Annotated in this window: 53 protein-coding genes (2 of these 53 running past the window's edge); 21 read left to right on the top strand and 32 right to left on the bottom strand. The window is 63.6% G+C overall.

The features are described 5' to 3' along the window. On the bottom strand, positions 1–546 hold the beginning of the coding sequence (locus BLQ01_RS13705; protein ID WP_091552315.1) for an aldehyde dehydrogenase family protein. It extends 867 nt beyond the left edge of the window; 546 of the gene's 1,413 nt are visible here — the first part of the coding sequence; its start codon is at positions 544–546; the stop codon falls past the left edge of the window. 161 nt (positions 547–707) lie between these two features. Here BLQ01_RS13705 and BLQ01_RS13700 point away from each other — a divergent pair, with 161 nt between their 5' ends. Beyond that, the gene (locus BLQ01_RS13700; RefSeq protein WP_026547873.1) at positions 708–1,361 is read left to right on the top strand and encodes a LysE family translocator; all 654 of its coding nucleotides are present in this window, start codon (positions 708–710) and stop codon (positions 1,359–1,361) included. On the opposite strand, the gene BLQ01_RS13695 is transcribed toward BLQ01_RS13700, so the two are convergent. Beyond that, on the bottom strand, positions 1,358–1,948 hold the full coding sequence (locus BLQ01_RS13695; protein WP_026543388.1) for a TetR/AcrR family transcriptional regulator: 591 nt from the start codon (positions 1,946–1,948) through the stop codon (positions 1,358–1,360). The two genes, BLQ01_RS13700 and BLQ01_RS13695, sit on opposite strands and share 4 nt — an antisense overlap. Positions 1,949–2,071: 123 nt before the next feature. Here BLQ01_RS13695 and BLQ01_RS13690 point away from each other — a divergent pair, with 123 nt between their 5' ends. Both BLQ01_RS13690 and BLQ01_RS13685 read left to right on the top strand, forming a co-directional pair. Further along, a complete protein-coding gene (locus tag BLQ01_RS13690) occupies positions 2,072–4,075 on the top strand; it encodes a primary-amine oxidase (protein ID WP_091552313.1) in 2,004 nt (667 codons plus the stop codon). A gap of 22 nt (positions 4,076–4,097) precedes the next feature. Beyond that, positions 4,098–4,595: a hypothetical protein gene (locus tag BLQ01_RS13685; protein WP_091552311.1), complete on the top strand. Its 498-nt coding sequence runs from the start codon at positions 4,098–4,100 to the stop codon at positions 4,593–4,595. Positions 4,596–4,688: 93 nt separating this feature from the next. Here BLQ01_RS13685 and BLQ01_RS13680 read toward each other — a convergent pair whose 3' ends face one another. Both BLQ01_RS13680 and BLQ01_RS13675 read right to left on the bottom strand, forming a co-directional pair. Then, positions 4,689–5,588, bottom strand: coding sequence for a sigma-70 family RNA polymerase sigma factor (locus BLQ01_RS13680; RefSeq protein ID WP_091552310.1), 900 nt, complete (start codon positions 5,586–5,588; stop codon positions 4,689–4,691). Positions 5,589–5,605: 17 nt separating this feature from the next. Next, positions 5,606–6,064: a carboxymuconolactone decarboxylase family protein gene (locus BLQ01_RS13675; RefSeq protein ID WP_026543393.1), complete on the bottom strand. Its 459-nt coding sequence runs from the start codon at positions 6,062–6,064 to the stop codon at positions 5,606–5,608. 95 nt (positions 6,065–6,159) lie between these two features. Here BLQ01_RS13675 and BLQ01_RS13670 point away from each other — a divergent pair, with 95 nt between their 5' ends. Further along, a complete protein-coding gene (locus tag BLQ01_RS13670; RefSeq protein ID WP_091552308.1) occupies positions 6,160–7,197 on the top strand; it encodes a zinc-dependent alcohol dehydrogenase family protein in 1,038 nt (345 codons plus the stop codon). A 70-nt stretch (positions 7,198–7,267) separates the two neighbouring features. On the opposite strand, the gene BLQ01_RS13665 is transcribed toward BLQ01_RS13670, so the two are convergent. The 3 genes from BLQ01_RS13665 to BLQ01_RS13655 form a co-directional block, all read right to left on the bottom strand. Continuing rightward, entirely contained in the window at positions 7,268–8,503 is a 1,236-nt protein-coding gene (locus BLQ01_RS13665; RefSeq protein ID WP_091552307.1) for a pyridoxal phosphate-dependent aminotransferase, read from the bottom strand. Between the two features lie 69 nt (positions 8,504–8,572). Further along, positions 8,573–9,262, bottom strand: a complete 690-nt coding sequence (locus BLQ01_RS13660; protein WP_254779442.1) for a hypothetical protein — start codon at positions 9,260–9,262, stop codon at positions 8,573–8,575. Between the two features lie 93 nt (positions 9,263–9,355). Beyond that, entirely contained in the window at positions 9,356–10,951 is a 1,596-nt protein-coding gene (locus BLQ01_RS13655; protein WP_091552305.1) for an alkaline phosphatase D family protein, read from the bottom strand. Positions 10,952–11,084: 133 nt separating this feature from the next. On the opposite strand from BLQ01_RS13655, the gene BLQ01_RS13650 reads away from it, so the two are divergent. Then, a complete protein-coding gene (locus BLQ01_RS13650; RefSeq protein WP_223943833.1) occupies positions 11,085–11,495 on the top strand; it encodes a hypothetical protein in 411 nt (136 codons plus the stop codon). Here the strand turns inward: BLQ01_RS13650 and BLQ01_RS13645 are convergent. From BLQ01_RS13645 to BLQ01_RS13620, 5 genes are all read right to left on the bottom strand, one after another. After that, on the bottom strand, positions 11,477–13,921 hold the full coding sequence (locus BLQ01_RS13645) for an HAD-IC family P-type ATPase (protein WP_091552304.1): 2,445 nt from the start codon (positions 13,919–13,921) through the stop codon (positions 11,477–11,479). The genes BLQ01_RS13650 and BLQ01_RS13645 overlap by 19 nt on opposite strands. A 356-nt stretch (positions 13,922–14,277) precedes the next feature. Beyond that, entirely contained in the window at positions 14,278–15,291 is a 1,014-nt protein-coding gene (locus tag BLQ01_RS13635) for a hydroxyacid dehydrogenase (protein ID WP_026543400.1), read from the bottom strand. Then, positions 15,288–16,232 (bottom strand): carbohydrate ABC transporter permease, encoded by a 945-nt coding sequence (locus BLQ01_RS13630; RefSeq protein WP_091552302.1) that lies wholly within the window; start codon positions 16,230–16,232, stop codon positions 15,288–15,290. Before BLQ01_RS13630 ends, BLQ01_RS13635 begins: the two co-directional genes overlap by 4 nt. Then, positions 16,229–17,161, bottom strand: coding sequence for a carbohydrate ABC transporter permease (locus tag BLQ01_RS13625; RefSeq protein ID WP_026543402.1), 933 nt, complete (start codon positions 17,159–17,161; stop codon positions 16,229–16,231). The genes BLQ01_RS13630 and BLQ01_RS13625 overlap by 4 nt, the downstream gene beginning before the upstream one ends. Positions 17,162–17,262: 101 nt before the next feature. Next, on the bottom strand, positions 17,263–18,576 hold the full coding sequence (locus tag BLQ01_RS13620; protein WP_091552301.1) for an ABC transporter substrate-binding protein: 1,314 nt from the start codon (positions 18,574–18,576) through the stop codon (positions 17,263–17,265). Between the two features lie 290 nt (positions 18,577–18,866). Here BLQ01_RS13620 and BLQ01_RS13615 point away from each other — a divergent pair, with 290 nt between their 5' ends. From BLQ01_RS13615 to BLQ01_RS13600, 4 genes are all read left to right on the top strand, one after another. Beyond that, positions 18,867–20,888 carry an NHL repeat-containing protein gene (locus BLQ01_RS13615; protein WP_091552299.1) on the top strand — a complete coding sequence of 674 codons (2,022 nt, stop codon included), beginning with the start codon at positions 18,867–18,869 and terminating at the stop codon, positions 20,886–20,888. Between the two features lie 116 nt (positions 20,889–21,004). Next, complete coding sequence (locus BLQ01_RS13610; protein ID WP_254779440.1) at positions 21,005–22,084, top strand: substrate-binding domain-containing protein; 1,080 nt, start codon at positions 21,005–21,007, stop codon at positions 22,082–22,084. Positions 22,085–22,129: 45 nt separating this feature from the next. Further along, positions 22,130–22,624 carry a DUF1016 N-terminal domain-containing protein gene (locus BLQ01_RS13605; protein ID WP_091552295.1) on the top strand — a complete coding sequence of 165 codons (495 nt, stop codon included), beginning with the start codon at positions 22,130–22,132 and terminating at the stop codon, positions 22,622–22,624. Positions 22,625–22,740: 116 nt separating this feature from the next. Further along, the gene (locus tag BLQ01_RS13600; RefSeq protein ID WP_091552294.1) at positions 22,741–23,349 is read left to right on the top strand and encodes a dihydrofolate reductase family protein; all 609 of its coding nucleotides are present in this window, start codon (positions 22,741–22,743) and stop codon (positions 23,347–23,349) included. A gap of 95 nt (positions 23,350–23,444) precedes the next feature. On the opposite strand, the gene BLQ01_RS13595 is transcribed toward BLQ01_RS13600, so the two are convergent. Genes BLQ01_RS13595 through BLQ01_RS13560 form a run of 8 tightly spaced genes read right to left on the bottom strand, consistent with a single transcriptional unit; the run spans position 23,445 to position 31,636 of the window. Then, positions 23,445–24,293 carry a CPBP family intramembrane glutamic endopeptidase gene (locus tag BLQ01_RS13595; RefSeq protein ID WP_254779438.1) on the bottom strand — a complete coding sequence of 283 codons (849 nt, stop codon included), beginning with the start codon at positions 24,291–24,293 and terminating at the stop codon, positions 23,445–23,447. Between the two features lie 42 nt (positions 24,294–24,335). Then, the gene (locus tag BLQ01_RS13590; protein WP_091552292.1) at positions 24,336–25,127 is read right to left on the bottom strand and encodes a glucosamine-6-phosphate deaminase; all 792 of its coding nucleotides are present in this window, start codon (positions 25,125–25,127) and stop codon (positions 24,336–24,338) included. 34 nt (positions 25,128–25,161) lie between these two features. Beyond that, positions 25,162–26,082 (bottom strand): Gfo/Idh/MocA family protein, encoded by a 921-nt coding sequence (locus tag BLQ01_RS13585; RefSeq protein WP_091552290.1) that lies wholly within the window; start codon positions 26,080–26,082, stop codon positions 25,162–25,164. Then, a complete protein-coding gene (locus BLQ01_RS13580) occupies positions 26,079–26,966 on the bottom strand; it encodes a carbohydrate ABC transporter permease (protein ID WP_238325013.1) in 888 nt (295 codons plus the stop codon). Before BLQ01_RS13580 ends, BLQ01_RS13585 begins: the two co-directional genes overlap by 4 nt. After that, complete coding sequence (locus BLQ01_RS13575; RefSeq protein ID WP_026543413.1) at positions 26,963–27,919, bottom strand: carbohydrate ABC transporter permease; 957 nt, start codon at positions 27,917–27,919, stop codon at positions 26,963–26,965. The genes BLQ01_RS13580 and BLQ01_RS13575 overlap by 4 nt, the downstream gene beginning before the upstream one ends. 29 nt (positions 27,920–27,948) lie before the next feature. After that, on the bottom strand, positions 27,949–29,235 hold the full coding sequence (locus BLQ01_RS13570; RefSeq protein WP_091552288.1) for an extracellular solute-binding protein: 1,287 nt from the start codon (positions 29,233–29,235) through the stop codon (positions 27,949–27,951). A 5-nt stretch (positions 29,236–29,240) separates the two neighbouring features. After that, positions 29,241–30,587, bottom strand: a complete 1,347-nt coding sequence (locus BLQ01_RS13565) for a sulfatase family protein (RefSeq protein ID WP_091552287.1) — start codon at positions 30,585–30,587, stop codon at positions 29,241–29,243. Positions 30,588–30,589: 2 nt separating this feature from the next. Next, a complete protein-coding gene (locus BLQ01_RS13560) occupies positions 30,590–31,636 on the bottom strand; it encodes a hydroxyacid dehydrogenase (protein WP_091552285.1) in 1,047 nt (348 codons plus the stop codon). A gap of 133 nt (positions 31,637–31,769) precedes the next feature. Between BLQ01_RS13560 and BLQ01_RS13555 the strand changes: the two genes are divergently transcribed. Beyond that, on the top strand, positions 31,770–32,906 hold the full coding sequence (locus BLQ01_RS13555) for an ROK family protein (protein ID WP_091552283.1): 1,137 nt from the start codon (positions 31,770–31,772) through the stop codon (positions 32,904–32,906). 63 nt (positions 32,907–32,969) lie between these two features. Here the strand turns inward: BLQ01_RS13555 and BLQ01_RS13550 are convergent, their stop codons facing one another. Together BLQ01_RS13550 and BLQ01_RS13545 are read right to left on the bottom strand one after the other, a co-directional pair. Continuing rightward, complete coding sequence (locus tag BLQ01_RS13550) at positions 32,970–34,985, bottom strand: esterase-like activity of phytase family protein (protein ID WP_091552282.1); 2,016 nt, start codon at positions 34,983–34,985, stop codon at positions 32,970–32,972. A gap of 169 nt (positions 34,986–35,154) precedes the next feature. Then, complete coding sequence (locus BLQ01_RS13545) at positions 35,155–36,087, bottom strand: NAD-dependent epimerase/dehydratase family protein (protein WP_091552280.1); 933 nt, start codon at positions 36,085–36,087, stop codon at positions 35,155–35,157. A 139-nt stretch (positions 36,088–36,226) separates the two neighbouring features. On the opposite strand from BLQ01_RS13545, the gene BLQ01_RS13540 reads away from it, so the two are divergent. From BLQ01_RS13540 to BLQ01_RS13530, 3 genes are read left to right on the top strand one after another with little or no spacing between them, the layout of a single operon-like run. After that, the gene (locus tag BLQ01_RS13540) at positions 36,227–36,970 is read left to right on the top strand and encodes a TetR/AcrR family transcriptional regulator (protein ID WP_091552279.1); all 744 of its coding nucleotides are present in this window, start codon (positions 36,227–36,229) and stop codon (positions 36,968–36,970) included. A 17-nt stretch (positions 36,971–36,987) separates the two neighbouring features. Continuing rightward, positions 36,988–37,779 carry an oxygenase MpaB family protein gene (locus tag BLQ01_RS13535; protein ID WP_091552277.1) on the top strand — a complete coding sequence of 264 codons (792 nt, stop codon included), beginning with the start codon at positions 36,988–36,990 and terminating at the stop codon, positions 37,777–37,779. After that, complete coding sequence (locus BLQ01_RS13530) at positions 37,772–38,665, top strand: DUF817 domain-containing protein (protein WP_091552276.1); 894 nt, start codon at positions 37,772–37,774, stop codon at positions 38,663–38,665. Before BLQ01_RS13535 ends, BLQ01_RS13530 begins: the two co-directional genes overlap by 8 nt. Here BLQ01_RS13530 and BLQ01_RS13525 read toward each other — a convergent pair. Continuing rightward, positions 38,640–39,197 (bottom strand): hypothetical protein, encoded by a 558-nt coding sequence (locus BLQ01_RS13525; RefSeq protein WP_091552475.1) that lies wholly within the window; start codon positions 39,195–39,197, stop codon positions 38,640–38,642. The two genes, BLQ01_RS13530 and BLQ01_RS13525, sit on opposite strands and share 26 nt — an antisense overlap. Positions 39,198–39,450: 253 nt before the next feature. On the opposite strand from BLQ01_RS13525, the gene dnaK reads away from it, so the two are divergent. From dnaK to BLQ01_RS13505, 4 genes are all read left to right on the top strand, one after another. Next, positions 39,451–41,322 carry a molecular chaperone DnaK gene (gene dnaK, locus BLQ01_RS13520; protein ID WP_026543424.1) on the top strand — a complete coding sequence of 624 codons (1,872 nt, stop codon included), beginning with the start codon at positions 39,451–39,453 and terminating at the stop codon, positions 41,320–41,322. A gap of 2 nt (positions 41,323–41,324) precedes the next feature. Beyond that, positions 41,325–41,984, top strand: coding sequence for a nucleotide exchange factor GrpE (locus tag BLQ01_RS13515; RefSeq protein ID WP_026547921.1), 660 nt, complete (start codon positions 41,325–41,327; stop codon positions 41,982–41,984). A gap of 212 nt (positions 41,985–42,196) precedes the next feature. Next, positions 42,197–43,177, top strand: coding sequence for a DnaJ C-terminal domain-containing protein (locus BLQ01_RS13510; protein ID WP_091552274.1), 981 nt, complete (start codon positions 42,197–42,199; stop codon positions 43,175–43,177). A gap of 10 nt (positions 43,178–43,187) precedes the next feature. Beyond that, positions 43,188–43,616 (top strand): heat shock protein transcriptional repressor HspR, encoded by a 429-nt coding sequence (locus BLQ01_RS13505; protein WP_026543427.1) that lies wholly within the window; start codon positions 43,188–43,190, stop codon positions 43,614–43,616. Between the two features lie 8 nt (positions 43,617–43,624). Here BLQ01_RS13505 and BLQ01_RS22655 read toward each other — a convergent pair whose 3' ends face one another. Continuing rightward, positions 43,625–44,086 (bottom strand): hypothetical protein, encoded by a 462-nt coding sequence (locus BLQ01_RS22655; RefSeq protein ID WP_254779437.1) that lies wholly within the window; start codon positions 44,084–44,086, stop codon positions 43,625–43,627. A 297-nt stretch (positions 44,087–44,383) separates the two neighbouring features. On the opposite strand from BLQ01_RS22655, the gene BLQ01_RS13495 reads away from it, so the two are divergent. Then, positions 44,384–44,650 (top strand): DUF3040 domain-containing protein, encoded by a 267-nt coding sequence (locus tag BLQ01_RS13495; protein WP_091552272.1) that lies wholly within the window; start codon positions 44,384–44,386, stop codon positions 44,648–44,650. 82 nt (positions 44,651–44,732) lie between these two features. Here BLQ01_RS13495 and BLQ01_RS13490 read toward each other — a convergent pair whose 3' ends face one another. Together BLQ01_RS13490 and BLQ01_RS13485 are read right to left on the bottom strand one after the other, a co-directional pair. Next, on the bottom strand, positions 44,733–45,158 hold the full coding sequence (locus tag BLQ01_RS13490; RefSeq protein WP_091552271.1) for a hypothetical protein: 426 nt from the start codon (positions 45,156–45,158) through the stop codon (positions 44,733–44,735). A gap of 87 nt (positions 45,159–45,245) precedes the next feature. Continuing rightward, positions 45,246–45,896 carry a CG0192-related protein gene (locus BLQ01_RS13485; RefSeq protein WP_026543437.1) on the bottom strand — a complete coding sequence of 217 codons (651 nt, stop codon included), beginning with the start codon at positions 45,894–45,896 and terminating at the stop codon, positions 45,246–45,248. A gap of 106 nt (positions 45,897–46,002) precedes the next feature. On the opposite strand from BLQ01_RS13485, the gene BLQ01_RS13480 reads away from it, so the two are divergent. Further along, complete coding sequence (locus tag BLQ01_RS13480) at positions 46,003–46,344, top strand: hypothetical protein (RefSeq protein ID WP_026543438.1); 342 nt, start codon at positions 46,003–46,005, stop codon at positions 46,342–46,344. A 256-nt stretch (positions 46,345–46,600) separates the two neighbouring features. Here the strand turns inward: BLQ01_RS13480 and BLQ01_RS13475 are convergent, their stop codons facing one another. From BLQ01_RS13475 to BLQ01_RS13450, 6 genes are all read right to left on the bottom strand, one after another. Then, entirely contained in the window at positions 46,601–48,418 is a 1,818-nt protein-coding gene (locus tag BLQ01_RS13475) for a glycoside hydrolase family 35 protein (protein ID WP_091552269.1), read from the bottom strand. 17 nt (positions 48,419–48,435) lie between these two features. After that, a complete protein-coding gene (locus BLQ01_RS13470; protein WP_254779436.1) occupies positions 48,436–49,134 on the bottom strand; it encodes a DUF624 domain-containing protein in 699 nt (232 codons plus the stop codon). Between the two features lie 5 nt (positions 49,135–49,139). Beyond that, the gene (locus BLQ01_RS13465) at positions 49,140–50,081 is read right to left on the bottom strand and encodes a carbohydrate ABC transporter permease (RefSeq protein ID WP_091552267.1); all 942 of its coding nucleotides are present in this window, start codon (positions 50,079–50,081) and stop codon (positions 49,140–49,142) included. Beyond that, positions 50,081–51,007 (bottom strand): carbohydrate ABC transporter permease, encoded by a 927-nt coding sequence (locus BLQ01_RS13460; protein ID WP_026543441.1) that lies wholly within the window; start codon positions 51,005–51,007, stop codon positions 50,081–50,083. Before BLQ01_RS13460 ends, BLQ01_RS13465 begins: the two co-directional genes overlap by 1 nt. A gap of 115 nt (positions 51,008–51,122) precedes the next feature. Beyond that, positions 51,123–52,403 (bottom strand): ABC transporter substrate-binding protein, encoded by a 1,281-nt coding sequence (locus tag BLQ01_RS13455; protein WP_026543442.1) that lies wholly within the window; start codon positions 52,401–52,403, stop codon positions 51,123–51,125. Between the two features lie 71 nt (positions 52,404–52,474). Then, complete coding sequence (locus BLQ01_RS13450) at positions 52,475–53,488, bottom strand: hydroxyacid dehydrogenase (RefSeq protein ID WP_026543443.1); 1,014 nt, start codon at positions 53,486–53,488, stop codon at positions 52,475–52,477. A 229-nt stretch (positions 53,489–53,717) separates the two neighbouring features. Here BLQ01_RS13450 and BLQ01_RS13445 point away from each other — a divergent pair, with 229 nt between their 5' ends. After that, positions 53,718–55,652 carry a heparinase II/III family protein gene (locus BLQ01_RS13445; RefSeq protein ID WP_091552265.1) on the top strand — a complete coding sequence of 645 codons (1,935 nt, stop codon included), beginning with the start codon at positions 53,718–53,720 and terminating at the stop codon, positions 55,650–55,652. Then, on the top strand, positions 55,649–56,221 hold the start of the coding sequence (locus BLQ01_RS13440; RefSeq protein WP_091552264.1) for a LacI family DNA-binding transcriptional regulator. The gene runs 576 nt beyond the window's last position; only the first 573 of its 1,149 coding nucleotides appear in the window; the start codon lies at positions 55,649–55,651; its stop codon lies beyond the right edge, outside the window. Before BLQ01_RS13445 ends, BLQ01_RS13440 begins: the two co-directional genes overlap by 4 nt.

The raw sequence follows: 56,221 nt of genomic DNA, 5'->3' as shown, positions 1-56,221 counted from the left end.
GGCCAGCACGGAGAGCGGCGTGTATTCGGAGGGCTTGACCACCACGGCGTTGCCCATGCGAAGGGCCGGAGCGATCTGCCACACGGTGATCATCATCGGCCAGTTCCACGGGCCAATGGCACCCACGACGCCGATGGGCCGGTAGTGCAGTTGGGCGTGGGTTTCGCCGTCGTCCACCACGGTTTCAGGATCAAGCGGCGTGGCCGCAGTGGCGCGAAGCCAGGCAGCGCATGCGCCAACTTCGAAGCGCGCGTTGGGGCCGTTCAGCGGCTTGCCTTGCTCGCGGGACAGGAGTTGGGCAAGTTCTTCAGCGGAACGTTCGACGGCGTCGGCGGCCTTCATGAGCGCAGCGGACCGGGCGTCATGGCCCAAGGAAGCCCAGGCGGGTTGGGCGGCAGCGGCGCCCGAAATGGCTGCTTCGAGGTCATCGACTGTGTGAACAGGTGCTTCGCCGACAGCCTCGCCCGTTGCCGGGTCAAGAATCGTGCGGCTGCTCTGTCCTGGGGCTGGGGTGATCGAGGCCAGCAGGGCGTCGTAAGTCTCCATTGGTACTCCGCTCGGGTAGTAAGTCTTGGCGGCCGTTGAGGCGCGCGGCGATGTTTCCAGTGTGGCCGGGGTCACGCGCGGGGGCCTTGTCTATGCACGAACGTCCCTTGACGGGAAGCGAACGCTTTCGGTTCGGGCGCCTTTGCCAGATAATCGAGCTTGTGACCCTTGCATCCCTCGCGGCCTTCGCTGGCCTCTGCCTTGTCCTGTCTGTGACGCCCGGCCCGGACACGTTCCTGGTGCTGCGCATCGCCTTGAACCGTCCCAGTGCGGGCATTGCGGCTGCGGCGGGGTCCGCGGCAGGCGCAATCATGTGGGCGGCGCTGGTGGGTGTGGGACTGGCTGCCATTCTGGAGCAGTCCGCCGAACTGTTCCGCTGGGTCAAGATTGCCGGCGGACTCTACTTGCTGTACTTGGGCGTCTCGTCATTCATCAAGTCCCGGAAGGCCGCAAAAGCAGCCAAAGCCACCGCCGCAGGAGGCGGCGCGGAGAACACCCCGCTCCCGTACAGCCGGCTGTCCGCTCTGGGAGCCGGAGCTTTGTCGACGCTGCTCAACCCCAAAGTTGGGCTGTTCTATCTGGCCGTTGTTCCGCAGTTCATTCCCCACGGTGGTGACACCATGGGCACCTCGCTCATCCTGGGCGTGGTGGTAGCCGTCATCGCCTTCGCCTATCTGTCGATGATCGCCGTCGTCGCGTTCAAGGCGATGAGGTGGCTCAAGCGTCCCAAGGTGAGCACCGCCGTCGAGCGCGTCAGCAGCGGTGTGATCGCCGGACTGGGCGTCGGAGTGGTGGCGTCGGGAGCCACCAGCTAACCTGCAAGCAGTGCGAGGTAGTTATCCAGCTGCCCGGCTAGATCCTGGGAGAAGTGCTCGGCGGGGGACAACGCCACCACGATCTGCGCGCCGAGCATCATGTTCAGCAGGTGGTCGGCGACGGCGGCGTCCTCAATAGGGGTTTCAATTTCACCTGCCGTGCGGGCTGCTGCGCAATGATCGGTGATGGTGGTGTGCCATTGGCTCATGGACTCGCTGTGAAGTGCGGCCATGTCCGGGTCGTTGAGTGCCTTCTGCCAGAACGGAATAACGATCCGGGCTTCGTTGACGCGTTCCTCATCCAGTGGCAGGACTTCGGCGCAAAAAGCGCGGAGTGCCGCCACCCCGGAGAGGCCTTCCGTCACGGCGGTGATGCGCTGGTTGGTGCGGTTGAACACGTGCCCGAATGCGGAGGTGAGCAGCAGGTCCTTGGTGGGGAAATAGGGCTTCAGAGCGCCGTTGGCGAAGCCGGCTTCCTCGGCGATTTCCCGCATGGTGGCCCCTTCCATGCCCAGCCTCGCGATGATCCGCCAGGTAGCGTCCACCAGTTCGAGGCGTCGTTGATCGTGGTCCACAATCTTTGGCACTGAAGGGGCTCCCGGAAAAATAAATGGCGGACAGGTCTTGTGACCCATCTTACGTTTTGGTTATTCTCTACACCTATAGAAAATAAATCCTGACCCATCGTAGGTCCCGGACAAGAGGCAGCCATGACGCCCACAGCAACTGAGACAGCAACCGGGACAACCCGGGAAACGCAGTACGCCCTGGCAACGGGCGCCGAGATCTCCCAGGTGCAGGGAATCCTGCAGGAAGCCGGCCACCTCGGCGGCGAGAAGCGGATCGCCTATTTGGGACTCATTGATCCCCCGCGCGGCCAGTCAGGGCAGGACCGACGCTTCCGCATCTTCATCCACGACATCGCCGGCGGTGCTCCCAGCGACGTCCTCGTCTCCGTGACCCAGGGCCGGATCCTGGAAGCCATCGAGCTCGATACCAAGGTCTCCGGCGAACTCCCCGTCCTGGAGGAGGAATTCGAGGTAGTTGAGACTCTCCTCGCCACCGATGAGCGTTGGCTCGCCGCGCTCGCAGCCAGGGATCTGGACGTCGCCAAAGTCCGCGTCGCACCGTTGTCAGCAGGCGTCTTTGAGTACGACGACGAGAAAGGTCGCCGCATCCTCCGCGGCCTGGCCTTCGTGCAGGACTTCCCCGAAGACAGCGCCTGGGCTCACCCCGTGGACGGACTGGTGGCCTACGTGGACGTGGTCAACAAGGAAGTCACCCAAGTGATTGACCTCGGAGTCATGCCCATCCCGGCGGAGCACGGAAACTACACCGATCCCGAACTGACCGGCCCGCTGCGGGAAACCCAAAAGCCCATCAGCATCACCCAACCCGAAGGCCCAAGCTTCACGGTCACCGACGGGAACCACGTGGAATGGGAAAAGTGGAGCGTCGACGTTGGCTTTGATGTTCGCGAAGGAGTTGTCCTCCACAATCTGGCCTTCAATGACGGAGACCGCCTCAGGCCCATCATCAACCGCGCCTCGATTGCCGAGATGGTGGTGCCCTACGGCGATCCATCGCCCATCCGGTCCTGGCAGAATTACTTCGATACCGGTGAATACCTGGTAGGCCAGTACGCCAACTCGCTCGAACTGGGCTGCGACTGCCTGGGTGACATCACCTACCTCAGCCCGGTCATCAGCGACGCCTTCGGCAACCCCCGTGAGATCCGCAACGGCATCTGCATGCACGAGGAAGACTGGGGCATCCTCTCCAAGCACTCGGACCTCTGGACGGGCATCAACTACACCCGCCGCAACCGCCGCCTGGTGATCTCCTTCTTCACCACCATCGGCAACTACGATTACGGCTTCTACTGGTACCTCTACCTGGACGGCACCATCGAATTCGAAGCCAAGGCCACCGGCGTCGTGTTCACATCCGCGTTCCCGGAGGGCGGCTCGGACAATATTTCCCAGCTCGCCCCCGGCCTTGGAGCCCCGTTCCACCAGCACCTCTTCAGCGCCCGGCTGGATATGGCCATCGACGGGTTCACCAACCGTGTGGAAGAAGAGGACGTGGTCCGCCAGGCCATGGGTGATGGCAATGAGCGCGGCAACGCGTTCTCCCGTAAACGTACGGTCTTGGCAAAGGAATCCGAAGCAGTCCGCGAGGCCGACGCCCGTGCAGGCAGGACCTGGATCATTTCCAACCCGGAGTCGAGGAACCGCCTGGGCGAGCCTGTTGGTTACAAGCTCCATGCCGAGAACCAACCCACTCTCCTGGCAGACCCCGGCTCCTCGATCGCCAAGCGCGCAGCCTTCGCCACCAAGGATCTCTGGGTCACCCGCTACGCCGACGAGGAGCGCTACCCCACGGGCGACTTCGTAAACCAGCACTCCGGAGGCGCCGGGCTGCCGGCCTATGTTGCGCAGGACCGCGAAATCGACGGCCAGGACATCGTCCTTTGGCACACCTTCGGGCTGACGCACTTCCCCCGCGTGGAAGACTGGCCCATCATGCCCGTGGACACGGTGGGCTTCAAGCTCCGTCCCGAAGGCTTCTTTGACCGCAGCCCGGTTCTGGACGTGCCGGCAAACTCTTCAGGTTCAAGCTGCCACAGCGCGCCGGCCCCCGGCGAGGCGCACAGCGCGGCCCACGGCGCGGGGCAAGGCGAGCACGGCGAACCTGCCGGCCACTGCCACTAGAACTCCCGCCGGGACACTCATAATGGCAACCACGACAGGACAGGTCCGGGCTTCCGGGCCTGTCCTGCACCCCCGGATTTGCGCCGCCCTGACAGCTGTTTCCTGCGCAGTGCACCTGTGGCTCGCGGCCTCGGGACACCACCAGGCCTGGCTGGGCATCCTCATGATCGGACTGGCCGCAGTGTGCGTTCCGTGCACGGTCCACATCTGGCGGCACAGCCGGGTTGGCGCACTCCACCAAGTGACTGTCTCGGCACTGGCAATGGTGGGACTCCACGCCGTCCTGCTGCTCAGTGCGGGCGGTGCGGGCAGTGCAGGCGGTTCCGGACATGCGCACGGCGGGGGACCGGCGTCGAGCGCTGTTGGCGTCTCAGGTGTTGTTTCATCCGGCGCTGTTTCGTCCGGCGCCGCCTCGCTGCTGTTGGTCATCGGACTGGAAATCACGACGGCGTTGCTCGCCGCCACGCTGGTGGCCCGCCTTCGGCGCTCGCGAACGTCCAGGGCAGCTGTGGCTTCCTGACCCTCTTTGCCGAACCGCTCGCCTGGAATCAACCCACCGTGGTTGCAGCTGCCTCTATCGGCAAGCAAAGAAGGTCAGGACGCAACGCCTGAGCTACCCGGCCAGCGAAACCCGCGTCAGTTTGTCCGGGTTGGACACCTGGCGTACTTCCCGGATACTGCCATCCGGGGCGGCGTCGATCACCAGGACATCGGAGCGTCCATGATGCCGGAGCACCAAGGCCGGCTCGCTGTTGACCTCGATGATCCAGGCGCGGACCGGCTCCGCGGGATCAAAAACCGCAGCTTTGCCAAGGATGCCGGTGAAGAAGCGCGCGATCCTTGCCGCGCCGAACAGCGGATTCATGGCGCTCTTGACCTTCCCGCCGCCGTCGGCCCACAGAACGGCGTCCCGGTCCAGCATGGCGACCACCGTGTCAATGTCACCCTGCTCGATCGCACCCACCAGCTTTTCCAGGGCTGCCCGGTCTTTGGCCCTGGGGGCGGGAGCTTCCGGATCAATCTCCAGCCGGCGTTCTGCCCGTGAAATCATCTGCCGAACCGCTGCGGGGCTTTTCTCCAGGATGTCCGCGATCTCCGGGGCAGACATCGCGAACGCCCGGTGCAACACGAGCGCCGCCCTGGCCTCAGGTGCCAGTTGCTCCGCAAGGTGCAGCAAGGCCAGCGACAGGAGTTCGCGATTGGCCACCGTTTCTTCCGGAAGCCTGGAGGCATCCAAGGGCTCCGGAAGCCAGGGCCCGGTGTACTCTTCCTTGACGGCGGCGAGTTGGCGTACCCGGTCAACTGAGCGGCGCACGCAGACGGTTGTCAGCCATGCCGGCCAGGAATTCACGTGCTCCGCGCCAGCCTGGCGCTCGCGCTTCACGGCATCGATGGCCACCTCGGAAACCACATCCTCCGCATGCCCGAAGTCGCCCAACATCCGGTAGGCGATTCCCAGGAGACGGTTCCGTTCGCTCTGCCACGCCGACGTGGCTGACACCGTAAGAGTCATGATGGCAACGCTACCGTTCAGACCAACGGATTCTTCTCATCCACTGGCGGCTCCATCTGCGTGCTGATGGCGATCCTGTTCCACACGTTGATGGTGGAAATAGCGAAGATCAGCCCGCCCATCTGGGCGTCGTCGAAATGCGTGGCAGCTGCGTTCCAGATCTCGTCAGTGACTGTCTCCGGACCCAGCTGCGTGACGGCGTCCGTCAGGGCAAGAACTGCCTGCTCGCGGGCATCGAAGAACACCTTCGAGTGCTGCCACGCCGCCACGGCGTGCAGCTTCCTGTCCGGAATTCCGAGCTTCCGGCCGTCCGTGGCATGCATATCCACGCAGAAGCCGCAGCCGTTGAGGATGGAGGCGCGCAGCTTGATCAGTTCATACAGTTCCGGATCCACGGACTTGCGGGCGTAGCCTTCCAATCCGATGACGGCGGCATAGCCGAGCTTGTTGGTACGGCCGATGTTGATGCGGGTCATGCTGACTTCCCTTCAGAGATGGTGCCTTACAACAGGAATGTCGGATCCCGCGCCCGAAGTGTGACAGGGGACAGCCAATTGTTAGAGTCAGGGGCGTGCGCGCAATAGTCTTTGATGAGGTCTGGACCCAGCCTGAAGTCAGGGAGGTCGCCAAACCGCAGGCCCCTGTTGGAGGCGTGGTGGTGAGGGTGCTGGCCACCGGCATGTGCCGCAGTGACTGGCACGCTTGGGCCGGCCACGATGACATTGCCATGCCGCACGTACCGGGCCACGAGCTCGCCGGGTTGATCGACGCCGTCGGGGAGGGCGTCCAGCATTGGAAGGTGGGCGACCGCGTCACCGTCCCCTTCGTCTGTGGCTGCGGCAGCTGCGAATGGTGCCTGGCCGGCGATGCCCAGGTCTGCCCGGACCAGCAACAACCCGGCTTCACCCACTGGGGTTCGTTCGCCGAGTACGTGGCACTGCATGCTGCGGACAGCAACCTGGTAAGCATCCCGGAGAACGTTGAATATTCGACGGCGGCAAGTCTGGGCTGCCGCTTCGCCACGGCATACCGTGCGCTCGCAGCCCGAGCACAGGTCAAAGCCGGCGAATGGGTAACCGTGGTGGGCGCGGGCGGCGTAGGGTTGAGCGCCGTGATGATCGCCAAGGCCATGGGGGCGCGGGTGATTGCCGTGGACCGGAACCCGGAGGCCTTGGCTGTGGCTGCACGGCTGGGGGCGGAACACACGGTGCTTGCTGATGGTACGGACATCCCGGCCGCAATCAACGTCCTCTCCGGCGGAGGCAGCCACGTGGCGGTGGACGCCGTCGGAAGTGAACAGACGTGCGCCGACGCAATCCTTAGCCTTCGCAGGCGCGGCCGGCACGTCCAGATCGGTTTGTTGCCGTCCATCGACGGGAATCCGCAAGTCCCCATGGCGCGTGTGATCGGCTGGGAACTGGACCTCCTGGGCAGCCACGGCATGGCTGCGGTGGACTATCCGGGCATGATGGCGCTCATTGAACAGGGTGCGCTTCAGCCACAGCTTCTGATCGAACGCACCATTGGCCTGGAAGACGCCGCTGCGCTGTTGCCTGGCTTCGACAAGGCCAACCCTGCCGGCATGACCATGGTGGACCCTGCTCTGTAGGTGCTCCCGAGCGCCCAACCAAGTCGCAGTTGAGGCCGTTCTGAGTGCTCACAACGCCCTTAAATGCGACCTAGTTGGGTGCGTCCGCAGGGCGGTTCCGGTACGCGGCGAGGAAATGGTCGATCCGGCGGACCGCTTCCTCGATGTCCTCCGTAGCGGGCAGGATGACGAACCGGAAGTGGTCCGGCGTGGGCCAGTTGAACGCGGTACCGTGCGAGACCAGGATTTTCTGTTCCTGCAGTAATTGGAGGACGAACTTTTCGTCCGAAGCGATGGGGTAGATCTCCGGATCCAGCTTCGGGAAAAGGTACATGGCACCGGCTGCCGGAACGCAGCTGACGCCCGGGATCGCGGTGAGGAGTTTCCATGCCAGGTCCCGCTGATCGCGGAGCCGGCCGCCGGGACGAATGAGCGCTTCAATGCTCTGGTAGCCACCCAGGCATGTTTGGATGGCGTGCTGGGCAGGGACATTGGCGCACAACCGCAGCGAGGCCAGCAGCTCCAGGGATTCCCGATAGGCGGCGGTGGCCGTCAAAGGACCAGTGACCGCCACCCAACCTGCCCGGTATCCGGGCATGCGGTACGCCTTGGACAACCCGCTGAACGTCAGGACACAGACGTCGTCAGCAACTGCCGCTGTATGGATGTGCGGTGCGTCCACGTACCGGATCTTCTCGTAGATCTCATCCGAAAACAGGACGAGGTCATGCTTTCTGGCAAGCGCGGCGAACTGTTCCAGGATGTGGCGCGGATAGACGGCGCCGGTGGGGTTGTTCGGGTTGATGATCACGATGCCCTTGGTGCGGGGAGTGATCTTGGCTTCGACGTCGGACATGTCCGGCCACCAGTTCTCCTCCTCATCGCACAGGTAATGCACGGGGTTGCCGCCGGTGAGCGTCACGGCCGCGGTCCACAAGGGGTAGTCCGGTGCCGGGATCAGGATCTCGTCGCCGTTCTCCATGAACGCCTGCAGGGTCATGGAGATGAGTTCGCTGACCCCGTTGCCAATGAAGACATCCTCGACGCCGATGCTCATCAGTCCGCGCGTCTGGTAGTACTGCGAGATGGCCGTGCGGGCTGAGAAGATTCCCTTGGAATCGCTGTACCCCTGAGCCCCGCGGAGGTGGTGGATCATGTCCACCACAACAGACTCCGGTGCCTCCAGCCCGAACGGTGCTGTGTCCCCAAGGTTCATCTTGAGGATGCGGTGCCCTTCGGCCTCCATGGCCTTGGCCGCCTGGAGGATGGGCCCACGGAGTTCGTAGCGGACATTCTGGAGTTTGCTGGAGTGCTGCATCGGACGCATGGTTGATCATTTCATGGAGCGGCGTGCCCGAGTAAATGGTTGCAGAATCAGTGCCCCATGATTCCAGGATCAGACCCAGCGGATAGTCACCGGAAGTCTCTTGGTGCTGGCCGAAACTTCCCGCTCGGTGCCGTCCACTGCCACAGCGAAGTGTTGGAGTTCATCAGCCGACGCCAGGACTTCAAAGTGTCCGGTTGCATCGCTGACGGCAGCCGTAGCGGACGAGTGGGCGTGGATATATGCGTCAGGGACGCCTTTGTTGTGCACATCCACCAGCCGTCCCCTGATCCGGCGGGCGGCACGTGTCGTGCCAGTGGCGGTTCCTTCGGGAGGATCGGAAGGTTCTTCGAAAGGCAGGGATACCGGGACGCGGACCAGGAAGCCCATTCCTTGCTGGATGGCGCCGGAGTACTCCTCGGGCCGGAACTCGCCGGTGGAAACTACGGAGTACTGGCTGTGGAGTTCCACGGCCAACAGTAATTGCTCCATGGTGTCCAGCTGCCCGGGACCATGGCATTCCACGGCGACCCTCAGTTCGAGGTCCAGGGCCGGTCCGTCTGCGCGTGACCTTCCAACCCGGTTCAGCGTGACGGCGCGGACGGTAACCGGCGCCTCAGGTGGGGGAACCACGGCGGTGGGGGACCCGTCGTCGAACCTGACATGCTGAGGGGCGACGGCGTCGGAAAGTACCCCCAGAAGGTCGGACAGCGACGAACGCACATGGCCCACGGCAGAAACCCCAGCCGGAAAGAGATCCACTAATCAACTTCCACTAGGCTACTCCCGCAGATGCCCGTAGTCACTGGGATTCGGGGGGTAAGTCCAATCGAGTGAGCTACGGGCCCTGGCGGGTTACGCGAGGCCAGGGACCCCGTCGGTGATCGTGTAGGACTTCTTGGTGCTGACCGGCGCGCCCGGCGTGGTGACATAGTCCAGCACACGGAAGTCCGCTGTCAGGGCGTCCTTGGTGATCCGGGTGTTCACGTAGCCGCGGTTGTCGTTGTAGAACTTCAGGTGCGGGTTCCACGCCATGGTGGGGTCTGTGGTGGAGCCATTGCCGTCGCCCGTGGAGGTGATGGAGGAGCACACCAGTTCCGAGCCGACCACAGCGGCCGCGGGGTCCTTGTAGTCCACCTTGAGGTCGGTGGCCCAGTGGCGGTGAACGTCGCCGGTGAGTACGACCGCGTTGCGCACCTTGGCGTCCACCCAGCCTTGGGTGATGCGTCGGCGGGAAGCGGCGTAACCGTCCCAGCCATCCATGGAGACGTCGTCGATGTCCGGCGCCTTGTCACGGTCCCGCTCGGCAAAGAAGACCTGCTGGCCCAGAATGTCCCACTGTTGCGTGGAGTTCTTGAAGCCGTCCAGCAGCCACTTTTCCTGCTCGGCACCGGTGATGGTGCGGTTCTCGTCGAGGCGCCCGGCGACGTTCTTCCGCCAGCCGTCACCCGCGAGCTGGTCATCCCGGTACTGGCGGGTGTCCATCATGTGGAAGTTGGCCAGCTGGCCCCAGTGGATGGTGCGGTAGATCTTCATGTCGAACCCGGCGGGAACTGATGACCGGCGCAGCGGCATGTTCTCGTAGTACGCCTGGAACGCTGCCGAGCGGCGCTGGCGGAAGTGCTCCGTGGTGTCGTTCAGCTGGCCCGCGTCGCTGTTCTCGGGGATGTCGTCCGCCCAGTTGTTGTCCACTTCGTGGTCATCCCACACCACCAGCCACGGTGCGATGGCGTGCGCGGCCTGGAGGTCGGCGTCGGACTTGTACTGGGCATGCCGCTGGCGGTAGCCGGCCAGGGTGGTGGTTTCGGGTCCTTCGTGGTCGCGGGGGTTTCCGCCGCCGATCACGTAGCTGCCCTTTTTGTACTCGTAGAGGTAGTCACCCAGGTGCAGCACCAGGTCCGGGTGGTCCTCGGCAAGGCGGCGGTAGGCCGTGAAGTAGCCGTGCTCGTACTGGGCGCAGCTGGCGAAGGCCATGGCCAACGCAGCGGGGGTTTCACCGGGCGCCGGGCTGGTCAGGGTGCGTCCCACTTCGCTGACGTGGCGCCCGGTGCGGAAACGGTAGAAGTACTCCCGCCCGGGGCGGAGGCCTTTGAGCTCGACGTGCACCGAGTGGGCGGTTTCGATCCTGGCATGTTCGACGCCGCGGGCTACTACGCGCCGCATCGCCGGGTCTTCTGCGACCTCCCAGGCGACGGCGACGTTACGCGAGGGCATGGCGCCCAGGCCGTCCTCGGCTACGGGGTTTACTGCCAGGCGGGTCCAGATGACGAAGCCGTCGGGCCACGGTTCGCCCGACGCGATGCCGAGGGTGAACGGATCGGTGCGGAGACCGGCGTCGTCCGCTGTAGAAACCGCCGGGAGGGCGCCGGCGACGGCGGCACTGGGGAGGGCTGCGGCGAGTCCTGCTCCAAGGCCGGCTGAAATGAGGGATCTGCGGGAGATTTTTTCCATAAGGCCGACCCTAGGAAGCCTGGGTTGACTGGATCGAAGGTGTGCATGAATGTGTGGTTAATTCTGTGACAAGGGGTGTCACTTGCCCTCGGGGAGCTGCCTGCCGCGTGGGGGCCTCGTCTATGCTCAGTTCATGAAGACGGGCGAGAGCCGTAAACGACCCGGAGTGGTGACGTTCTCGGTGGTGCTGATGTATATCGGTGGCATCGCCCAAATCCTGCTCGGGATACTGACGATTTTCCTGCGCTATACCCCCGAAGCCCAGTCCGGCGGCATTGCTTTGCCCATCACCTTGCTGGGAGCAGGCATGGTCCTGTTCGGGCTGTTGGTGATCGGACTGGCCTCCGGGGTGGCTCGCGGCAGCAACGCGGCGCGGCGTGGTGCAACCGCAGTCATGCTGCTGGGGCTTGTTTTTGCCGTGCTGGACCTGGTGATTGCTGCGGACGGAGACTGGTCGGCCGTCATTTCCCAAGGCATCGCTTCGGTCGCCGTGCTGGTGCCGTTGTGGGTGGGACGTGGTCGCAGCTACTTCGAGGCGCGCTGATTGAACGTTTGGTGCAGGGCCTCCTGGGCATCCCGGTAGGCGACGCGGCGATGAACGAACCGGACGATCTCCACCAGCGCGATGCACGCCGCCGACGTTCCCAGGACAAGTAGTGCCGTGGGCAGGCTGGGATCGGTGAACTGCAGGAAGTCGCGGGCTATTGGCACCGAGTACACCAGGACAAGGCCGACCATCATCGCACCGATGACCATGCCCTTGAAGCGGGTCACCGGGCGCGAGAGCACCACCAGGATCCAGATGCCGATGATCGCCAGGATCAGCGTGGACCCGGTCCTGATCTCCGCTTCCGGAATCTGCAGGTTCGCCGCAAGGCGGGCATAGGAGGCGAGCCCCAGTGTCACCGACAAGCCCGCCGGGACGGCAAAGGTCAGTGAGCGGCGCAAGAAGCCGGGGATGTACCGCTGGGCGTTGGGCAGCAAGGCCAGGAAGAACGCCGGTATGCCGATGGTCAAACCGTCAGTGACGGACAGTTGCCGCGGAAGGAAAGGAAATGGCAGCAGGAGGATGCCGAAGGCGATGGCCAGGAAAGTGGCATAAGCGGTCTTGGTCAGGAACAGCATGGAGACGCGCTCGATGTTGGCGATGACCTGCCGGCCCTCGGCCACCACTGAGGGCAGGTGGGAAAACTTGCCGTCCAGGAGCACCAGCCGGGCCACGGCCTTGGTGGCTGCCGCCCCGGAGTTCATCGCCACACCTATATCGGCTTCTTTGATGGCCAAGGCATCGTTGACGCCGTCGCCGGTCATGGCCACTGTGCGGCCGGCGGACTTGAGAACCACCACGATCCTCTTCTTCTGGTCCGGGGTGACGCGTCCAAAGACCACGTGGTTGTTGATGACCTCCAGCAGTTCCTGGTCGTCGTCGGGCAGTTCCCGGGCATCGAAGCCATAGGGCGCCTCCAGCCCGACTTCCCGGGCTATTGCGGCAACGGTCTGCGGGTTGTCACCGGAAATGATCCGGACGTCCACGTCCTGCGCCGCGAAGTAGGTGAGCGTTTCAGCGGCGTCGGGGCGGATGTTCTCCTTGAAAGTCAGGAGGGCAACCGGGACGGCGTCTGTTGGTACGGTCTCGTCATCAGTGGGCGTGCCGTGGGCCAGCACCAGTGTGCGCCGGCCGGTGGCAGCCAGCTCTACGGTCCGGGCGGCAAGCTGCTGCCGCACAGGATCGGTGGAATCGTGCCCCGGGAACACCATTTCGGGGCCGCCCAGGATCCACATTCCGTCGTCGAAAACAACCGCGCTCCACTTACGCGCCGAAGAAAAGGGCACCCGGTCTGCCGGCGGCTCTGCGGGAGGCTCGGTGAAATGACCGGCAAGGCTCCGGGCTGTGGCATTGGCATCGTTCTGCACGCCGTACCAAGAAAGCACAGCCTCCCAGCCCGGGCGGGGCGTCAAAGGATGGGCGGCGTCGAAAACGATGTCGCCCTGGGTGAGGGTGCCGGTCTTATCGAGGCAGATGATATCCACGCGCGCCAGCCCCTCGACCGCCGGAAGCTCCTGCACGAGGACCTGTTGCCGGGCCAGCTTTACCGCCCCGACGGCGAAGGTGATGCTGGTCATCAGTACCAGTCCCAAAGGAACCATGGCGACGACGGCGGCAATGGTCGCCGTCGCAGCGTCCCGCCACGCTCCACTCGCCGAAGCTTCGGCCCACCCGCCCTGGGCAATCATCTGGGCATTCAGGACCAGCAACGCCACCGGACCCACGAACCAAGTGACCCATTTCAGGACCCGGTCGATCGAGGACCGCAGTTCTGAAGCCACCAGGGAGAAGCGCTTGGCCTCCGCCGCCAGGGAGTTCGCGAAGGAGTCTGCGCCTACCCGGTCCACCACGGCTGTTCCTTCACCGGCCACCACCACGGATCCTGACAGGACACGGTCGTCGTCGGCCTTTTCAACGGGGTCGGATTCGCCGGTCAACATGGATTCATCCACTTGGAGACCCCGCGATCCTGACACCACCCCGTCGGCCGGGACCTGGTCGCCGGCCCGCAGGACCAGGGTGTCATCCAGCACCACATCATCCAAGGAGATTTCAGCCTCGGAGCCATCCCTCACGACCCTGGCATGCGGGGCGTTCAGGAGGGCCAGGCGGTCCAGGGCCCGTTTAGCCCGGTATTCCTGGACGCTGCCGATCACTGCGTTGGTAATGGCGCTGAACCCGAACAGGGCATCCTGCCAGCGGCCGATCGCAAACAACACAATGAAGCAGGCCAGGATGATGCCGTTGAACAGGGTGAGCACGTTGGCCCGGACAATGCTCCACACGCTGCGGCTGGTGTCCTGGACGAAGGCGTTGGTTTGTCCCGCGGCCACTCGCTCAGCAACCTCGGCAGCGCTCAATCCCTGGGCCGATCCACCCGCTGGACGGACTGCCGCCGGTGATTGGTGCTTGTCCTCTGGCACGCATGCCCCCAGTTGTTGTGCTGATCAGATCACGTGGACTGGTCCAATCAGTTGAGTCGATCCGAGGAGCCGGGTCTGTCCAAGGATGGGTGGAGCGATGGGACTGAGTATGCCAGCCGCTGGGCGTTCTGTCGCCGTCGTGGTTGTTGCGCACGGCCGCGCACGGCCGCGCCCGCCCCGCCCGGCCCCGCCCGCCCCGCCCGGCCGCCCGCCCGGCCCCGCCCGCCCCGCCCGGCCGCCCGCCCGGCCCCGCCCGCCCCGCCCGGCCGCCCCGCCCGGCCCGCTTGGGCTGTGGCGGCGAGGCCGTGTCGGCTCAAGCCGTAAAGGTAGGCCGTGCCCGCCGAGGCCGGCCATGCTCAGGCCGTAAAGGCGAGGTCTTTCGCATGGAGTCTGTGCAGGAGCGGTTCGCCGCGGGACACCCGGTGGGCTTCCTCGATGGTGCTGGCGGCCATCCGCTCCAGCTCCATCCCCAGCGAGCCGGCCAGATGCGGTGTCAGCAGCACATTGGGGTGTGTGTAGAAGCCCGAGTCCGCTGGGAGCACCCAAGGAGTGGTGACGTCCAGGACAGCGTAAAGGTCGCCTTGCTCGATGCGCCGAAGCAGCGCATCCTGGTCCACCAGTTCGCCGCGCGCGGTGTTGATGAAGGTGGCACCGGGCTTGAAACAGGACACCAGGCCTTGATGGATCAGGTTGCGGGTGGACGGAAGCGACGGCGCGTGGAGGCTGACGACGTCGCAACTGCCCACCAGCTCTTCCAAGGTGACGCGTTCGACGCCGAGGGAGGCTGCCGCGGCATCGTCAAGGAAAGGATCTGCCACTACTACGTGGACGTCGTAGGACTTCAGGAGCCGGATGACGTGCTTGCCGATCCTGGACGCCCCGATGATGCCCACGCGTTTGCCGAAGTTGCCCATGTCCGGGAACACCTGGTCCGGCTCGATACCGGTTTTCTCCGAGTGCAGCTTGCGGGCGATCTGGAGGACACGCTTGTTGGCCAGCAGGATCATGGCCACCGTGTATTCGGCCACGGGGATGGAGTTGGCATCAGCGGCGGTGCTGATTTCGATGCCCCTTTCCCAGCATTCGTCGCCCACATGGTGTTTGACGGTGCCTCCGGCGTGGAGGACATGGGTCAGGCGAGGAGCCGCGGCCAGGGCCGCGGCATCCAGCTTGGGGCAGCTCCACCCTGTGATGAGGATGTCCGTCTCTGCCAGGAGTTTCAACGAACGTGCGGATGTGAAATCTTCCATGGGATCAGGGCTGAGCAGCCGCAAGCCGGGGGAGAGGGTCTCGAGGCGGCGGCTGGGAAAGACCCGGGATACGACGCCGGGACCCATGGCGAGCGCGACGTTTGGTTTGGTGCTGGTCACTTGACGCTCCCTGCGGTCAGGCCTGACTTCCAGAAGCGCTGGAGCATGATGAACGCCACCAGCAACGGAAGGATGGAAAGCAGCGAGCCCGTGATGACCATGGGCGTGAATTCGGGCTGCGGTACGGAGTAGCCCTGCCAGATGGAGATGCCCACGCTGACGGGGAGGAGTTGCTGGTCCTGGAGCATCACCAGGGGGAGCATGAAGTTGTTCCACACGCCCACGAACTGGAAGAGCGCGATGGTGATGTAGCCGGGCATCATCATGGGCAGGCCCAGGGAGAAGAAGGACCGGACTGGCCCGGCGCCGTCCATCCGTGCGGCCTCGAGGGTTTCTGCCGGCACGTAGCTGGAGGAGTAGACCCGGGCCAGGTAGACGCCGAACGGGTTGCACAGTACCGGGATGAGGATGGCCCAGATGGTGTTGGTCATGCCCACCAGGGAGGCCAGGAGGTACATGGGCAGCACGGTTGCGGTGTTGGGGATCAGGACGCCCACCAGGACGAAGCCGAAGAGCGAGTCCTTCCAACGGAACTGGAATTTGTCGAACGCGTATCCGGCCATGACTGAAATGAGGCTGCCGAGGACCGCGCCAACGCCGGCGTACATCACGGAGTTTCCCAGCCAGCGGAAGAAGAGCCCGCCGTCCTGGTTTGCCACGTTGGCGATGTTCTCGAACAGGGAGAAATTACCCAACGCGTAGGCGCTGGTGCCGTAGAGGTCCGCTGCATTCTTGGTGGAGGCGAACACCAACCACAGGACAGGGACCACCATGTAGGCCGAGCCAATGATCAGGAGCCCGTTGACGGTGAGCTTGCTGGCAAACCCTCCGCTGCGGTTGGAAGTGCCGTTGCTGCCGCGGCCGGAACGGTATCCCGTGCGGCGGGACCGTGGACTTTGCTTGGATGCTGCGGTGTTTCGGGAAAGTGTTGAGGTGCTCATGATTTGTTCATCCTGGAGCTAAGGCGGGTGACGGCCAGGGACAGGATTGCGGCCAGCCCGGCAATGATGATGGAGGCCGCCGCGGCCTGGTTGAGGTTGTGGCGGATGAACGCTGCGTCATAGGCCCACAGGTTGGGAACCCAGGTACTGGTGACCGAGGCCGTGGCCTTGGAGATGATGTTTGGCTCGGTAAACAGCTGCAGGGTGCCGATGATGGTGAAGAGCATGATGACGCTCAGGGCCGGCAGGATCAGGGGGAACTTGATGCTCACCGCGGCCCGGATCTCACCGGCGCCGTCCACCCGTGCCGCTTCCAGGATTTCCCGGGGCACGGCCTGGAGTGCAGTGAACAGGATGATGACGTTGTAGCCCGTCCATTCCCATACTCCGATGTTCACGATGGACGGCAGGACCAGGTGGGCGTCCAGGAAGTTGACCTGGATACCGCCACCCTGGAGTGCCTGGACCAGTGGGCTGATGCCGGGGGTGTAAAGGTAGGCCCAGATCAGGGCAGCAATGACGCCCGGAACTGCGTGCGGAAGGAACACCAGGAGCTGGAAGAGCTTGCGTGCCTTGGCCACTGTCGCATCCAGCAGGAGTGCGAAGACCACTGCACCGCCCACCATGCACGGAATGTAGATCAGGCAGTACAGGCCGAGGCGGCCGATGCCCTCCATGAAGGTTTCGGATTGGAAGACCTGCACATAGTTCTCAAGCCCTACGAACACGGTCTTGGCTTCCCCGAAGCCCAAGCCGGACTTCTGCTGCGAGTGGAAACTCAGCACCAGGGAGTAGATCACGGGTGCGATCATGGCGATCGCGAAGACCGCGAAGAAGGGGACCAGGAACAGCGCGGCAGTCCGTCCGCCGGTTCCCGCCAGTGCACGGCCGCGGCGGCGCACTGTGGTGGTGAGGGCCTGGGTGGCCATGGGATTCTCCTAGCTTGGGAGGGGGGCCTCCTGTCAGAGGCCCCCTGCCTGTGGGACTACTCGGTGAGCGGCTGTTCCTGACGAATTACTCTTTGACGGAACTACTCTTTGACCGACAGGCCGGCCTGCTTCAGGCTGGCGACGGTGGCGTCCTGCGCGGTGTCGACGGCGTCATGGATGGTGCCGCCGGTGGTCAGCTTGCCGTAGGCATCCTTAAGGGCTGTGTTGGTGATGTCCCAGTTGGGACCCCACTGCCAGCCCGGGGTGATGGTGCCGTAAGCCTTGTTGAAGACCTCGTAGATGTCGTTGCCGAAGTAGCTGGCGTCATAGGCCTGCTGGGCTACAGGTGTCAGTCCCGGGAAGGCAAGGAACGCCGAGCCGGTGTTGCCGCGGGCCTTGATGGCCTGCTGGTTGGTGGTGAGGAATTCGACGAACTTGGCGGCAGCGGCGGGGTTCTTGCTGCTCTTGGTGACGTTGAAGCTCGAGCCACCATAGAAGGCGCCGGATTCATTGCCCCAGTTGGGCAGTTCGGCGGCGATCCACTGGCCCTTCTGGCCGCTGGCTTCGGTGCGTTTTTGGATGCCCGTGGCACTCCAGTTGGCGCCCACTACGCCAACAACGGTGCTGTTGGCCAGGTCCAGGCTCCACTCGTCGCTGTACGCCTGGGTGACCTTGACGATTTTCTGGTCGATCAGTTTCTGCCAATAAGTGGCAACCTTCTGCGTTGCTTCATCGTTGACGCCCACCTTCCAACTGTCGCCCTCGGTTCCGAACCACTTGGCCCCGGCCTGCCAGGCCAAACCGGCGCTCGCCGCTACCTCGTTGGGGTTGAAGCTGGCCAGGTAGGAGTCGGGCGCTACAGCCTTGAGCTTCTTGCCCGCCTGTTCGAATTCATCCCAGGTCTTAGGGACCCCGACGCCGGCCTTGTCCAGCATGTCTTTGCGGTACCACATGAGCATGGGGGCTGCGTCATACGGAAGCGCGTAGGTCTTGTCACCGAACTGGACCAGCGCTTTGGTCTCGTCCGTGAGTTTGTCCACGGTTTCGGACTTGTTGATGAGGCCATCGAGCGGGATCACCTGGCTGTTGCTGACGAACTGGGGCAGCTGCGGGTATTCGATCGTGGCAACATCCGGGCCGTTGCCTGCCGTGATGGCGGTGGAGAGTTTGGCATACCCACCGTTGGCGCCGTTGGGGATGGTTTCGAAGCTGACCTTGATCTTGTCCTGGCTGGCGTTGAACGCTTCAGCAACCTTGTCCATGCCGGCCAAGGCAGACCAGAACGTGATGGATCCGGAGGGGTCTTCGGTGGGTGTGGGCGCTGCCGCAGGGGTTGGACCGGTGCCGCAGGCGGCCAGCAACAGAGTGCCCGCGGCCAAGCCGGCCACTCCGGCGAAGAGATGACGACGCTTCATGGTGTTCTCCTTTGAAGACTTGCGATGCGAAGAGAGGGGACATGTGGTTGGGGCCACATGCGATGAATCCATGTAATCGGCAAGTTCGAACATCTTCAACGTTTCAAACAAATTCAAACATTCGGCAAGGAAGCCTGTGTCTTTGAACCGTATTCCGGCGATGCATCACCGATGCCAATTGTGTTTGAACGAACAAAAATGCTGGACGCTGGTCGTTCGGCGCTGCTATGAATTCTGGACACCCGAATCAGCGACTACTGAAAAGTCACCACCGAAGAACAGGGATTCCAATGGAGAAATCGAACATCAGCAGGCGGGCAGTCCTTCAAGCTGGCGGCGCGGCTTCGCTCGCGGCGGCCATCGGGCTGGCAGCCGGCCAGTCGGCGTCGGCGTCCACTCTTCCCGCGTCCAAAACCAAGGCGACCGAAGTGCTGGACCTTGGCCCCGGCGTCGTCCAGTTCTCCCTGATGAGCGGGCTGCTGGTAGGCGACACGCTGTTCATCGGCTCGCGGAACCTGGATCCAGTGCGCATTGTGGCGTTCCATGTTCCCAGTGGCAAAGTCACCGGGGTGACCGAGTTGGAGAACGGCTACGCCATCCAAACCCTGGCCGCCGACGCCTCGGGCCGGTACCTGTACGCCGGCGTCCTGCAGAACACCACCGGGCCCAAGCCGAACCTGTTCCGCTGGGACCTTTCCAACCCGGGTGTGAAAGCCAAGCCCATTGGGCGGATCGGGGACCGCGACGTCCGAGACCTGAGCGTAGCCCCCAACGGCCGCCTCTACGCTGTGGGCGGCGGCAGCGGGACGGCGCCGGCGTTGTGGGAGTACGATCCCGCCACGGGAACGGTTTCCAACCTTGGTGTTCCCGATGCCGGCGCTACCCTGGCCCGTGCGGTTGCGGCCACGGACTCCACCATCTTCTTCGGCGCAGGCAGCACTTTGGGCGGCGGCGGCAGCGCCAGCAGGGCATGCCTCTACGCTTACAACCGCGCTGCCAAGACCTTCACCAACGTCACGCCTGCAGAGATGGTGGCAGATCCCAGCATCCGGGACCTGGCAATTGTTGGCGACAAAGTCCTGGTGGGCTCGGCTGCTTCCACGTCCACTTCCAAGATCGCCGCCGTCAGCATCGCCAACCCGACCTCCTACGCCGCAGCCGCATCCGAAGGCAAGACCGCCAAGAACTTCGCCGCGATCGGGGACAAGGTCTACTTCGCCAACGAGGCCGGCCTCCTGGCATACTCACTGTCCGGCAACAAGGTCGCAGCTGTGCCATACCAAGGGCCGTTCCTGGGCGAAATCTGGGGCGTTGATGCCTTGGACGGCAAGCTGCTGGTCACCTCCGCTTTCGGGTTCGTGGCGGAAATCGACCCCGTTTCCGGGACGTACAAGACCACGGACCTCGGCGAGGCCGGAGCGCCGTCGGATGCCCAGGAAGCCATGGGGCTGGCAGCCGGGGGTGGCCTGGTGTACGTGGGCGGCAATGGCGTCATCTCGCGTCGGTCGCTGAAGGACGGGCAGGTCACCAACATGACCGTTCCGGGCGAAGCGAAGGACGCCGTGGTGGTGGACAACGTGCTTTACACCGGCCAGTACAGCTCCCAGGGCATCTGGAGCTACGATCCGCGCAGCGGCAACCCCATCAGCCAGGTGGCCAAGTTCTCCTCCGAACAAAACCGTCCCCTGGATGTCCACTGGGACGAGGTCAACAAGCTCGTCCTGGTGTGCGCCCAGGCGGACACCGAGGGCGGTGGCTCGCTCTGGACCTACGATCCCGCCACGGGCAAGTCCGGGTTCTTCCTCAACCCCGTGGACAAGGTGCAGTTGGTGCGTGCAGTAACAGCGCGCGACGGCGTTGCGTACCTTGGCGGCGGACGGCCCGGTACCGAGGGGCCCGGCACTGTTGTGGCGATGAACCCTGTGACGGGCAAGGAACTGTGGCGCCTCGATCCGGGCCTCGGCGCAGGCGTTTCTGCCTTGGCTGTGCAGGGACGGTACTTGTACGGGATCGTCCGGACCGGGCGCATGTTCGTCGTCGACCTGCCACGGCGTGTGGTGGTGCACCAAGCCGACATCAGTTCGGTCTGCACCGGATTCGCGGCCTTGGTCACCAACCGTGGCGCTGTCTATGGTGTCTCGGACACGGACGTTTTCCGCTTTGATCCCAAGACCTTCGAGCTCGCCACGGTTGTGGCCGATATCGACGGCGGCTGGTACAGCGGCTCGCACATCACCAACGACGAAGACGGCTACCTCTACACGATGCGTGGCCGGAACGTTGTTCGGATCGACGACTACCCCCGACGGTAGTGGCTGGCGTTGCGGGGCCGGCTTTGCGCTCTCTGGCGAGTATTTAACGCGCAGAGCGGGCCTCACAGCGTTCATTTATGCTTGTTTGACCATTTGGATTCCGGAAGAGGATTGGCATGCTCAGCGGGGAACGCCACGAGAAAATACTCCGCGAGCTGGAGCTGCGCGGGACACTGACCGTGAACGGGTTTGCCGAAAAGAGCGGCCAGTCCACCATGACCATCCGCCGGGACCTCACACAGCTCGCGGCCCAGGGCCTGCTGAGGAGGGTCCATGGGGGAGCGGTGCGGATGGTGGCCGAGCGGCCGGGCGAAACAGTCAGCCGGAGGTCCCGCCAGCCACTGGCAACCCTTGGTCTCATCGTTCCCACCGCCGGGTACTACTTTCCCGAAATTATCCGGGGCGCAGAAGCTGCAGCCAGGGAACTGAACGCGCGGCTGATCCTGGGGGTCAGCAACTACTCCACCGAGGATGAGCACCGGCAACTCCAGCGCATGGTGGCAAACTCGGTGGACGGCATACTGTTGGCCACCGCCGGACCCTTGGAACCTGGGTCTCCGACGTTCGAATTGTTGTCCGGACTGCGGATTCCCGTGGTGCTGGTGGAACGGTCAAGCCGGGTGTTCGAGTCCGTGATGTCCGATCACAGCTACGGGGCCGAACTTGCCATCGAGCACCTGGCATCATTGGGCCACCGCAGGATAGGGCTGGCCATAGCGAGCAGCTCCACGGCACCCTGGCTCCGCGAAAGCCACGAGCGCATGGTGGCCAAGCTTGGCCTCGAAACAGATGCACCCGTCATGGAATACGTCCGTTCAGTGGTGGGGGCAGGCAACAACCAGAAGGAGTTTGCCACGTTCCTGAAGGACTGCCGGCGCACCGATACCCATGCGGCCCTGGTGCTGCCGGACGAAGAGGCCATCACGCTCATCAACCTGGCTGAGGAGTCCGGCGTCGATGTTCCCGAGGACCTGGCGATCGTGGCCTATGACGACGAAGTTGCGGACCTCGCCCCTGTACCCCTGACCTCCATCGCCCCGCCCAAGCGCGATGTGGGACATGCCGCCGTCGCCATGTGCATGGAACGTCTTGCGGCAAAGACGGGTTCCGCCGTGCAGCCTGCACTGCGCCGCGTAAGCCTGGCCCCGAAGCTGATCATCCGGGAGTCCACGGTGACGGGGGAGGACGCGGAGTAGGGGTCTGCTCTGAGAAATGTCAGTGGCGGTCAATAGTTTGAGTGCATGACTGATTCGCGTGCCCTGGCTTTACCCGCAGATTACAAAGATCTCTTGGACGCGCTCAAGAAACGCGTGCGCGATGCGCGTCAGACCGCCCGTCGAACCGTCAACACACAGCTGATCGAGTTGTATTGGTCGATCGGGAAGACTGTGTTGGAGCGTCAGCAGATCGAGCAATGGGGGAGCGGCGTCATGGGGCGCCTGGCCGAGGACCTCCGTGCAGAGTTCCCGGAGATGAAGGGCCTGTCTCGACGGAACCTCTTTTATATGCGGGCCTTTGCCGACGCATGGCCGGACCCAATTGTGCAACAAGTTGTTGCACAATTGCCGTGGGGGCACGTCACCTCACCCATGGCAGTGGCCGCCTATACATACGACAAGCTCCCGGCCTCCGAACAGCAAGCCCTGCCCAGCGAAAGCCACCTTGTCGCTGCCCTCGAATGGGCAGGTCCTGACGAGGAACAGCCGAGCGCCTCCCAGGAGACGCTTGTAAATTAGTCGCATTGCCTTCACCGCGCGACCCTCCCGCCGGCTCTGTGCCAGGACTAGGATGTCCGCGGAAGCGCAATGCACACCGGCAAGACCAGAGCCCCAACCTTTACCAGGAGAACACCATGGGAATTCTGTCCGTTGACCTCTTCATCACCCTCGACGGCGTGTACCAGGCTCCGGGTGGCCCGGACGAGGACCGCTCGGGCGGCTTCGAGCACGGCGGATGGCAGGCCGCCTATTCAGATGAGGAAGCCGGTGCCGCGATCGTCGATGGGATTAATCGGATGGACGCCCTTCTGCTGGGTCGGCGGACGTACGACATCTTCGCCGCATACTGGCCCAACCAGGACGACCACATTGCCCGGACACTGAACGGCCTGCCCAAATTCGTGGTTTCCAGAAGCTTGACCGACCCTCAGTGGGACGGAACGACGACGTTGGGAAACCTTGATCAGCTCGCTGCCCTGAAGGAGCGCTTCAACGATATCCACGTGATCGGCAGCGGCGAACTGGTACGGTCACTCCTCGACGCGGACCTGGTGGACCGGCTCAACTTGTACCTTTACCCGCTCACCTTCGGCACAGGCAAGCGCTTGTGGGCCGACGGAGCCGGGGTACCCGCGGCTTTCCGTTTGGTTCAGCCGCCGCAGGGCTTTCCCAACGGGGCGGTAGCGCTGGCGTACGAGCGTGCCGGGGCGCCGGTTACGGGCATCGATATCGGTCAGTCCTGAAGCCGCAGCAAACTTCCGCGGCACTTAACTGAAGCGTTCGACGGCGGGTGCGCACCCGCCGTCGAACGCTTCAGTTTTCTGCTGTGCCGGGTGGGCTAGCGCAGGACCGGAACGGCGAGGGGTTCACGCTGCACCCGTCCGCGAACGAAAATCAACGCGACTACGGCGATCAGCATGTAGATCATGTTGGCCGGGCCTGCCAACTGTAAGAGCGGGCTCTGCGGACCCGCGGCGGCCTGGTCGATGCCGCCAGTGGACAGGAAGAGCGTGGGGTCGTAGAGGGCATGCAGGATCATAGGCCAGATCAGGTTGCCGGTGACCCGGAGAGTCAGGTACATGCAGATGCCAAAACCGAAAGTAAACAGCACGGTCACCAAAACGGTGACGATCGGCATGCCTGACAAGACGTTCGCGGAATGAAGCAACGCAAAGACCAAGGAAGACAGCACCATGACTACCCACTCCGGCTTCCCGGAGTCGCGCAGCATTTTCACCACGATGCCGCGGGTAAGGATTTCCTCGGCAAAACCGATCAGCAAACCGGTGAGCAGCATGATGACCACCACGGATGCCTGATAGCTGCTGTAGTTGATGCCCAGAAAGCGCAGCGCAATGGCAGCCACCAGGAAGAACGGCGCAACCCACATCCACCAGCTACCCTTGACCGGCTGGGGAGCGAAGAGCGGTTTAAACCACTTCACCGAATACACGAATGCCGCCAGTGCCGCGCTGCCAATAATCAGCGACAACGTCAGGCCGACAAAGACGCTCTCGGGCGTGCGGAAGATGTCCTCGGCTACCACTTGGTCTCCCGCAATGGGACCAATCACCAGGCCGGCACCAAGGTAAATCGCCATATAGAGAACGGCCAGCAGGATGGCCCGCCACCAACCACCCTTATCCCAGAACGCTTTCCACGGTGATGAACGGACGGATTGGTCCACGTAATGCCCCCTTGAGTCTGCGGGACGATGGATTGCCCCCACCTAGAAATCTACTGCACGCAGATCTTGTGCCGACTTCCACGCATGCCGGTAGTACTCCGCGTGCGCCAGCCGGGCGGCGGCGTCCTCGTCGATGATCACCGTCGCCCGCGGATGCTGCTGAATGACCGAACCCGGAACGGCTGAGGACACTGGGCCTTCCAACGCAGCGGCAACAGCCTTTGCCTTAGAGGAACCGAACGCCAACAGCACCAACTGCCTTGCCCGGAGGATGGTCCCAAGCCCTTGGGTAATGCAATGGGTTGGGACTTCTTCCAAGGAACCAAAGAACCGCGCGTTGTCCCTGCGCGTCTGTTCGGCCAGTGCCTTAATACGCGTGATTGATGCGAGGGAGGACCCGGGCTCGTTGAATCCCACGTGGCCGTTGGAACCGATGCCCAGGATTTGGATGTCGATGCCCCCGGCGTCCGTGATCAGGGCTTCGTACTCGGCTCCGGCGCGGGCGATGTCAGGGCCCGTTCCCCGCGGAGTGAACACCTGCTCCGGAGTAAGCCCCAGCGGTTCCACAACCTCGCGGGTAATCACCGAACGGTAGCTTTCCGGGTGCTCAGGCGGGACGCCAAGGTACTCGTCCAGTGCGAAGCCGCGTACGCCGGAAACATCGATTCGTCCCTCCCTGACAGCCTGGGCCAGTGCCGCGTAGGTGGTCAGCGGAGTTGAACCTGTGGCCAGGCCCAGCACCGTGGCGGGGTTTGCGATGATCTGCCGGGCGAAAATGGATGCGGCTACGCTTCCGGCCTCGCTTTGATCGCGGACAATGATGACTTCTGCCATGTGCTTCCTTTGGCTAGTAAAAGATAGCTGTTGCTCAGTTGGGTGAGAGGGGGACGGGCGTGCCGGCTTCCAGGCTCTTATTGGCGGCTTCCACGATTGCCACGATGCTGAGGATCTCCCGCAACGGCACATTCGGTGTCCCGGTCCGGATGGAGTTCACGATCCCGTCAAGAAGGCCGACCAGCATGGGCGGACCCGCCTCGATGGAGAACTCGGAACAGCCGCGATCGGTGTCGATGCGTCCTGACGTAAAGGCGCTCCATTCCGCTTCGCCCGTCAACGAGACCACGCGGCCGTCTCCCCAGCGGACCGTCACGCTGGTGGCGCTGGCCGGTGACCCCGGCCTAACGGCGTCGACCGTTACCGTCTCCGGTCCGGTCCCCAAGGCGGCCACTGCGAGGTCCACCAGATGCACGCCATACCAGGAAAGGCCAGGGTGGCCGGGCTGGGTGGGGAGGGGACCTTCCAAAGACACGGATTGCCCGGTCCCGCGGGAAAGGGCCTCCTGGAACTCAGGCGTGAACCGCTTGGGAGAGCCGGCCAGGACCAAAGTTCCGGAAGCCTGCGCCTGGGCGAGCATGGTGCGGGCCTCAGCAAGGGTAGGAGCGAACCGGGTGTCCACGTAAATCGGCTTGCCGAACCGCACTACGCGCTCAAAAAAGCGTGGGTGCGTCCGTGCATCGGAGGACACGATCAGCAGGGCATCGCAGGCCTCGGCCACCTCTTCCGGCGAGTCGCACATGGTGATGCCCAACCCACTCACCTCGTCCTCGAAGTCATCGATCCGGTCGCGGCTCAACGGAAAGTCCGACGCCGGTTCCCCCTTCCAGGCGTGCGTCACCGTGCCGCCGGGGACAACGCCGTCGGAACCGTTGCCGAAGAGGCGGGTAAACGAAGGCGCGTGCGGGGAGTCCACACCGATGAGTCCGAAGCGGATGGGCGCAATAGCGGTCATCCCTTGACCCCGCTGTGCGTGATGCTGGCGACGATGTGCTTCTGCAGGAGGGCGAAAATCACCAGGCACGGGATGAAACTGACCAGTGTTGCAGCCATGACGTTGGACGTGGAGGCCGTCTCGGTGTTCAAGGTTGCCAAGCCCACGGTAAGCGTCCGGGCAGTGTCGGATTGACCCACCACCAGTGGCCAGAGGAGGTCGTTCCAGTGCCACAGGAAGACGAAGATCGCCAGCGTTGCCAGGACCGGACGGATCAGCGGAAGAACGATCTGCCAGAAAGTACGCCACTCACCGGCGCCGTCAATGCGGGCTGCGTCGAAGAGCTCCTCGGGCATGTCCCTGACGAACTGGCGGATGAGGAAGATCGCCTGGGCGTTGGCCAAGGTGGGCAGGATCAGGCCCCACAGGGTGTTCACGCCGCCCATCTTGGATATGAGGATGAACGTGGGAATCAGGGTGGCCTGAACGGGCACCATCATGGTGGCGATAATGGCCCACAGCAGCGCGTTCCGTCCCGGGAACCTCTTACGGGCCAAGGCGTAAGCGGCCATGGCAGCGGTCAGCAGGACCACCACCACTGACACTGCTGAGTACAAGAAAGAGTTCCAAAGCCAGAGCGGGAATTCGCCTACGTTGAAGATGCGGACAATGTTGTCCAGCGTCAGGGACGACGGTAACGCGTAGGGCAGTGTGGGGGCATCCTCCGGGGAGAGCGCCAGAACTGCCACTGCAATCAGTGGCGCCACGGTGAAGAGTGAGATCACTGCCAACACCCAAGTGAGGGTGCGCTGGCGGCGTTTTTCGGTGCTGCGGCGGGGATTAGCGCCGGTGGAGTGGCCCGGAGTACGCCCGCCTATTGAGGGGCTGGGAACTGTGGCAGTCACTTGGATTCCTTACCTTCGAAGAAGCGCTGCTGGATGAGCGAGAGGATGAGCACGATGACGAACAGCACCACGCCGATGGCTGAGGCGTAGCCGAAGTCGAAGAACTTGAAGCCTTCGTCGAACAGGAAGTAGATGAGGCTATGGCTGGCCCGGGCGGGTCCGCCGCCGGTCATGACGTAGATGGTGTCGAAGACCTGGAATCCGACGATCGTCTCAATGACCAGGACAAAGAACACCACGGGCTTCAGCAGCGGCAATGTGACGTACCAGAACGATTTCCAGGCGCCGGCACCGTCAATACGGGCAGCCTCGTGTACCTCTGCGGGTTGGGCTTTGAGTCCGGCCAGGAAAATCAGCATGGAGTAGCCGAATCCTTTCCAGACGGACACCACGGCCAGGGACAGAAGGACCAGCAGTTGGGGTCCGGAGGTGAAGGGCACGGGGCCCATGCCCAGGCCGCCCAAGGCTGCATTCAGGGGACCGTCCGTGGAGAAGATCCACGTCCAGATGATGCCGGCCATGACGAATGAGCTGAGGTACGGAATGAACAGCAACGCCCGGAAAGTCCCGGTGAATCGGACCAGTTTGTCCAAGAGGACCGCCCCGGCCAAGGAGACTCCGATGATGAACGGCACGAAGATGGCCACGTACAGGAACGTCACCTTGAGGCTTTGCCAGAAGTTTGGATCAGCGGCAAGCCGTGTGTAGTTATCCGCCCCCAGGAATTCGAAGTCGCCGTTGAGGCTGTACTCGGTCAGGCTCATGGCACCCGCCCCAAAGATAGGGAGGAACTTGAAGAGGCCGAAAATGACCAAGGTGGGAAGCACGAAGAGGATCCCGGCAATGGCCTCGCGGTTACGGGCCGTCTTGGCTCCAAAGGTCTTGAGCGGGGGTGCCGTCAACTCGGGATGTCGACCGGCCAGTGTGTTTCTGGTGCGGGTGTTTACAGACATGGGGTGACCAATCAGTGGTTGGGCTGGACTCAGGATGCCGAGCGCTGCAGGATGCCGCGAGCCTCTTTAGCGGCACGGTCAAGAGCTTCCTTGGCAGTGACATCTCCACGAAGCGCCGCCTGGATGTTCGGTGCAAGGGCACCCATCACCTGACGCGCCGCCGGGGAAGGTTCGCCGGGGTTGGCGGATTTCAAAGCTTCTGCCATGGCGAGCGAATCGGCGTCGGTGCCCAACGCCGCGGCGTCCGTACGGGTGGGCAGGTTGCCCGCAGCGGCGTTGAGGGCCTTCTGGGACTCAGCCGAGCTCAGGTAGCTCATCACCGTGTAGGCAGCGTCGCGGTTTTCCTTCTTGTTGATGGAAGTCAGTGCCAGCAATCCGGGATTGCCGTAGGTTGCCTGGACTTTGCCCTGCAAGGGAGCTCCGAGGGCAACATTTTCGGCACCGAGCGCGGCGCGCATCTGTTTCAGCTCAGGCAGGGAAGTGGTGGCACGCATCGCTGCTTTGCCGGCGGCAATCGGGGCACCTTCAACTTTGGGGCCATCGGTGGCTGCATCCGCAGGCAGTCCACCAAGCTTCTTGAGGTCCACCAGCAACTGCAGCGCCGAGACTCCGGCGTCGGAGTCGAAAGCAACGTCCTTCGCATCATCGGTGAATACTGTCCCGCCTGCCTGCCACAGCAGGGGATAGAAGGAGAGGTTCAACGTTTGCTCGGGGCTGCCGGCGTAGTCCATCACGGCAATGCCCTTCTTCGCCAGTACCGGCGCGGCACTGCGGAGATCGTCCCACGTCTTGGGCAGTGGAATCCCGGCATCCGCGAAGATCTTGGTGTTGTACGCCGTGGTGTTGATGTTCTGGAACAGCGGAACGCCGAACACCTCTTTGTCGAATGTCGCCGCTTCCAAAGTCCCGGGGTAGAAGCTGTCCTTGTCCTTCTCAACTGCTTTGTCCACGGGCAGCAGTCCACGAACGTTGCGGTAGGTGGCGGCTTGGTCCGGCGTAATGAGTACGACGTCGGGGCCGGAGCCAGCTGCCAGAGCCGCTGAGATCTGGGCGTCCCGCTTGTCGAACGTCTGGAGCTCAATGGTCAGGTCAATCCCGGGATTGGCCTTCTCGAAGCTGGCTTCCGTGTCCTGCCAGAACTTCTTGCTGGCTGTCTCGTCTTTGATGACGGGGTACATCCAGAGCGTCACTTTGCCGCTGGCTTGGCCGCCGTCGGACGTTGAGGAGCCTGCGGAACCGCAGGCGGTGAGGGTCAAAGCGGCGGTGACGACGGCGGCAGTGGCCAAAGTGGCGCGGCCCAACTTACGTGTAAACATGGTGGCTACTTTCGGGTGAGGGTGGCTTCTTGGATCGCGGTGAGCGCGATCTGGTGGCGGCTGGCTGCAACGGGGGCGGTGAGGAGGGGATCTCCGCATTCGAACATCCAGTCGAAGAGGGCAGCAGAGAGATCGCGGAGGATCTCCGACTGCTCCGGATGGGCGGCGATGTTTTCCAGTTCCCCAGGGTCTGTTGTGAGGTCGTAGAGCTCCATCGCCGTGCTGGTACCGATGGTTGGCCCGCCGAGATCTGCCGGCAGGCTGCGATGGACCCAGGATTGCGTGGGATCCATGGCACGGGGTGCGTTGGAAAAGTTGACGATCAGTTTGTGGGTGGGTGTCCGCACTGATCGTTTGGGGTCGTAGTACGTGTGGTAGCTCAGCTGGCTGAAACAGTGGCTGCGGGGAGTGTCTCCCGTTTCGACGGCTGGCCTCAGGCTTGTTCCGGCGAGGCCGTCCGGAGTTGGCAGTCCTGCCAGGTCCAACAGGGTGGGCAGGACATCGACGTGACTGACGATGTCCGACACGCGCCTCCCGGACCACGCCGGGTTGCCGGGATGGCGAAGCATCAGCGCAACGCCGAGTCCGGCGTCGTACAGGGTGCATTTGGCGCGGGGCAGCGCAAGCCCGTGGTCGGTGGTGAACAGCACCAGCGTCTGGTCGCGGAGGCCCAGCGAATCGAGTTCCGCCAGGATGCTGCCGACGCCTTCATCCATGTGTTTGACCGCGCCCTGGAGCTCGGCGATTTCCTCGCGGGCACCGTCGTCGTCCACCAAATGGGCTGGAACGGAGTGCCCCAAGGAGACGTCCGGTTCCACGCCATCGGCAAGGAACCCCATTACCCCTGGGCGGTCCCTTGCGGAGGGCACCCGGTGCGGCTCGGTGAAGCCCACCTGCAGGTAGAAGGGCTGGCCGCTGCCGGACATCCGACGCAGGGCGTCAGTGGCGCGATCTACGACGACGTCCCGCGCACCTCCCGTACGGGCGTGGTCGAAACCGAGCCTGCCGGCCACCACGTCGTCGTCAAGGACGCGCGATTCGTGGTGCACGCCGACGAGCTCGGTTTGGTACCCCACGGACTTGAGACGGTAGGCGATGTGGTCTTTCGGTTCTTTGAGATCCCAGGCGAACGGTTCATGTGTGAGGCCGAGGACGCCGTTGCTCTGGGGATACGTACCGGTGAACAGCGAGGCCCGGGCGGGGCTGCAATGGGGAGCCGTCGCGAAGGCTTGTTCGAAGAGTGTTGACTCATCGGCCAACGCGTCCAGGTTTGGCGTGGAGACGGTTTCCACGCCGTACGTACCCAGGAAACGGCCGAGGTCGTGGCAGTGGATCAAGAGGATGTTGCGCACGTTCAGCCCATCCTTTCCAGGTCGGTCCGGGTGAGGGCGTGTTCCATGGGCTGGCCGCTGATGAAGCGCCGGAGCTCGTCAACCACAATGCCGCCCGCCCTGCGTCTGGAGTCGACGGTGGCTCCGCCGAGGTGGGGAGTAAGGAGCACGTTCGGCAGGGTGCGCCATGGGTCATCTGCGGGAAGGGGCTCGGCGTCGAAGACATCCAACGCAGCGTCTATCCGGCCCGAACGCACCTCTTTATAGAGCGCTTCCATGTCCACGATGGTGGAGCGGGCCGTGTTCACTAACGCTGCCCCATCCGGAAGCAGGGCGAGTTCGGCAGCACCGATCAGCCCCGCGGTTTCATTGGTGGCGGGGGCGTGGATGGCGACGACATCGCTGTTTGCCATGAGGCCATGCAAGGTGGCGGAGCTGGCTGCAAGGGGATCCCCTTCAAGGAGGTACGGATCATAGACGCGTACCTCTGCGCCGAGTGCCCGGCAGGCGTCGATATAGCGGCGGCCCGTCCGTGAGGCGCCGACTACGCCGATGCGGGCGCCGGAGATTTCACGGGCCCTGGGTACTGCGCGGGCATCGTCCCAGTTGGTGCCGTTGCGGAGGCTGTGATCGAGCTGGTGCACGCGGCGCAGCAGGCTCAGAGTGAAGGTGAGCGAGAGCTCCGCGACGGCCGGGGCCATGGCTGCTCCCGCTTGGGAGATGGGGATACCGGCGGCCCAAAATGCGTCGCTGACAAGGGCGTGCAGCGATGACGCGGCGTGGACGACGCATTTGAGGTTCGGCGCCGCTGCCAAGTGTTCGGCATCGAGGCGGGGGAAGCCCCAGGCTGTGATGAAGATGTCTGTCCCTGCTGCCGCGGCGGCGAAAGCGTCCAATGACTGGAGCTGGGCCGGTGCGATGGCGGTAACCTCGCCCAGATGGTTCAGTGCAGCGTGGGTTTCCGGGGAGATGAAGGCCGCCCGTTCCACGTCCGGGATGCTCAGGAGAATCCTCCGTCCGGCGGCGATGGGTGGCGGTGGTGTCGATGCAACGCCGTTGTTGATGTTCATGGGTTGAGATTGCCAGTTTCAGTATCTTTTGTCAATGACTAAAGTAAGTATGATGGAGAGTGTGAAAGCAATAGCGCTACGGATGCCAGAATGGGTGGGATCCTTTGCCGCGCAACAACAGGAGCCACCAGCAATGAAGCCACGTGCAGGCAGCAAGGCCCTGATCCGTGAGATCAACGAGGCCCTGGTGCTCGACGTCGTGCGGACCAAATCGCCCGTCTCCCGGGCCACCATCACGGTGCAGACCGGCCTGAGTGCTGCCAGCGTCACCGGAATAACGGGCAAGCTCATCAACTCGGGCCTGCTGGTTGAGACCGAGATCGCGCCCAGTACGGGCGGCAGGCCCGCCCGCCTGCTCGAACTTGGCCGCGAGGGCGTTTTCGCCGCGGGCGTGCGGTTGTCTGCTACGGAAGCGCACGCCGTCATCGTCGATTTGCGCGGTGAAGTGGTGGCCGCGCACAGCGAGCCGTTGGCATCCACTGAACCTGCCGAAGCCGCGGCAGCCGCGGCGCGGGCAGTGCGCGATGCTGCAGGCGGCAGGGAGCCCAAGCTTATTGGTGTGGGGGTGGCCATCTCCGGCGTTGTAGACCAAGCGAGTGGCCTGGTGCGGCACAGCGGGGCCATGAGTTGGGCTGATATAGCCTTCCAAGAGCTCCTCGAAGAAGTCGCAGCCCACCCCGTCGTCATCGACAGTTACGTCAACGCCTACACGCGCGGGCTGCTTTTCGACGGCGTCTTTGCAGGCCGCGAGATGCTCATCTTCAGCGTCGGCACCAGCCTTGGCGCCGCCGTCGTGGTTGAAGGCCGTATCCAGCGTGGCTTCAACGGTTCTGCAGGGGGTTTCGCCCATTCGCGGGCGATCACCGGTCCCGAGCCGGCCAGGCCCTGCCACTGCGGCGCGGAGGACTGTTTCGAAACCCGAGGCAGCCTCTGGGGCATGCAGCGTGAACTGGAGCGACTCGGCCATAACAGGCGGCTGGACCCCGACGGCGACTCCGCACTGATTGCCGACGCGGCATGGCACCTGGGCATTGGAATGGCGAACACGGCCAAGGTCCTGGGCCCGGGGCAGGTGGTGGTCGGCTTCGCTCCTGAAGCCGATCTGGGGACGTTTGCCGAGCAGACCAAGGCCGTGTTTGTGCGCCAATACGACCACGCGAATACTCCGCCTCCAATTTTTGATACCGGCATAGCGGATCCCGTAGCGCTGGCCAGGGGTGCTGCATGTTCGGTGCTTGCGGGACTTTTCACTGCCAGCCAGGCTGGCTAGCAGCAGATGCCGTTCGCAGGGCTCAACACGGCATCTGCTGCTACTTACATGGGCTAGTGCGGCTTAGCGCCGCATGGTCTGCATTGCCTGCTGATCGTCGATCCTGACGAGGTCGGATCCTTGCAGCGTGTAGAGCAAGCCGTTCTCGTCGGCGGTGATGTGGGGGCCGCTGTACCAGCCGCCGTTGATGCCGGCCACCACAACGGACACCGCGAACGTGATCGGATCGATGCGGAACACGGTGGTGTCGGAGACGCCGTACACGATTCCGCGGCTGACCTGGAGGGCGCCGAAGTCGGTGCAGACGCTGCTCAGGTCGCCCCGGTGAACCACTTGGCGGGTATCCAGGTCAATGACGAACAGGCCCGAGGCCTTGCGGGACATGCCGTAGAGGAACTTGCCGTGGACGGCCATTGCTGCGATGCCCTGCGGCTGTCCCGGATCCACGCGCCACAACTCCTGGTTTGCTACCGGATCCCAGGCAACTACGGTGCTTCGCGGGCCGGTGGCGTAGATGTTGTCCCCTCCGAGGTACGCCACGCCATCCTTCGTGGCCACGGCCCGGACCATTTGAAGGGCATCGATGGGGTTGACCTTGGAGATCACCTGTGTTGTCACCGGGTTGTAAGCAGCGAAGCACCCGCCACCGCCGGTATCGTTCTGCGCCCCGGCAATGACCAGCCCGTTGACGGCATCCCAGCAGACATCCAGGGGACGGTTTTGTCCCGGCGGGAGCGCGGCCACCTGGTAGGGGAGTTGCCCGGTAGAGGGATCGTAGGAGTAGATGCCCCGGGAGTTGTACTGGCCGGTGTAGAGGATTCCACCCACGATCACGGCATCCTTGGCTTCGCCCGTCGCCCGAAGGTAGGAAACCTGGTTCGCAGCCAGCTGGTGACGCGCAATGGTTCCGGTGCCACCCACATACACGTCCCCCGCACCCGCGGCGAGGCCCATGCAGAGTTGCGGACCGCCCGGAGCTCCAGCCTGTGTGAGGTCACGCTTGACGGCGGTCTTCGCCACAGGATCGACTTCAATGACGTCGTAGGAAGAGACAGTGAGCGCCTTGTTGCCGTAGACGTCCAAGCCCCACATGGCCCCAACATCCTCCGTGAGGATTTGGGTGATCTTTTTGCTGACCATGTTGTAGGACCAGACGCCCGGCTCCTTCACGAAGAAAACGTCGTTGCCCAACTGCCGGAACATCACCCCGGTCTTGGCGATGATCGCGTATTTGGAGTGGTCTGCCAGATTGATGAGTACGGATTTCCCTGGGCCTTTGACGCCCACTCCGAGCTGGCCGTTCAGGACGCTGAGCGAGGTAACGGATACGCCGGTGGAGACTTCGGCCGGGAGGATGTTCGTGGACGCTTTGGTTGTTCGGTCAAACGCAAACAGGCGAGCCGGGCTGGAACCGTTGCCACCACCCAAGGTGCTGCCGGTGCCAAAGTACACGTGGCTGTCAGTGGCGGCCACGGCCTGCGCAATGGTTGCCCCTGGATCCGGCACGCCCCAGCTGGTGGTGGCATTCGTTCCGGGATCGTATTCCCAGAGAGAAGGAGCCTTGGAGGTCTCACCGCCACCTGCTGCATAGACCTTGCCGTCTGGAGCAACGGCCAGGGCCCTGATGTCCCGGTCCCCGGTTTCACCAACACCCACTGCCGGAGAGCTGGGCGTGCTCAGGTCCCAGCGGTAGATATTCGGTTTCCCATCCACCCCGTCGCGCAGCACACCGGCGTAGAGGTAGCGGCCTGTGGAGTCGGCGGCCAGCGCTTGGATGCTGTAGCCGGAGCCAAGGTCAGTGCGGGAGGTGACTTTGCCGGTGGGAAGGTGGAAACCGATCACCCGCGCAGGGCTGAGGTTGCGGGACCCGATGTAGACGGTATCGCCCACCAGCAATGAACTCATCAAGGAAAACTGCACGACGGCGGGTCCCAGGTTGGTGATCACGGGACCGCCTGCGGCCTGGTTCCGGGGTGCGGCCTGCGCTGCGCCGGAGGACATTGCCGACAATGCTGCGGCGAGCCCGCCGATGCCCCCGGTCTGCAGCAATTGACGGCGATTGATGGCAAATGTGGACATGGAAGATCTCCTCATTGAGTGTCCCGTGGGGGTGGTTTTGGTGCTTTGCGGGACGTTCCGGATACGTCCCCTGCGCACTCCCTCAAGGGTTTCAGTCCTCAAGTCTGAAATCCATGATTCGAACATTTTCAGACATTGGCTGCGTGCCCTGCCGCCCCTCGGGCTGCGGCTACATGGCCTGCCGCCCGGCGCTCCGCCACCACGCCACGGTGGCTGCTGCTGCTTCGGTAAGGGGAGTGGGTTCGAGCCCAAGCCTCCGCTGGCTGGCGGCCGAGTCCATCACAAAGGGACGCTCGAACTGGTAGAGCATCTCCGCCAGCTCACGCATGTCGGTGGAGAAGACGCCGGCAGCCCGCAGTACCCAACCGGGTACTGCACTCACTTTCGGGACGGAAACCCCCGCGGCGTCGGCGTAGGCTGCAGCCACTTCACGCTGGGTCATTGCCCGGCCGGTTGGTGCGTGCAGCACGCTGTTCCACAGCTCGGGCTTCTGCGCCGCCGCGATCATGGCCGCGGCGAGGTCCGGCACATACGTGAAGGAGTGCGGCTGGTCTGCGCTTCCGATGACCTGGATCCGCTTGCCTGCCAGAACCAAAGGGACCATCCGTTCCCCGGCGTGGGCCATTTTTACCCGCGGCCCAAAAAAGTCCCCGGCTATGACGCTCACCGTATTCGCAGCGTGCAGCTCCCGTGCTTTCAGCAGCTGGACCCGGATGCCGCGCTTTCCGCCGGAAGCTTCCCGCGGGCTCGATTCAGCCATGACCTTGTCCGGCTCGCTGTATGAGTACAGGCTTTCGGGGAATACGACGACGGTGCCCGCGGCCGCCGCTGCATCCATCACCACTTGCTCTGCTTGCGGGAGTTCGGCGGCCCATGCCGCTGTCCGGTAGGCGGATCCGTGGATGCAGTGGAAGACAGCGATGGCACCCTGCACGGCAGGACCCAGTTGGGATGGATCCGAGACGTCCGCCCGGATCCGTTCAACGAGGGGATGCTCCGGTCCGGTCCCGGAACGGGTCAATACCCGGACTCGGTGACCCTGCTCTGCCAATTGCTCCGCAACACTGTAGCCAACGGGTCCTGCTCCTGTGACGACGTACATGGTGGTCCTTCTTTCGGGTCTGAAGGGATTTGAATGTGAGAGCACTGCTCTCTCAATCAGAATGGACTGCGCATTAACGCCTGTCAAGAGCAGTGCTCTCATTTGTTGACACCGCTCTCCACTGTGGCAAGCTGGGGACATGACTCCAGCCGAACCCGCCGCAGCCATTACGAAGGCAAAGCCGCCCACTCCCCGCGAGCGTGCCCGCCGCCAGACCATCGCCGACATCATTCGGCTCGGCCGGGAACACCTGGCTGTCCATGGTGCGGCGGCCCTGTCCCTGCGCGCAGTAGCGAGGGATCTCGGCGTCGTGTCCTCTGCCGTGTACCGCTATGTGGAAAGCCGCGACGAACTCCTCACGCTCCTGCTGATAGACGGCTACAACCAACTCGGCAACGAAGTGGATGCTGCAGTGAACGCTGTACCCCGGGATGACTTCGCCGGGCAGTTCGCTGCGCTCGCCAAGGCTGTCCGCGCCTGGGCCATCCGTGAACCTGCCAGCTATTCGCTGCTTTTCGGCAGTCCCGTGCCCGGATACCAAGCACCTGGCGAACGCACCACGGGACCCGGGACACGAGTCATCGTCCGGCTCGTCGGTATCTTTGACGCCGCCTACCGTGCAGGTGCGCTGAACGCAGAGGTGAGTCCCGCCGTCGTGATTCCCGAAAAGCTGGCAGCGGATCTGGCGACCATCCGTGAGGAGATGCACCTCGCGGCCCCGGACGCCTCGTTGGCGCGCGGTGTACTGGTATGGACGTCCGTGTTCGGGGCTGTCAGCTTCGAAGTTTTTGGGCAGTACGGCCCGGACACCTTCAAGGCGCGGGACGAACTTTTTGACCACCAACTGCGTGTGCTCCAGGGCCTGGCAGGGCTCCAAGGCTAGGGCGCTACAGTATTCAGATGGTTCGAGGGCTTGCAGACATTGGTGCGGAGGGCGTCCTGCTCGCAGGCGCCGGCCGCGCGATTCTCCTGCAAATCGCAGACCCCAGGGTGGGCCACGGCGTAGCCGAGCACAGCAATTTCGCGGAGCGTCCCATGGAACGGCTTCGGGCCACCGTGACCTACGTCTACGCGGTGGTTTACGGTTCTGAACAGCAGCTTACGGCCGTTCGCCGCGCCGTCAACCGCGCCCACGCGCCCGTCCGCCGCGGCCCGGCCGGCGCCTCCAAGGGGTACAACGCCTTCGACGCCGAATCGCAGCTGTGGGTGGTCGCCACCCTTTATGACACTGCCGTCACTGTCTACGAACAAGTGCATGGAAAGCTCGACGACGACACCGCCGACCGCATTTACCGCGAGTACGCGCGGATCGGGACAGCCCTGCAGCTTCCGCCGGATATGTGGCCCGCTGATCGTGCTGCGTTCGCCGCATATTGGGATGCTCGCGTGCGCGGACTCCGCCCGGACGACCAGGCGCTGAGGGTTGCCCGGGATCTGCTCTATCCGGTGGGCGGCCCGCGGGTCCTGCGGCTCGCAATGCCGCTGGCGCGCTTCCTCACAGCCGGCCTGTTGCCGGAGCATCTTCGTGAAGGCTTTGGCTTCGAATGGAGCGCCGGCCATGCCCGCCGGTTTGAGCGGACCATGCGGGTACTGGGGCGTATCTATCCGCGGTTGCCGCAACGGATCCGGCACTGGCCACGGGATTACTACCTTGGCGGGCTGGACGTGGGAGTCGAGGTGCCGCATGCGTAACTTCACATCGGTTGAGGAGTCCATTGACGACGCCGCCCACCGCTACCTGGACCGGTTCCGCGGAGGCCGCCTCCAGGCAGGGCTCACCGAGTTCGTGGTCTTTGGGCTGAAGCAGGCGTGGGCGTGCGTGTTCGGTGCTGCGTTGCTCGCCGTGATTTTGGGGGCGCGGCTTTGGTATCCGGACAACGCCGGCCTCGCCCGGAACGACTTCCTGACCCTCGCCGCCGTCGTTATTCAAGTTTTGATGATCGCCTTCAGGCTGGAAACCCTGCGGGAACTGCGGGTGATCGTGCTGTTCCACGTGGTGGGCACGGTGATGGAGCTGTTCAAGACGGACGTCGGTTCCTGGGCGTATGAGGCCGAGGGCGTCCTGCGGATCGGCGCGGTCCCGCTGTTCAGCGGGTTCATGTATGCCGCCGTGGGCTCCTACATGGTGCGGGTTTTCCGGTTGTTCGACCTCCGCTTCGACCGCTACCCGCGCCGCTGGATCACGGCCCTGGTTGCTGGTGCGATCTACGCGAATTTCTTCTCGCACCACTACATCTTCGACCTCCGCTGGGTGCTGCTGGCCGCCGTCGTGGTTGTCTACGGGCGGTGCGTGATGCACTTCCGGGTGTTCCGGCGGCGCTTCCGCATGCCGATCCTGGTGTCGTTCCTGCTGGTGGCGGTGTTCATTTGGTTCGCCGAGAATATCGGCACCTGGTCGCGTGCGTGGCTTTATCCGAACCAGTTGGAGGGCTGGCAGGCAGTTTCCATCGACAAGCTGCTGGCGTGGTTCCTGCTCATGATCATCTCGGTGGTGCTGGTGGCGTGGGTGTACAAACCGGAACCGTTGGACGCTGCCGCGGACGCGGGGGTTCCTAGGCTTCCCCGCGTATCTTCTTGAGTGCTGCCCTGCGCGCCTGAAGCAAGGGCTCGACGTCGGGGACCCGCCTGAGGCTGACGGCTTCCGGTGGGGGCGGGTTGCGTTGGGCGTTGATAACGATCCCGAAGCCGCTCCGGGTGCCTGCGGCGAGCCAGGATCCTGTTCCAAGCCAGAGCGTGAAGTCGGTGTCTGCGTCGTCCACCGTGATGGTTATGAGCTGGTTGGCGAGGGCATTGAACATCGCATCCTGCCGCTGGAGCTCCTCCAGGTTGTGCGGAATCCCGGCTGAGGCGCGCCAACGGTTTCGGGCTGCCACGTGGGGATCCTGATTGGTGGTGACCACTTCCAGCAGCGGACCTGTCGGGCCGAAAGCATCACCATGCGCCACGCTGCCTTCGCTGCCGTCCGACAGCCAGGATCCCAGCATCGCGGAGCCCTCCCAGTCCGTCAGCGTGAACACCGGCAGCACGTCCGCGCCCGCCCGGACCTCCTGATCCAGTTGGTCGCTCATGGCCCAGAACTCGTCCGGAGGCATGAATCCGATGATCTCCATCGCGTCAGTCTGCCAGTTCACCGTGGGCGAAACCAGCCCTCCGGCCCCGTGATTCCGGGATGTTTCCGGGGCTGAAAAGCAAAGTTGAGCGTACTTCACTCAACTTTGGATTGACATCTTTCCGAGGCTGAGTACAGTTGAGTGCAGAACGCTCAACTAGCCGATTGTTGAGCAGGCTTCCGGCACGTAGACCGCCCAGCGGACCGTTGCCAGGGTGCAATCTCCAACATCGGCCATTGAAAGGAAACAAGATATGTCACGTGCAGTAGGTATCGACCTCGGAACAACCAACTCCGTGGTCTCTGTTCTCGAAGGTGGCGAGCCCACCGTTATCGCCAACGCAGAAGGCGGCCGCACCACGCCGTCGGTGGTTGCGTTCTCCAAGTCCGGCGAAGTCCTGGTCGGCGAAATCGCCAAGCGCCAGGCCGTCAACAACATCGACCGCACCATCGCTTCGGTCAAGCGCCACATGGGCACCGACTGGAACGTCGCCATCGATGACAAGAAGTACACGCCGCAGGAAATCTCCGCGCGTATCCTTATGAAGCTCAAGAACGACGCCGAGAGCTACTTGGGCGAAAAGGTCACCGACGCTGTGATCACCGTTCCGGCCTACTTCAACGACGCCGAGCGCCAGTCCACCAAGGAAGCCGGCGAAATCGCAGGCCTCAACGTCCTCCGCATTGTCAACGAGCCCACCGCGGCTGCACTGGCCTACGGCCTGGACAAGGGCAAGGAAGACGAACTCATCCTGGTCTTCGACCTCGGTGGCGGTACTTTCGACGTCTCGCTCCTCGAAGTTGGCAAGGACGAAGACAACTTCTCCACCATCCAGGTCCGCGCAACCGCCGGTGACAACCGCCTCGGCGGCGACGACTGGGACAACCGCGTTGTCGAGTGGCTCCTGAACCAGCTCAAGGTCAAGGGCATCGACCTCTCCAAGGACAAGATCGCCCTCCAGCGTCTCCGCGAAGCTGCAGAGCAGGCCAAGAAGGAACTGTCCTCCTCCACCAGCACCAACATCTCCCTCCAGTACCTCTCCGTCACCCCCGACGGCCCGGTTCACCTGGACGAGCAGCTGACCCGTGCCAAGTTCCAGGACCTCACCAAGGACCTGCTGGACCGCACCAAGAAGCCGTTCAACGACGTCATTGCCGAAGCCGGCATCAAGGTTGCGGACATCGACCACATTGTGCTCGTTGGTGGTTCCACCCGTATGCCTGCTGTCTCCGAGCTCGTCAAGGAACTTGCCGGCGGCAAGGAGCCCAACAAGGGCGTCAACCCGGATGAAGTTGTGGCCGTTGGCGCTGCACTCCAGGCCGGTGTCCTGAAGGGTGAGCGCAAGGACGTCCTCCTCATCGACGTCACCCCGCTTTCCCTCGGCATCGAAACCAAGGGTGGCGTCATGACGCACCTCATCGAGCGCAACACCGCTATCCCCACCAAGCGTTCCGAGACCTTCACCACCGCTGATGACAACCAGCCGTCCGTGGCCATCCAGGTCTTCCAGGGCGAGCGTGAATTCACCCGCGACAACAAGCCGCTGGGCACGTTCGAACTGACAGGCATCGCTCCGGCACCCCGCGGCGTTCCGCAGGTCGAGGTTACCTTCGACATCGACGCCAACGGCATCGTCCACGTGTCCGCAAAGGACAAGGGCACCGGCAAGGAACAGTCCATGACCATCACCGGTGGCACGGCGCTCTCCAAGGACGACATTGACCGCATGGTCCGTGAAGCCGAAGAGCACGCAGCAGAGGACAAGGCCCGCCGCGAAGCTACGGACACCCGTAACTCCGCAGAGCAGCTCGCCTACTCGGTGGACAAGCTGATCGCCGACAACGACGACAAGCTGCCCGAGGAAGTCAAGACCGAGGTCAAGGCCGACGTCGACGCCCTCAAGTCCGCTCTGGAAGGCACCGACGACGCCGCTGTGAAGACTGCGTTCGAGAAGCTCCAGGCTTCCCAGACCAAGCTCGGCGAAGCCATCTACTCGCAGGCCGCTGCAGCTGACGCTCCGGGTGCCGGTGCCGAAGGTGCTCCTGCCGGTGGCGAGTCAGGTTCCGCCGCTGACGAGGACATCGTCGACGCCGAAATCATCGACGAAGACGAAGCGAAGAAGTAGCCATGCCTCACCACGGCAACGAAGCAGAGCACTCAGAAGGCAACGAGCCGCGCAAGCCGGTTATCCGGGACAACCGCAAGGTTGACCCGGAGACCGGGGCAGCACGTCAGCCTGACAGCGAAGCTGCGGCTCCCACCGAAGGCAGCGCCGCTCCCACGGACGGCGACGCCCTCTCCCAAGCTGAGGAAATCCTCAACGGGGTAGAGGTGCCGGCAGAGGAATCGGTAGCCTCCGGTGCCGCGGCTGAAGCCCAGGCTGCGGAGCTCCGCAACGACCTCCTCCGCCTTCAGGCTGAGTACGTCAACTACCGCAAGCGCGTCGAACGCGACCGCGCCGTAGCAGGAGAGATGGCCGTCATTGGCGTCCTGAACTCCCTGCTCCCGGTGCTGGACGACGTCGACGCCGCCCGCCAGCACGGTGACCTCGAAGACGGCCCCTTCGCCGCCATCGCCACCAAGCTGGAGAACGCGCTGAAGACGTACGGACTGGAACGCATCGCGGACACTGGAGTCGAATTCGACCCCACCATCCACGAAGCACTCATCCAGCAGCCCGGCGAAGACATCGAGGTTGACACTGTCAGCCAGGTGCTGCGTTCGGGATACCGCTCCGGTGAGCGGGTCCTGCGTGCAGCCCAGGTCATCGTCGCGGTTCCGGCTTAGTCCCACCTTGTCGCTACACCGGATATGGGGCGGTGCCCGTCCCCTGCCACTCCCAACGCTCGCAAGCTCGCGTCGGGACCCTCGTGGCAGTGGGCCCCCCACGGGTGGCCCTCCACACCGCCGCCCCATATCCGGTTGCGCGCCCGCTGTAAGCTCGCCTGAGGTGAGATGACTGCGGACGTACGCTTAGTTTGTTTTAGAAAGGAACGCTCTTGGCCAGCCAGGACTGGGTTGAAAAGGATTTTTACGCGATCCTTGGTATTGCCAAGGACGCGTCCGACGCGGATATCAAGAAGGCTTACCGCAAGCTAGCCCGCGAGCATCACCCTGATACGAATTCGGGGAATGCTGCTGCGGAGAAGAAGTTCAAAGACATTTCCGAGGCTTACTCGGTGCTGTCCAATCCTGAGGATCGGCAGCAGTATGACGCCATCCGCGCCATGGGCGGTGCCAGGTTCGCGCCGGGTGCTGGAGCCGGGCGTGGTGGTGCAGGAGCCAACGGTGGGTTCGAGGACCTGTTCGGTGGCTTGTTCGGCGGTGGCCCCGGTGCCCGTCAGCCCGCGGGCGGCGGAATCCCTCCGGAATTCGCTGACCTCTTTGGCGGTGGATTCGGCGGTGCCGGCCAGACCGGCTTCCAGCGTGCGCCGCAGAAGGGTTCGGACCGGACCGCGACTACCTCCATCTCGTTTGCCGGCTCCATCAAAGGCACCACGGTGAGCCTGCGCGAGAGCAACGGCAACGTGATCGACGTCAAGATTCCCGCTGGAATCAAGGACGGCCAGAAAGTCCGCCAGCGCGGCAAGGGCAACGTTGGCCCCGCCGGCAATGGCGACCTCATCATCACGGTGAGCGTGAAGCCGCATGACTTCTTCCACCGCGATGGCGACAACATCCGCATCCACGTGCCCGTCACGTTCGCAGAAGCGGCACTCGGCGCCACCATCGAGGTTCCAACGCTCGACGGCGATACCGTCAAGGTCCGCGTACCGGCCGGGACGCCCTCAGGCCGCACCCTGCGGGTCAAGGGCCGTGGCGTGAAAACGTCCAAGACCACCGGTGACCTGTTGGTGACCATCGACGTCGCCGTCCCGCAGAACCTGAACAAGGAAGCGGAGGAGGCCGTGAAGGCGTTCGCCGCCGCCACCACCGACGCCGACCCGCGTCACGACCTGGCCGCAAAGGCCCGGTTGTAAGGAGGCGGTCATGGCTATCGACGTCAACCAGCCGATCTTTGTCATCTCCGTCGCTGCGGAGCTTGCCGATATGCATCCGCAGACGTTGCGCCAGTACGACCGTTTGGGCATCGTGTCGCCCAGCCGTGCGCCCGGCAAGTCCCGCCGCTACTCGCAGAACGACGTCAACAAACTGCGGGAGGTCCAGCGCCTCTCGCAGTCCGGCGTCTCGCTCGAAGGCATCAGACGCATCCTCGACCTCGAAAACCAGGTTGCTGCACTTCAGTACCGCGTGACTGAGCTGACCGAGGAATTGTCGCGCCGCCGCTCACCAGTGGACGCGAGGATCTTCGCTGCGGGCGCAGCGGGCGACGTCGTCAGCCTCTCCCGCGGTCAGCGTCCACGGGCGCGGTCCCAGGCAGTTGTGGTGTGGCGGCCACGCCAAGGAGAGAACCTCTAGGCCGGAGGTTACGGCAGGGTCCGGTCCCAGCTGACCACTACCCGTGCAGCGCCCTGTTCGGTCCGCTCCACGTCGGTGACGATCTGCGATTCGGGCGCCCCCATGTCACGGATCTGCTGCTTGTAGTTCTCCACATGCTCCACCAGCGATTCTTCAGTCCATTCGCCTGGACGCATCCTCGTCGAGATTTCGACCGGCTCCTCCGGAACCAGGATTTCCGCTGGACGGGCCACGTGCGGCTCTGAAGCGTCGGCCGGCGACTTTTCCAGCCGGGAGGCTCCCCTTGGTTGCTGACTGCGGTCCTTGATGGGTTCGGGTTCTCCCGGAGGCACCAACATACGGAATGCGAAGGCCCCGCCTGCCACACCGGCTACCAGGCCCATGGCAATGAGCCATATGGTCCGGGCTGGTCCGCGCCGCTTGGGAACTGCTCCTGTGGCGTGTGACTTTTTTGGGTTTGGTCGTGCCATGGGGAGTTCAACTTTCCGTCGGCGTTCGGTAGTCCATACATGAGCAGGCTGTAACCCGCACCACCATCGTAAGCATGCTGAGGACTCGTGGTAAGACTCGGAGCTGCGAACGCGTACCCAAGGTGCCTTCCCTCACCGGCAATGTAGCCGCCGACATGCTTTACGTGGTTCATTTGCTGTGGCTTGCAGGCTGGAACGGGAAGATAATGAAGGCATGGCACGGCAAGCAGAGCCCGTGCTGATTCTGAGCATCGACGCAAGGACGGCGGCGTTGCCCGTGTGGTGAGGAAGTTTCCGGTGTCGTTGTCGGAAGAAGAGCGCAGGAGCTTGGAAGAGCTGGAGCGGGAACTGGCTTCCACTGATCCCGAACTGGCCTCCGAGCTGACTTCGGGCCGGCCGCGGGGCGAGGCAGCCCGCACCATTCTCGGCAGCCTCGCCGTACTGGGTGGCTTTGTCATGGTGATCGCCGGGATCGTGACCCAGATTGTGGTGCTGGGCGTGGTGGGTTTCCTCTTGGCCAGCGCCGGGGCGTATTGGCTGCTCGCCAGGACCTCGCTTCGGTGAAGGTTCGGAAACCACGACGGCGAACCGGCACCTTAGCGGGACCGTGCACCTTTGATGATGCTGCTTGAAGGCCCGGGGGGACCTAGGGAACCGGCGGCACGGGCGGCTGGACCGGAGTCTCGGGCTGCTTCACGGGTTGAGGTTCTCCCGGCGGCACCATCATCCGCCAGGCAAGGATGGCACCGGCACCAACGGCGGCCCCCACAATCAGGCCGATCACCCACCCGGACAGGCGCGGAGCGCGCTGCGGACTGGTCCGTTTCAAGGCCTGCGTCGTCCTGTTCACTGCCTTGGCCGCCGCCCGCTGGGCTTCCTTGGCGGATTTCTTGTTGCCGGTCAGCGTGAGCATGACCCCGTGGACCACGGATGGGACGTCTGCATGATTGATGCGGGCCAGTGCCCACTTCACCACCGCGTCGGTCTGGGAAGATGTCCCGTCCGCCGCGTGGGAGACCCACTCACGGGCCAGATCCTGCGCGGCGGGAATGATGTTCTGAGGTTTGTACATGTGATGCGCCCCTGGAAGAGTAGACGGCCCCGTGAGCCAGCCTACGCCGGAGCTCCCGCGACCAACAGGTGCTCCGGCGTCCAAAGATCAGTCGCGGACAACAGCCGCCAGCTCCACCGGGCTTTCCAGCCCCGCCCATTGACCGTTCAGGGTCAACTCACCATGAAGCTCAGGAGCGGCAGCCGAGTTGGCCGAAGAGTCCGCAGCCACATCAACCACGCGGGCCACCTTCAACCGCAGCTCGCCGGCGTCGATGATGGTCACGCCGCTTCCCGAGACCGGCGCCGAGGCGCTCAGGGCGGGAACACCGCCGTCGAGCTTTCCGCTGCCTTTTACCGTCACGGAACTCGGACGCGGCTCCGGCTCGCCGTCGACGATCAGCTCGGCCTCCTTCTGGCCCGTCAGGATGGCGGTGGCCAAGGCCTTGACGTAGATGGGGTCAGCGCAGGCATCGTACACATAGCGCTTGCCCAGGACCGAGTGATCCATGGTGCCGATCAGCCACTCTTCGGCCCCGGCGAGCTCATAGCCGCGGTAGCTGAGGGGAACCTGGTAGATGCGCTCGCCCGCAGCGACCACATGCGTCTCCATACCGACCTCGCCGGCGGGATCATCAAAACGGTAGGCACCAATGAGCTCCGGCGTGCCGTCCTGGATAAACCAGGGCTGCTTTGGCAGGTAGCCGGCGATGAGGTCGAGCTTGGACGGGGACAGGTTTGCCTTGTGAATGATCGCCATGCACCCCAGCCTAGGGCAGGGCACGGCGAGGTTCGAAAGGAGTCCGATGCGCGGCCCGGCCCCTGCACTGATTACAATCAGAGGGACGTCGACCACTGAGGGAATCATGAAGAAACTCACCACTGTCCTGATCGCTGCCGGGCTCATCGCCACGGCATCCGCCTGTTCCGCACAGCAGCAGCTGACCACCAAGGAAACCTGCGACCGCGTTGGCGTGGCCGCAGCCGGCATTCCCCAGAACGCCAGCCAGACCGCCACTATCCGCGTTGCCAACGCCATGCGGCCCATAGAGCCCGTAGCGTCCGACGACATGAAGCCTGTTGTTACCGCCATCCTGGAGTACATGGATGAGCAGGCCAAGGAAACCCCTGATGAAGCCAAGCTGGGCGAGCTCGGCGCCAAGTACCAGGAAGCCGGCACCAAGTACGGCGAGCTCTGCCGCGGCTAATGACGCCCGCGCGCTGAAGGCTCACTCGTTGGAGAGACAGAGCTGAATAAACAGGGCTGAATTAACAGAACTGAATAAGTAGGGCTGAATAAACAGAAAGGGACCGGTTGAAGAACCGGTCCCTTTCTGCGTCCCCAACTTTCTATCACGTCCCACCCCCTATTTCCCGACGCTCTATCACGTTCCACCCCCTATTCCACGACGCTCTATCACTCCTCTAAAGAGAGTGAGTGAGGGTTGGTGGGGAGGGTGAGGGTTACTTTTCGTTGGGGCCGAGGTCGGGTTCGACGGCGAACCCCACCTCGCGCGTGGCGCTCCCGTGGAGTTCCAGGATGGCGAGCTCGTTGGCGCCTTCGCGGATCAGCGGGCCGGGAACATACAGGGTGCGTTGCGGCCCACGGCTCCAGTAGCGCCCCAAATTGAAACCGTTGATGAACGCATTGCCCTTGGTCCAGCCGTCCAGCCGCAGGAAGCGGTCGCCCGGGCCGTCCGCTTCAAAAGTGGCAAAGGAGATGGAGGGGCCGGCCACACCGGCGGACGCGGCACCCGGGCCGTCCGCTTCAAAAGTGGCAAAGGAGATGGACGGGCCGGCCACACCGGCGGACGCGGCACCGCGAGGAAGAGCAACCGCAGCGGCCCGGAATGCGTCCAGCGAGGCCAGGTCAACAGCGCCGACTTCCCAGTCCAGCACCTCATCACCGTTCAGCAGTGCAGGCCCGATCAGCCCCTTCGCCTCGCCGATCCTCTGCCCGTAGTTCACCCGGCCCTGGTCCTCCAGAAGGACCTGCAGACGACCACCACCGGGAATGACAACAGTGCGTTCGCCAAGTTCCCGGCTCAGAACGCCCACGGGCACGCCGTCCAGGAAGAACTGGGCACGGTCGCGAACTTCAGAGAAGGACAGCACGCCTCCGCCCTGCAGCAACACCTCGTAGAGGTAGAAGCCCCGGTACTGCCCAGTCCTCTCCACGGAAGGAACGGTTCCGGGCACCAGCGAGGTAGACCCGGCAACAGAAAGCAGCGGCACAGACTCAGAAACGGGGACCACGGAAACCGGAGCAGGTGCCCGGAGAACCGGCACCTCCGCTGGAACCGGGAAGTGCTTGGCAATGACGTCCCGGAATGCGAAGTACTTAGCCGTGGGGTGACCGTCTTCGGACAGAGGAGCGTCGTAGTCGTAGGAGGTGATGGTGGGCTCGTAAATGCCTTTGTCGTTCGCCCCGTTGGTGAACCCGAAGTTGGTTCCGCCGTGGAACATGTAGATGTTCACCGAAGCCCCGGCGGTCAGCAGGGCGTCCAGTTCGGCGGCGGAAGCAGCGGCGTCGGTGGTGTGGTGGTGCGTTCCCCAGTTGTCGAACCAGCCGTTCCAAAACTCGGCGCACATCAGCGGGCCAGTGGGTTGCCGCTCCCGCAGAAAACCAAGCCGCTCAAGGGAACGCGAGCCAAACGTCCCGGTTTTATGGAGTTCGGGCAGCGAGCCGTCCTCGATCATGGTCCCGAAAGGCTGATCGCAGGTGAACAGCGGAACGTCCACACCCAGGCGCTTGGACAGGTCCACCAAATGCTGCAAGTAGGCTTTGTCGTCCCCGTAGGCGCCGTACTCGTTCTCAATCTGGAACATGATCACAGGGCCGCACTGCGAAATCTGCCGCGGCACCACCACCTCCAGCACGGCTTCCATATAGGAGGAGACGGCGGCCAGGTAACCGGGCTCGCTGCTGCGGACACCCACCGTGGGGTCGGTGAACAGCCATGCCGGAAGCCCGCCGTTATCCCATTCAGCGCAAATGTAGGGACCCGGCCGGACAATCGCGTGCATCCCGGCGTCGGCCACCAGGTCAAGGAACCGGCCAAGATCCAGCCCGCCGTCGGCAATAAAAGCACCTGGGAAGGGCGAGTGCTCATTCCACGGCACGTACGTTTCGATGGTGTTCAGCCCCATGAGCCGGGCCTTGTGGATCCGGTCCGCCCAGAGATCGGGATGCACCCGGAAATAGTGGATGGCTCCGGAGAGGATGCGGAAAGGCCGATCGTTCAGGAGGAAGTCCTGATCGCCGATTTCGAACGTGTCCAAGGAAAGTCCTAACAGTCTTACGGGGTACGCAGCACGGCGTGGAAAGCGTACGAGGCGTTGCTCCAGATCACGAAGAGCAGCGGCGCCGGCGCCAGCGCGATGCCCAGGACCGGCTGCATCACGGCGGCGGAGACGATGATCCCCAGCAGGATCAGCATGGCCAGGCTGAGGTACCAGCGCTGGGCCACCAGATAAAGCGAAGCCTTGAGGATGCTTTTCAGCTTCGCCTCAGGCAGGAGTACGACGCCGGCAATCGCCGTGACGGAAAGGCTCACCGTCACGGCGGCTGCTACGACAATCAGCGGCACCAATAGTGCGGCACCGGGAAGGGCCGCGGCGTTGTTTTGGATGACGGCCAGATCCACGCCGAGGAACATCAGCATGGCCACAGCCCCCACGCCCAGCATCGCGGACTTGGCGAAACTGCGCTTGTATCCGCGAAGGAACGCGGCAACCGGCTTGACCGCGCCGCCGTCGTCGTTCAATGCCTTGAAGGCAGCGAAGATGCCGGCGAGCGACGGAGCGATGGTGACCGAAAGGGCCAGGAAGAACGGCCAGGCAGCCGCGGGGTCGGCCACCAGCGAAAGGCTGAGGACCAGCGGAGCGTTGGCCACGGCGAGCAGTGCGTTCCCGGCCAGGAAGGTGTAGATGAACCCGAAAATACTCCCGAAGGTCTCGAATCCCGGCCCGGCCCACCGCCGCGGTTTGGCGCTCACACTACTCATCCTTTCATCCCGCTGGTCGCAATGCCCTGGATGAAGTAGCGCTGGCCGATCAGGAAGATGATGAGGATGGGGATCACGGAGATCACCGAGCCGGTCATGATCATGGCGTATTCGGCGTCGAACTGGCCAACGAAGGACCGCAGGCCCAACTGGACAGTCCAGAGGCGGTTGGACGTGAGGTAGATGAACGGGCCCATGTAGTCGTTCCACGTGTTCACGAACGTCAGCAGCGCCAGGCTGGCGAGGGCCGGCTTGGACAGTGGCAGGATCACCCGGGCCCAGATGCCGTACTCGCTCAGGCCATCGATCCGGGCGGCTTCACAGAGCTCGTCCGGGATGGTCATGTAGTACTGGCGCATCAGGAACACACCGAAAGCGCCGAATGCCTGCAGCAGGATCAATGCGTTGAAGCTGTTGGTCAGGCCAAGGTTCTGCATCATGATGTACTGCGGCACCATGTACGCCTGCCACGGGACAGCGATGGTGCCGATGTAGGCCAGGAACAGCACGTCACGGCCCGGGAAGCGGACCTTGGAGAAACCGTAGGCAGCCAGCGAGCCAGTGAGGACCTGCAGGCAGGTGATGATGACAGCCAGGTACAGCGAGTTCTGCAGGTAGCCCATCATGGGAATCCGGGTCCAGATGTCCGTGTAATTGCTCCACACGAACTCCTGCGGAATCCACTGGATGGGAACGGTGAGGACCTGGTTGTTTTCCTTCAACGACGAGGAAAGCATCCAAATGAACGGCACCATCAGCGCCGCCACGAGGACCACCAGGACACCGTAGATCACGATGTTCGCGGTGCGCTTCTTCTGCTCGCGCGGGGAACGCTTGCGGTCAGTACGACGACGGTCTTCCGCAGTGGGTGCGCCGTTCGGCAGCGGGGCTGCGTCCGTCACATGAGTGGCTTTGAGGTCTTCGGCCATGTTGGTCATCAGCGTTCCCTCCGCTGTTGGATCTTGAACTGCAGGACAGTGACCGTCAGCACGATGATGAACAGGACCAGCGAAATGGCCGAGGAGTAGCCGAACTTACCTTCGCCAATGCCTTCCTGGTAGATCAGCTGGGACAGCACCGTGGTGGACCGTCCGGGGCCACCGTTGGTCATGACCACAATGAGGTCGAACACCTTGAAACTGGAGACCGTCAGCATGACCACCACAAAGAACGTGGTGGGACGCAGGGACGGGATGGTGACGTTCCAGAAACGCTGCCAGGCGCTGGCACCGTCAACTTCGGCGGCTTCGTACAGCTCGGTGGGGATCGCCTGGAGGCCGGCCAAGTACAGGACCATGTAGTAGCCCATATCGCGCCACACGCTGGTGATGATGACCGCGGGCATGGCCCAATCAGAACTGGACGTCCAGCCGGGCGGGTTGGCAATGCCGATGGCGCCGAGGAACTGGTTGATGGGGCCGCTGTCCGGGCTGAACAACATGTTCCAAACCACTGCCACAGCCACCAGCGAAGTGATGTAGGGGAAGAAGATGGCAACGCGGAAGAAGCCGATGCCCTTGAGTTTGCGGTTCAGCAGCATGGCCAGGATGAGGGCCAGTGCCATGGTGAGGGGGACGTGGCCCAAAGCGTAGACCAAGGTGTTCCGCAGGGCGATCCAGAAGGAATCGGAGGCGAACATCCGCTCGAAGTTGGCCAGGCCAACCCACTTGGGAGCGCTGAACGAGGTCCATTCCATGAAGGAGAGCGCGAAAGCGGCCACGACTGGAATGAGGGTGAATGCAAGGAAGCCAAGGAAGTTCGGAAGGATGAACGTCCAGCCGATCAGCGTGTTGCGCCTGGCTTGCTTCCTGTTGCCACGGCTCTGCACTGGGGCAGGAGCCTGGGTAATTGTTTCTGTAGTCATGATGACCGCTCCCCGGGAGTTGGGGGCGTTCCTCCATTTCAGGATCCGGAGAATTCAGGTCCGGCCCGGTGCTGCATCCTGGGACGCAGCACCGGCACCAGTTGCTTGCCTGGCGTTACTTGCCCAGCACTTCGCTCTTGACGCGCTTGCCCATCTCAGCGATGCCGTCCGTGACGGAGCGCTCGCCCACCATGATGAGGTCGTGCTCCTGGTTGAGGATCTTGTCCGTAGCGGCAGACTTGTCGCTGACGGGCATTTCCAGTTCCGTGGTGTCTGGAGTGAAGGCCTTCTTGGACAGTTCGTCCGCGGGCATGCCATCGAGCTTGAAGTACTCGGCGGTGATCGCATCGTTCTGCAGGGCCGGGACGACGCCGATCTTGGAGATCGCCTTGGCACCTTCTTCACCGGCAGCCCACTCGATGAACTTCTTGGCTTCATCGGAGTGCGTAGCGTTCTTGTTCACGGCGAAGGCCGTGGGCGAACCGAACGTGGTGACCTTGCCGTCGTCGTTCTTCTGTGGCATTGGAGCCAAGCCCCAGTTGACGTTGGTCTTGCCGTCCTTCTTGGCCTGCAGGATGCCGGCAATGTACCAGGTGCCCATGGGCATCATGGCAGCCTGGCCGGACTCGAACATGGTCCGGTAGCTGGTCTTCTGGCTCTTGGCAGTGCCGAAGTCCAAGGTGGCGCCGGACTTCTGCAGGTCCAGTGCGGTGTTGTACTGGTCCTCCATGAAGCCGTAGTCACCGCTGTTCTGGTCGGCGCCGTTCTGGGCTGCCGCGGTGGCCTGGACTACTGAACGCCAGATGTGGTGGTAGGTGCCGTACGTTTTCTTGCCGCCGGCCTCCGTGGAGAGCTTCTTGGCGATCTCCGTGTACTTCTCCCAGGTCAGGTCCTTGGGATCTTCAATGCCGGCAGCCTTGAAGAGGTCCTTGTTGTAGTACAGCAGCCAGAAGTCCTGGCGGTAGGGAGCAGCGAAGTACTTGCCGTCGATGTTGAAGGCGTCCATGCCGGCGAGGTTGTCCTTGCCCACCTTGTCCACCACGCTGTTGATTTCCTGCAGCTGGCCGTTGTTGGCGTAGCGGGAGTAGTCGATCACGTTCTTCATGGTGAGGACGTCAGTGGTGTCGCCACCGGCCAGCATGGTGGTGACCTTCTGGGGGTAGTCGTCGGCCAGGATGTCCACGGGTTCAATGTCCACGTTGGGATTGGCAGCCTCGTAGCTGTCAAAGAGGGCCTTGAACTCGGGGGTGCCCTCGTAGTTCCAGACCGAGACGGTCAACCGGGTCTTGCCTTCGGCCGCCTGCGGTTCGGCGGGACCGGCAGCGCCGGCACAGCCGGTGAGTCCGAGCCCTGCAGTCACCGCAAGGGCGATTGCGGCGAGGGTTGTGCGCTTCATTGCGTTCTCCTTTAGTACTGGGTTTTAAGTTTGCCGTAGGTGCGGCGTTGGTGTGGCTGGGTGTGCCGGGCCTAGGCGCTGAGGCCGAGGTCCGCGTGGACTACTTGGGCCAGGAGGTCCTTGCCGGCGAGGTACCGTTCAAGGTCATCCAGGGCGGCATCGGACATCCGCCGGGTCTCCGTTCCGAGCGAGCCGGCAATGTGCGGGGTGATGATGACGTTGGGGAGGTCATACAGGGTGGAGCCGGCCGGCAGCGGCTCGGGCTCCGTGACGTCAAGGAGCGCCGTGATCCGTCCGGTGGCGCACTCTTTCTCGAGGGCTTCGGTGTCAACGAGGGAACCGCGGGCTGTGTTGATGAGCGTCGCGTGGTCCTTCATGGCCTGGAGTTCTGCCGTGCTGATCATGTTGCGGGTTTCCGGCAGTGCCGGGGCGTGGATGGTGACTACATCGGAGACGGGCAGGAGTTCCTGGAGCGAGACCAGCTTTCCGCCGGCGGCCGCTACTTCCAAGGGATCCGCGTAGGGATCGCTGACGAGGCACGTGATGTCCTGGAGTTGCTGGACCAGCTGTACTACGCGGCGGCCGATGCGGGAGAACCCGACGACGCCCACCACGCGGCCGATGTTTCCCAGCTCGCCCCGGTCTGCAATGTAGCTCCAGTCGTCCCGGTGTGTGCGGGCGTCGTTGGCGAGGATGTGTGCCTTTTTGCCTGCCAGGACGATCGAGGCGAAAGTGAATTCTGCTACCGGGATCGCATTGGCGTCGGCGCCGTTGGTCACGGTGATGCCGCGGTCCCAGAGTTCTTCGCTGACGAAGCTGCGGACAGTTCCTGCACAGTGGAAAACAGCCCTGAGTTTGGGCATGCGCTCCAAACGCTCAGCATTGAGCTGCGGCACTCCCCAGCTGGTGAGGAGGATTTCCACCTCTTCCAAACGCCCCTGCAACCCGGGTTCGTCCAGGGAATCCGTCCATGGCCGGTCACCAAGGTCCACCAGTCCAGCCAGCCGCTCCAGACGGGTGGAATCGAACTGGTCAGCAAAGGTTCCGCTATTCATGACCAGCAGTGCCTGGGGCTTGAGCGACATTGAGGGGATCCTCCCTTCGAAAATTCAGTGGTCTGTTCGACCGTGATTTATGTGTTGCATCACATCTAATAATCAGTACATACTCATAAACAAGACAGTTCATTCAACTCAATCGAACTTGATCTGAAACGTTCAAACTCGAACAAACGAGAGAAGAATCCCTATGGCAACCGGCACCGCCGCCGTTCAAGCGCCACTTCTTTACCCGTTGAGGAACACGTGGGGCCCTATGGCTGATCGGGACAACCTGTTGGAGACACTCCGAGGCTCCCGTGACCGGCTCACTGTTCGGCCGGCGTCCGACGGCGGATGGCAGCTTGATGATGCCCGCCTCCTTTCCGGGTGGCGCACCCAAGCATCGGCAGAAAAGGGGAGTGCCTGGCCCCAGCCCCTTGTGTCCCACTACGCCCGGTACTTCCGCGACGGCAACCGCACGGCCTACGAGGGACTGGTGGCGAGCCGGCAGCAGCGGCTGACGCGCGCCGTCGTCATGGCTGCCGTTGATGGACCGGCTTCCCGTGAGGAGTGGCTTGATGAGGTGATCGACGGCGCCTACCTCCTGTGCGAGCAAAGCTCCTGGAGCTGGGCCGCGCACGACGACGTATTCACCCGCAGCGGCGACGTGGTTCCGGAACGTTCCCGGCCCTACCTGGATCTCGGCGCAGGGGAAGTGGTAGCGCAGCTCGCGTGGGCTGACCATGTGCTGGGTGCCTCCCTGGACGAACGCGCCCCAGGTCTGCGCCGGCGTATCCGCCTGGAGACGAGCGAGCGTGTCATCCGCCCGTTCCTGGACTGCCTCGATTGGCACTGGCTGGGCTTGGACGGCGATGTCCACAACTGGAACCCCTGGATCCACTCGAACATCATTGTGGCGGCATTGCTGCTGGTTGATGACCCTGATGAGCAGGCGGCGGTGGTTGCCCGGTGCATCGAGGGCCTGGACCGCTTCCTCGCCTCCATCCCGGCCGACGGCGCAATCGACGAGGGCTTCGCCTACTGGTGGAACGGTGCCGGACGGGCGCTGGAAGGCCTGGCTTTGTTGGAGGAGGCCAGCGGCGGCGCACTCAATCCGGACCTGCCAGTCATCCGTGCGCTGGTCGCTTTTCCGCACCGCATGCACCTTGGTGGCCGCTGGTTCCTGAACGTTGCTGACGGCCCGGCCCGCGCCCACAAAGGCCTGCCGTGGAGCATGCTGCACCGCTGGGCAGTCCGGCTGGGGGACTCCGAGGCCGCCGCGCATGCCGCGACCCTTGCCGCCGTCGAACCTGAACCCAACGCGGCAGCCGGACTGGGCCGCGTGCTCACCCAACTGACCTCCCTCAGCCAGCCCACGTCCCGCACCCAACCAGGCAGCGCTCAGCTGCGACCCAGTTGGGGGACGTACCTGCCATCGGTCCAGATCATGGTGGCCCGGCAAACCCCGGGGTCCACCGATGGGCTCACGCTTGCGGCCAAGGGCGGACACAACGGCGAGCACCACAACCACCGCGACGTCGGTTCCGTGGTGGTGGCCGTGGATGGTGTGCCCTTGCTGGTCGACGCCGGCCAGCCCACGTACACCGCCCAAACGTTCGGGCCTGATCGGTACCGGATCCGGGCCATGCAGAGCGCGTGGCACAGTGTCCCGGCGCCCTTCGGGCTGGAGCAAGGGACGGGGTCTTCGTTCGCGGCGACCGTTCTACAGGAGCCCACACCGGAGGAGCCCACGCTCGAGCTTGGACTGGGGGCGGCCTATGGTTTGGACCACCCCGAGCAGTGGATCCGCACCTCGCTCATGAACCGGGACCTCGGCTCCGTGGTGATTGATGACCGCTGGAACCTGCCAGCTCAGCCGCCGGAGGGAACGCAGCCGCCGGAGGGAACGCGCCCGCCGGAGGGAACGCACGACGTCGACATCACCTACCTGGTTGCCGGCACCGTCCGCGTCAGTTCAGACGCCACGGCCACCATCACGCCCGAAGGTATCCCGGCTGCCGAAACCACCAAGGGACTGCACCTGCGCTGGAAGCCGGCCACCGCCGTCGTGCTGGTGGACGAGTGGCTCTTGGACGATCCGCTCCTCAGCGATATCTGGGGCGAAAAACTGACCCGTATCCGATTCCGCATGCCCGCCGAAAACCGCGCTTCGGGCGCATTCACCCTCACAGTGGAGGCAACATCTTGAGTTCCGAACAGACCCCGGAAGCGGGCGGCAAGTCCCTCTTTTCCTTGCAGCGACGGGAGCGGCTCATGGAGGAATTGCGTGCGCACGGTGCCATCACGGTCCGGGATATCGCCGCAAAGCTGGGCGTCAGCGAGTTGACCATCCGGCGTGATGTGAACACCCTCGCCGACGAAGGGCTGGTGTCCAGGGTCCACGGCGGCGCAACCCTGCCCAGCCCGTTGGACCGCTCCGTGGCTGTGGGGAGGCCGTCGGCGCACAGCTACTCGATCGGCATGGTGGTTCCATCGCTGGACTACTACTGGCCGCAGGTGATTTCCGGTGCCCGCGGCGAGGCCGAAGCGCAGAACCTCCGCATCCTGGTCAGGGGTTCCGCCTATGACGCCGCCGACAACCGTCGCCAGGTCCAGGCGCTGCTGGATACCCAAAACATCGACGGACTGATCGTGGCGCCGGACATGGGCGGTGAGCACGGCAAGGAGCTACTCCGCTGGCTCAACGCACTGCCCATTCCGGTTATCCTGGCTGAGCGTCGGGCGCCGTTGGAGATTCCCGCCCATCGGCTGGAGTGG

Origin of the sequence: Arthrobacter sp. UNCCL28 (genome assembly GCF_900102805.1) — a bacterium.
Taxonomy (GTDB): Bacteria; Actinomycetota; Actinomycetes; order Actinomycetales; family Micrococcaceae; genus Arthrobacter; species Arthrobacter nicotinovorans_A.
Note: the sequence above shows the minus strand (reverse complement) of the source record. Positions and strands in the feature narration are given on the sequence as shown.

Excerpts from the sequence above, each read along its gene's own strand:
- BLQ01_RS13690 (WP_091552313.1), top strand. The coding sequence starts at position 2,072 with ATGACGCCCACAGCAACTGAGACAGCAACCGGGACAACCCGGGAAACG.
- BLQ01_RS13685 (WP_091552311.1), top strand. The coding sequence starts at position 4,098 with ATGGCAACCACGACAGGACAGGTCCGGGCTTCCGGGCCTGTCCTGCAC.
- BLQ01_RS13680 (WP_091552310.1), bottom strand. The coding sequence starts at position 5,588 with ATGACTCTTACGGTGTCAGCCACGTCGGCGTGGCAGAGCGAACGGAAC.
- BLQ01_RS13675 (WP_026543393.1), bottom strand. The coding sequence starts at position 6,064 with ATGACCCGCATCAACATCGGCCGTACCAACAAGCTCGGCTATGCCGCC.
- BLQ01_RS13665 (WP_091552307.1), bottom strand. The coding sequence starts at position 8,503 with ATGCGTCCGATGCAGCACTCCAGCAAACTCCAGAATGTCCGCTACGAA.
- BLQ01_RS13655 (WP_091552305.1), bottom strand. The coding sequence starts at position 10,951 with ATGGAAAAAATCTCCCGCAGATCCCTCATTTCAGCCGGCCTTGGAGCA.
- BLQ01_RS13650 (WP_223943833.1), top strand. The coding sequence starts at position 11,085 with ATGAAGACGGGCGAGAGCCGTAAACGACCCGGAGTGGTGACGTTCTCG.
- BLQ01_RS13630 (WP_091552302.1), bottom strand. The coding sequence starts at position 16,232 with ATGAGCACCTCAACACTTTCCCGAAACACCGCAGCATCCAAGCAAAGT.
- BLQ01_RS13625 (WP_026543402.1), bottom strand. The coding sequence starts at position 17,161 with ATGGCCACCCAGGCCCTCACCACCACAGTGCGCCGCCGCGGCCGTGCA.
- BLQ01_RS13620 (WP_091552301.1), bottom strand. The coding sequence starts at position 18,576 with ATGAAGCGTCGTCATCTCTTCGCCGGAGTGGCCGGCTTGGCCGCGGGC.
- BLQ01_RS13615 (WP_091552299.1), top strand. The coding sequence starts at position 18,867 with ATGGAGAAATCGAACATCAGCAGGCGGGCAGTCCTTCAAGCTGGCGGC.
- BLQ01_RS13610 (WP_254779440.1), top strand. The coding sequence starts at position 21,005 with ATGCTCAGCGGGGAACGCCACGAGAAAATACTCCGCGAGCTGGAGCTG.
- BLQ01_RS13605 (WP_091552295.1), top strand. The coding sequence starts at position 22,130 with ATGACTGATTCGCGTGCCCTGGCTTTACCCGCAGATTACAAAGATCTC.
- BLQ01_RS13600 (WP_091552294.1), top strand. The coding sequence starts at position 22,741 with ATGGGAATTCTGTCCGTTGACCTCTTCATCACCCTCGACGGCGTGTAC.
- BLQ01_RS13590 (WP_091552292.1), bottom strand. The coding sequence starts at position 25,127 with ATGGCAGAAGTCATCATTGTCCGCGATCAAAGCGAGGCCGGAAGCGTA.
- BLQ01_RS13585 (WP_091552290.1), bottom strand. The coding sequence starts at position 26,082 with ATGACCGCTATTGCGCCCATCCGCTTCGGACTCATCGGTGTGGACTCC.
- BLQ01_RS13575 (WP_026543413.1), bottom strand. The coding sequence starts at position 27,919 with ATGTCTGTAAACACCCGCACCAGAAACACACTGGCCGGTCGACATCCC.
- BLQ01_RS13570 (WP_091552288.1), bottom strand. The coding sequence starts at position 29,235 with ATGTTTACACGTAAGTTGGGCCGCGCCACTTTGGCCACTGCCGCCGTC.
- BLQ01_RS13560 (WP_091552285.1), bottom strand. The coding sequence starts at position 31,636 with ATGAACATCAACAACGGCGTTGCATCGACACCACCGCCACCCATCGCC.
- BLQ01_RS13555 (WP_091552283.1), top strand. The coding sequence starts at position 31,770 with ATGAAGCCACGTGCAGGCAGCAAGGCCCTGATCCGTGAGATCAACGAG.
- BLQ01_RS13550 (WP_091552282.1), bottom strand. The coding sequence starts at position 34,985 with ATGTCCACATTTGCCATCAATCGCCGTCAATTGCTGCAGACCGGGGGC.
- BLQ01_RS13545 (WP_091552280.1), bottom strand. The coding sequence starts at position 36,087 with ATGTACGTCGTCACAGGAGCAGGACCCGTTGGCTACAGTGTTGCGGAG.
- BLQ01_RS13540 (WP_091552279.1), top strand. The coding sequence starts at position 36,227 with ATGACTCCAGCCGAACCCGCCGCAGCCATTACGAAGGCAAAGCCGCCC.
- BLQ01_RS13535 (WP_091552277.1), top strand. The coding sequence starts at position 36,988 with ATGGTTCGAGGGCTTGCAGACATTGGTGCGGAGGGCGTCCTGCTCGCA.
- BLQ01_RS13530 (WP_091552276.1), top strand. The coding sequence starts at position 37,772 with ATGCGTAACTTCACATCGGTTGAGGAGTCCATTGACGACGCCGCCCAC.
- BLQ01_RS13525 (WP_091552475.1), bottom strand. The coding sequence starts at position 39,197 with ATGGAGATCATCGGATTCATGCCTCCGGACGAGTTCTGGGCCATGAGC.
- dnaK (WP_026543424.1), top strand. The coding sequence starts at position 39,451 with ATGTCACGTGCAGTAGGTATCGACCTCGGAACAACCAACTCCGTGGTC.
- BLQ01_RS13515 (WP_026547921.1), top strand. The coding sequence starts at position 41,325 with ATGCCTCACCACGGCAACGAAGCAGAGCACTCAGAAGGCAACGAGCCG.
- BLQ01_RS13505 (WP_026543427.1), top strand. The coding sequence starts at position 43,188 with ATGGCTATCGACGTCAACCAGCCGATCTTTGTCATCTCCGTCGCTGCG.
- BLQ01_RS22655 (WP_254779437.1), bottom strand. The coding sequence starts at position 44,086 with ATGGCACGACCAAACCCAAAAAAGTCACACGCCACAGGAGCAGTTCCC.
- BLQ01_RS13490 (WP_091552271.1), bottom strand. The coding sequence starts at position 45,158 with ATGTACAAACCTCAGAACATCATTCCCGCCGCGCAGGATCTGGCCCGT.
- BLQ01_RS13485 (WP_026543437.1), bottom strand. The coding sequence starts at position 45,896 with ATGGCGATCATTCACAAGGCAAACCTGTCCCCGTCCAAGCTCGACCTC.
- BLQ01_RS13480 (WP_026543438.1), top strand. The coding sequence starts at position 46,003 with ATGAAGAAACTCACCACTGTCCTGATCGCTGCCGGGCTCATCGCCACG.
- BLQ01_RS13465 (WP_091552267.1), bottom strand. The coding sequence starts at position 50,081 with ATGACCAACATGGCCGAAGACCTCAAAGCCACTCATGTGACGGACGCA.
- BLQ01_RS13460 (WP_026543441.1), bottom strand. The coding sequence starts at position 51,007 with ATGACTACAGAAACAATTACCCAGGCTCCTGCCCCAGTGCAGAGCCGT.
- BLQ01_RS13455 (WP_026543442.1), bottom strand. The coding sequence starts at position 52,403 with ATGAAGCGCACAACCCTCGCCGCAATCGCCCTTGCGGTGACTGCAGGG.
- BLQ01_RS13450 (WP_026543443.1), bottom strand. The coding sequence starts at position 53,488 with ATGTCGCTCAAGCCCCAGGCACTGCTGGTCATGAATAGCGGAACCTTT.
- BLQ01_RS13445 (WP_091552265.1), top strand. The coding sequence starts at position 53,718 with ATGGCTGATCGGGACAACCTGTTGGAGACACTCCGAGGCTCCCGTGAC.